This window comes from Streptomyces jumonjinensis (genome assembly GCF_009600885.1).
Taxonomy (GTDB): domain Bacteria; phylum Actinomycetota; class Actinomycetes; order Streptomycetales; family Streptomycetaceae; genus Streptomyces; species Streptomyces jumonjinensis.
In genome coordinates this window covers 1-55167 of record NZ_VCLA01000039.1, presented here as the reverse complement: position 1 = coordinate 55167, position 55167 = coordinate 1, and the positions used below count along the sequence as shown (strand labels likewise).

Below are 55167 nucleotides of genomic sequence, written 5' to 3'. Positions count from 1 at the left end.
CACCGAGAGACTGACGTCGCGGTGGACCCTGATCTCGGTGAGGGCGCTCTCGCGCAGTACGCGGTGGATGGTGCGCCCGTGCCCGTCGGCGACGAGGCCCAGCAGCTCCTCATGGCAGTACGCGAGATGGTTCGACTCGTCGTTGCAGATCATCCTGATGGCCTTGCCGAGTTCGGGATGGTCGCCGAAGTATTTGACCAGCATGTCCATCTGGTCGGCGGCCCGCTGTTCGGTGACCCTGCTGTGGGAGAGGTAGACGACGATGTCCTCCTCGGTGAGGGGCTCGTCGCGGCGGAGCTTCTCGTGGGCGAGACCGATGCCCCGGGCCTCCAGCAGCATGGTGTAGTCGGACTCGGGCGGTACGGGGACGGGTTCGAGACCGCGCTTTCTGAGCAGGGCGTTGAAGATCCTGCCGTGTTTGTCCTCGTCGGCGCCGTGCCGTGCGATCCTCGGCGCGAGCGCGCGCATGCTCTCGGGCACCAGCGCGGCGATCCGGCCGTTCTCCCAGCCGCCTTGGGCCTCGCCGCTGGCGGCTATGGAGCAGAAGAGCCGGAAAGCGTCGTCGTCGTCGATGATTTCCTGGAAAAGACCTCGGCCCGAGAGCATCACTGCCACCTCCTGAAGGCACCCCACAAAAGCGTCGGCTCGGCGGGGCGGCGCGGCAACAGCTGGGCCCCCGGGCTCCGCCATTCGGCGGATTCCGGGGGCCGGGGGGATTCCGGGGGCCGGGGGGATTCCGGGGGTGCCGGACTCCAGGGGGGTTACGCCAGTCCGGCGCGCTCCAGGGCCTCGGTGCCCGTCCGCAGGGCCGCGATCCGCTCGTCGAGGGTGAATCCGGCGGGGGCGAGGGTGAGGGTGGTGACACCGGCCTCGGCGTAGGCCCGCATCCCGTCCGCGATGCGCTCCACCGGGCCGAGGAGGGCGGTGGAGTCGATCAGCCGGTGCGGTACGGCCGCGGCGGCGCCGTCCTTGTCGCCGGAGAGGTACTTCTCCTGGATCTCGGCGGCTTCCTTCTCATAGCCCATGCGCTGGGCGAGCTGGTTGTAGAAGTTCTGCTTCCGGCTGCCCATGCCGCCGACGTAGAGGGCGGTGTACGGGCGGAACATATCGGCCAGGGCGGTGACGTCGTCGCCGACCGCCAGGGGCACGGTGGGACAGACGTCGAAGCCGTCCATGGTCTTTCCGGCCCGCTCCCGGCCCGCGCGCAGATGCCTGATCGCGGTCTCCTCCAGATGCTCGGCCGAGGGGAAGATCAGCAGCGCGCCGTCGGCGATCTCACCGGTCTGCTCCAGGTTCCGGGGGCCGATGGCGGCGATGTAGAGCGGGATGTGCTCGCGCTGGGGGTGGACGGTGAGCTTGATGGGCTTGCCCGGCCCCTCGGGGAGCGGAAGGGTCCAGTGCTCGCCCTCGTGGGTGAGACGCTCGCGGGTCATCGCCTTGCGGATGATCTCGACGTACTCCCGGGTGCGGGCGAGCGGCTTGTCGAACCGCACCCCGTACCAGCCTTCGGAGACCTGGGGCCCCGAGACGCCGAGGCCGAGCCGGAAGCGGCCGCCGGAGAGGGAGTCGAGGGTGGCGGCGGTCATCGCGGTCATGGCGGGCTGACGGGCCGGGATCTGCATGATCGCGGAGCCGACGTCGATCCGTTCGGTCTGGGCGGCGACCCAGGTGAGGACGGTGGGGGCGTCGGAGCCGTACGCCTCCGCCGCCCAGCAGACGTCATAGCCGAGCCGGTCGGCCTCCTGGGCGACCGCGAGATTGTCGCCGTCCATACCCGCGCCCCAGTAGCCGAGGTTGATGCCGAGCCGCATAACCGCTCCCTCTTACTGATCAGTAACGTCTGTGTTCCGGGGACTCTAGCGCGTGGTGCCGCGATCCGTCAGGGGTCCTGGCGGCAGCCGGGGTTGTCCACAGGCTCTCTTCGGCCGGGGCCTCGGCCAGTAATGTCAGGGCGCATGGAGCAGAGGCATCTCGGCCGCACCGGCCTGCGCGTGTCCCGTATCGGGCTCGGCACCCTGACCTGGGGCCGGGACACCGACGAGCATGACGCGGCGGATCAGCTCAAAGCGTTCTGGGAGGCGGGCGGGACCCTGGTCGACACCGCCGATGTGTACGGGGGCGGGGACGCGGAGTTTCTGCTCGGGCAGCTGGTGGAGCGGCTGGTGCCCCGGCGCGAGCTGGTCATAGCGACCAAGGCGGGCAGTGTGCCGGACCCGGACCGGCGGTTCGACGGCTCGCGCGGGCATCTGCTGGCGGCGCTGGACGACTCGCTGGCGCGGCTGGGGACGGACTATGTGGACCTGTGGCAGATCCATGCCTTCGACCCGCGCACCCCGCTGGACGAGACGCTCCAGGCGCTCGACATCGCGGTGAGCAGCGGCCGGGCGCGGTACGCGGGAGTGTCGAATTTCTGCGGCTGGCAGCTGGCCAAGGCGGCGACCTGGCAGCTGGCGGCGCCGGGGGCGCGCGCCCGGCTGGCGAGCACACAGATGGAGTACTCCCTGCTTCAGCGGGGTGTCGAGCGGGAGGTGCTGCCCGCGGCGCTGGATCTGGGCGTGGGGCTGCTGCCGTCGTCCCCGCTGGGGCGGGGGGTGCTGACGGGCAAGTACCGGCATGGCACCCCGTCCGATTCCCGGGGGGCCTCCGAGCTGCTCGGACCGTTTGTCGAGCCGTATCTCGACGAGACGGCGGACAGCGTGGTGGAAGCGGTGCTCACGGCGGCGGACGGGCTGGCGACGACCGCGCTCCAGGTGGCGCTGGCATGGGTGCGGGACCGGCCCGGAGTGGTCGCCCCGATCGTCGGCGCGCGCAACGCGCGGCAGCTGGCGGCGGCGCTGTCAGTGGAGGCGCTTACGCTTCCTGACGAGATCTGCCAGGCGTTGGACGATGTGTCGGCGCCCGTGCACCGCTATCCCGACCAGGACTGGAGCACGCTGTGACCGCGCCTTCCCGGGGGCCGAACCCCGAACCCCCGGCCACCGCCGACCGTGACCCCGAGGCCACCGAGGCCACCGGGGCTCCCGACGCGCCGCCGCCCCCTGACGGGGGCCCGGCGGCGGAGGCCGGGCCCGGGGAGGCCGAGGCGTCCCTGGGAGTCCAGGACCCCGCCGATGCGGAGGCGTCCGGCGGCACGGTCCCGGGTGTTCCGGGTGTTCCGGGTGTTCCGGGCGATGACGCCGTGCCCGTGGCCGCGTCGGAGTCGTCCGGTGGCGAGGGCTCGGGGGAGCCGAGCCCGGAGAGCAGCGGTGGAGCGGAGGCATCCGCCGTGGTGGACTCGGGCGCAGCGGACACCGACGCCGACCCCGACACGGAAACCGACGGCTCTGCGGACACCGACGCCGACCCCGACACGGAAACCGACGGCTCTGCGGACACCGACGCTGCCACGGACACGGACACGGACGCCGGTGGCGCCACCGACGCCGGGAATGACGCGAGCGGGCCGTCCGAGGCGGCGGCCGAGCTCGCCGCGCAGCGGGAGCTGCGGCAGCGGATCGAGCAGCGGAAGGCCGAGCGGGACGGACCCATCGCCAGCGGGGCCAAGCTGGACGGCCGGGCGGCCGATCTGCTCGCGGCGGTGCGGGCGGTGGAGAGCGGTGAGCGGCCGGGTACGGCCTTCTTCGACTCCCCCGCACCGGCCCAGCGGGCTTCCCGCCCGCGGCCGGAGCCCGCCCCGCACCCGGCCGTGCCCGCCGGGACGGCGCGGCCCGGGGAGACCGGGCCGCGGACGGCGCTGGAGCATCCCGCCGTCCCGGCCCCGGCGAGCGCTCCGGAGACCCTCGCGGCGGTGCGGGAGACGCTCGGCGCGGGGGGCGCTCCCGAGTCCCTCGCGCCACGGGTCGCCGAAGTGCTCGGGGAGGGGGCCGCCGGAATCCTGCGCGAGGACCCCTGGCAGCTGCTGTCCGTCCCCGGGGTCGGGCCGGAGCAGGCCGACGGATTCGCCCGTGCGCTGCTCGGCGGCGGGTGCGGGCCGGGCGACGAGCGGCGGACGGCGGCCCTGGTCGTCTGGGAGCTGGAGCGGGCGGCCTCGCGGGGCCATACCGCGCTGGCGGCCTCCGCCGTGCGGGAGGCGCTGGCCGGGCGGTCGGTTCCCGACCCCGATGACGCGCTCCAGCGGGCGATCGACGACGGAGTCGTCCTGGCGTTCGAGGACGGGGCCGGAGAGTCCCTGGAGCCCGCTCCAGAGGTCTCCGGGGAGACCGGACAGGCCGGGGCGACCGGGGAGGCCGAGGAGGAGCAGCCGCAGGCTCCGCTGCTGCTGGGGCTCGACCGGTACGCCCTCGCCGAGGAGAGCCTCGCGGACGGGCTGGCCCGGCTCGCGAGATCCGGGGCGGACGCCCGCTGGGAGGGGGCGGCCGGGCCGGCCGAGCTGGTGCGCGCGGTCGCGGAGAGCGCTCTGGCGACGCATACGGGCGGGGAGGCGGCGCGTGCCGAGCCGGTCGCCCTGGCCGGGGCGGCCGGGTCGCTCGGTCTGCGCGCGGTGGTCGCGGTCCACAGTGAGCGGGCCCGTGGGGCGCTCGGCCCGGCGGCGGTCACCGTGGCCGGGCTGCTGAGCGGCGGCCAGGGTCCCGGCCGGGACGCGGACGGCGCGCTGGCGCTGGATCTGCTGGTGGTGCTGGACGCCCAGCTGCTCGATGTGGAGAGTGCGACGGCGCTGGTGGAGTCGTTGCCGGACGGTGGCCGGCTGGTGCTGAGCGGTGATCCCGGGCAGCTGGGGCCCGCGGGCGCGGGCCGGGTGTTCGGGGATCTGCTGGCGGCGCGGGTCTGTCCGCAGATCGTCTCGCGCACACCGGACCCCGGTCCGATCGGGGAGCTGGTGTCGGGCGTCGGGGTCGGGGAGCTCGGCCGGGTGGCGGCCCCCGGCAAGGAGGTCGTGATCGTCCCTGTGCGGGACGCGGCCGAGGCCGTTCACCGTACGGTGCAGCTCGTCGCCGATTCGGTGCCCCGGGCGATCGGGGTGCCCACCGAGCAGACCCAGGTGATCACGGTGGGCCATGGCGGCGCGGCGGGCACCCGCGCGCTGAACGCGGCGCTGAAGCAGCGGCTGAACCCGGGCCCCGGCCGGTTCGGCGGCTTCGACCCGGGCGACCGGATCGCCTGTACGACGGCCCCCGGCCGTACGCTGCCGGGCACGGTGGTCTCGGCGGACGCCGAAGGGCTGCACCTCGACTGCGAGGGGACGCGGGTGACCGTGCCGAAGGAGCGGGTCGGCTCGGCGCTGCGGCACGGCTGGGCGCTGACGGCGCACCAGGCGTCGGGGATGCGCTGGCCCGCCGCGGTCGTGGTGCTGCCGGGGGATGCCGCGCCGGGGCTGAGCCGGCCCTGGGTGTACACCGCGTTCGGCCGGGGTGAGCGCCATCTGTCCGTGGTGCACGGAGTGGATCAGGCGCTGCCGCGGGCCGTGGCGGAGATCCCGGCGCAGGAGCGTACGACGCGGCTGCGGTCGCTTCTCGAAGGGCTGCTCGCCCCCGTGGGGTGACCGACCGCCCTGGGCTACCCGGCCCGGAGGGACAGAGCGAGGCCCTGTCCTCCGGGCCGGGTAGCCGGTCCGGGGGCAGGGCCTCGGTCATGGTGCGTACGGGCGGCGGGCCGTCGCCCGTCAGCGTTCCGTTTCATCGGGGTCGTCGGATTCGTCGGGTTCATCGTCCGATTCATCGTCGGGTTCGTCGAGCTCGTCGGGTTCCTCGTCCGGCTCATCGAGGTCGTCCGGCTCCCCGCCCGCTCCACCAGGGCCGTCCAGCTCCGCGTCCGTTTCGTCGAGCTCGTCCTCGTCCTCATCGAAGACGGAGCTCACATCGAAACGGATCACGATGTGCTCCGGGTCCGCCTGGTCGAAGGGCGCGTTGAGCCACTCGCCCGGTTCGGCCAGCTCGTCGAGGGCCGAGACCCAGAGCGTGGAGTCGCCCTCCTCCAAGCCGAATTCCTTGTGGCGTGAGGCGATCTCATCGGCTTCGTACTCGCCGAAGACCAGACCGAGCGCCGCGTGCACACTGGTGCCCGCGGCCCGGGACCGCTCCGGGTTCTCGTCGTCGGGGTCGAGGTCGGCGACGCGCCGCGCCTGCGCGAGCAGCCGTCCCGGCTCCACCACCGCGTAATCGCGGCGGATCAGCACGCTGAGGGCGCCCGGTTCCTCGGGGCCGTTGTACGGCGGAAGGGATTCGTCCGCGCCGGGGATCTCGAAGGGAGTGACCTCGTCGTAGCGGTCGTAGAGGCGTTCGTCGTACGCCTCCGCCGCGACGGCCAGGGCGTTGAACGCGTCGTAGACAGCCGGGTCGTCCTCTCCCGTGCGGTTCTCGACCGCCGCGAGGTGGCGGTCCAGTGCGGCTTTGACCGCCTCGGCGGCGGCACGTACCTCGACAGCGGTGGGCGGCGCAGCATCAGACATAGTGCAGACGCTATCCGTACCAGGCCGGTGCCCGCACAATAGATGCGATGCCGGAATACGAATTTGTCGATGTGTACGTACCGCGCGGGGTCTCCCGCAAGGACGCGACCCGCTTGCTGACCGACCACGCCGAGTACGGATACTGGGAGTTGGACCGACTGAGCCTGCACCGGGACGGCAGCCGAAGAGTGCGGCTGCGCCGGCGGATCATTCGCCAGGTGCGCGCCACCTGGTGACCAGGAGCGGGCCCCGTCGTAGGTCGTGTCGTCAAAGTCCCGTCCGTCTGCCGTGCCCTGGCACTGCACTCTCTCCCCCGTAGCCTTGCGGGCACGGGTGGGGGTCCCCCCGGGTGAAGCCCAGGGGGAGTGCCCCATGAGGCTCTGCGGGCGGACGACGCTGCTTTGACGACGCTCCCGAGCGAGACCCGCTCCGATGCGTGCCGGGGGTTCTCCCCGGTCAGGCGCGGACGCGAGCGCGGCGGTAGAGCACCGCTCCCGCCAGGACCATGCCGGCGCCCACCGGAATGATCAGGCCGAGTGACTCGGCGCCCGTCTGGGCGAGCTGCACCCCCGGCTTGGGCTGTTCGGCGGTGTGCGCCACGGGGGTGTTCGGCTTGGCCGGGGTGGTGGAGACCGGCGGCTTCGGCTTCTCGACGGGGGTACCGGGCCCGGGGTCGCCGGGCTTTCCGGGGGTGCTCGGCTCACCGGGGTTGCCGGGGTTGCTGGGCTCGACCGGGTTGCCGGGGTTGACCGGCTCGACCGGGTTGCCGGGGCCCGAGGCGTTGACGCAGTCGTTGCCGAACACCGGGTTGAGCAGTGCGACGACGTCGACGCTGTTGCCGCAGGCGTTGACGGGCACGTCGACGGGCACCTGGGCGTTGTTCCCGGACGCGACGCCGGGTGAGTTGCCGGCCGTACTGACCGCCTGGGCGCCGCCGCCGGTCTGCGCGACGCCGACCTGGTCGCCGCCGGAGGGTCCGCCCGGCTGGGAGCCGCCCGGATTCACCGGTGTGGCGCTGCCGGAGACGTTGGCGCAGTTGTTGCCGAACGCCGGGTTGAGCAGTCCGACGAGGTTGACGCTGTTGCCGCAGGCGTTGACGGGCACGCTGACGGGCACCTGGACGGAGTTGCCGGACGCGACGCCCGGCGAGTTCGAAGCGCCTCCGAGGGCCTCCGCGCCGGCGTGGGCGTAGCCGCCGCCGAGAGCGAGCGCTCCGCCCGCAGCCGCCATCGTGATCAGGCCCTTGCGAGTGACCTGTCGCATAGGTAACTTCCCTGCCTTCTTCAGGAATGCCTCCGGGCGTCGTGCCCGGGAGCGGAAAACCGGGCGGTCCCGGAGCGCGTGGCACGCACTCGCGGGACCGCCTGAGTTCAAATCCAAACCCCGATGGGTGGATTCACCACATCAAGAGTTGACGCAGGTGTTGCCGAAGGCGGGGTTCAGCAGCGCGATCACGTCGATGGTGTTGCCGCACACGTTGACCGGCACGTGGACGGGCACCTGGATGACGTTGCCGGAGAGCACACCGGGAGAGCCCACGGCGGCGCCCTGGGCGCCGGCGTCGGCCATGGCCACGCCCGCACCAGCGAGCACCAGACCACCGGTGGCAGCCGCGGCGGCGACGACCTTCTTGATCATTATTCCTCCTTGTTGGCAAAGCGGCCCCAGCCGCGGACCGCAACACCTGTAACGAGGAGGGAAGCGCGAGGGCTACGAGCCCGGTGTTCCTTTCACTCTTTTCAGTCAAGCACGTACATGCTGACGATTATTGGAGTGTCCTTTCGGAGGACGGCCGCCGGGCCTCACCCGATCCGGTTCAGCAGGCGTCGATGAACCGGTCAAGCACACGTGCCCCGAACTTCAGACCGTCCACCGGGACCCGCTCGTCCACCCCGTGGAACATGCCCGCGAAATCCAGCTCCGGCGGCAGCTTCAGCGGCGCGAAGCCGAAGCAGCGGATGCCGAGGTCGTCGAAGGACTTGGCGTCGGTGCCGCCGGAGAGCATGTACGGTACCGCCCGGGCGATGGGGTCCTCGGCCCGCAGGGCGGTCTGCATCGCGTCCACCAGATCGCCGTCGAAGCTGGTCTCCAGCGCCTTGTCGCCGTGCACGTCCTCGCGGCGGACCCGGGGGCCGAGCAGCCGGTCGAGATCGGCGAGGAACTCGTCCTCGTACCCCGGCAGAAAGCGCCCGTCGACATGGGCGGTGGCCTGGCCGGGGATGACATTGACCTTGTATCCCGCGCCGAGCATGGTGGGGGCGGCCGAATTGCGCAGGGTCGCGCCGATCATCTTGGCGATCCCGCCGAGCTTGGCGAGGGTCGCGTCCATGTCCTCGGGGTCGAGCGGGGTGCCGAGGGCGTCGGAGAGCTCGTCCAGGAAGGACCGTACGGTCTTGGTCACCCGCACCGGCCACTTATGCCGGCCGAGCCGGCCGACCGCCTCGCAGAGCTCGGTGATGGCGTTGTCGTCGTTGGTCATCGATCCGTGCCCGGCGGTGCCGTCCACGGTCAGCCGCATCCAGTGCATGCCCTTCTGCGCCGTCTCGACCAGATAGAGCCGCAGATTCTCGTTGACCGTGAAGGAGAAGCCGCCCACCTCGCCGATGGCCTCCGTGACCCCCTCGAAGAGGTCGGGGTGCTTGTCGACGAGATACCGGGCCCCATAGGCGCCGCCGGCCTCCTCGTCGGCGAGGAAGGCGAGCACGATGTCGCGCGGGGGCTTGCGGCCGGTGCGCAGCCTGTCCCGTACGACGGCGAGCGTCATCGCGTCCATGTCCTTCATGTCGACCGCGCCACGGCCCCAGACGCATCCGTCGGCGATCTCGCCGGAGAAGGGGTGGTGGGTCCAGTCGTGGGCGTTGGCCGGTACGACGTCGGTGTGGCCGTGGATGAGCAGCGCGGGCCTGCTGGGGTCCTCCCCCTCGATCCGGGCGACGGTGGAGGCGCGGCCCTTGTGGGACTCGAAGATCTTCGGTTCGAGTCCCACCTCCGCGAGCTTCTCCGCCACATACTCGGCGGCGGCGCGCTCCCCCGGGCCGGAGTGGTCCCCGTAGTTGCTGGTGTCGATCCGGATCAGCTCACGGCAGAGGTCGACGACCTCGTCCTCGCCCGAGACGGTACGGGCCGTATTCGACTCGCTCACGCTGATTCCTCCCACTGTCGCTGCTGGTGGTCCCGCCCCATCCTCCCGCGAGACCCCCCGGACCCCAAGGCCGACGACCCCGCGCCCCCCTTGGTCGGGCCCCGATCCCGCCGCCCGACCGGGGGGCGTGATCCGCACCCTCGAATGTTTGCTATTGTTTTCCACGTCGCAAGGGCCCAGGCCGAGCGGCAGACACCTTGTCCGGGTGGCGGAATGGCAGACGCGCTAGCTTGAGGTGCTAGTGCCCTTTATCGGGCGTGGGGGTTCAAGTCCCCCCTCGGACACCAGCTAAGACCCCAGTTGACCTGGGGTTTTCTGCTTTTCTGGGGTGCGGCGTGACCAGCCACGTGACCAACAGCCCAGAGAGTTTCCTGGTCGGACCAGGGACGACAGGCCGAGTCGGCCCGCGCCGGAGGCGGCCGGTCGGCGCGCTCCGTCCTTACGTGAGTGGCCGTACCGGGCCATGGTGTAGCCGGGTGAGTGGTGCCGGACGTCGGCGGAGACCTCCACGGGGTTCTCCCCGGCCTCCAGATCGTTCGTGGCCTTGCTGCGCCGCCAGTCGTGAATCCGGAGGTCGTCCGGCAGGTGCAGCCGGGTTCGGAGGGTGCGCCATCGGGCCGAGACTCTCTCCGGGTCCTGGGGTCCGCCCGCTTCGCCCCGGTGGAGCTTGAATCCGTCCCGCTCCGCAGTGACACTTCCGATCACGCACAGGCACCGGAACCCGTGCCGGTACCTGTTTACAGCTTCCGGACCATGACTGCGTACAACGGGGAGTCGTCAGAAGGCATCGCCTCACCCACCTTGGCATAATTCCAACGCTCATACATAGCCTGGACTCTAGGGCGTTCTGTTTCTACCGTGAGCGAAACCATGTCGGCCGTGACTTCTTTGAGCAGCGCGTCGTGAATTTTCTGTGCACGTTTAGTGCCGCGCCATTTTGAAACGACCATGAGTTCCGACAGCGCAAAGACGGAACCCCTAAGTTCCCGGGGGCGTGGGTGCCCCTTCCACCAGCCACCCGGCTTGAACATGGAGCCGTACGCACAGCCAACCGGGCCGCCCTGCTCCCAGCCTGAAATACATAGCCAGTCTTCTCGTGAAGACCAGCGGTCGACGAAGTAGGAGAAGCGCTCACGCGAGTGGAATTCGTCCGGGGTGTCGGCATATGCCTCGTCATGGATGTCCAGAAGGAGAGAGCGCACGTCCCGTGCGTCTGCGTGCGTGTAGCGCTTCAGATCCATTCGGCAGACTCCTCAATCCATTCGACAATTTCGGAACCGTTCGAACCTGAGGCTACGAGCACCTTGCGTGTGGCAGCCAAAGTGCGGATCGTGCGCCCTGACCCCGACGCCGAAGGGAGCGTCACATACGCCTGTCGGCCTGTCACGCCGGCTAGTTCCCAATCGCCTTGCCTGGCCTGAGCGAGAGGCAAATGTGCGCGGACTAGGCCCCGGGGTGCTGGACCCCGGCTTCTCCGGCGCGCGCCCTGAGCCGGCCGTGGGGCGGCCGGATGCGGCATAGGGTCGTGTCAGTGAGACGACGGCACAGGACACCCCCTTCCCCCCTCCCCCAGCGCGATGGCGTCGACCCCGTGCGGGTGCGGCTTCCCGAGGATCCGGAGGGGGTGTGGGCGACGGTGTACGACCATCTGGTCGCGCGGTACGGGGCGGCGATCGGGGCCGAGCGGGTCGGGGCGCTGTTCCGGGAGGGGCGGATCGTCTCGGTGCGGGGGGCGGTGGACGCCGGGGAGCCGTATGAGGCGGGGCGGTATCTCTGGTTCCACCGGGACTTCGCCGCCGAGGAGCCGGTTCCGTTCGGGATCGGGGTCGTGTACCGGGATGAGCGGCTGCTGGTCGTGGACAAGCCGCATTTCCTGGCCACCATGCCGCGCGGGCGGCATATCACCGAGACGGCGGCGGCCCGGCTCCGCCGTGAGCTGGGGATGCCGGGGCTCCAGCCCGCGCACCGGCTGGACCGGCTCACCGCGGGGCTGGTGCTGTTCGTGGTGCGGCCCGGGGACCGGGGGGCGTATCAGACCCTGTTCCGCGACCGGCTGGTGCGCAAGGAGTACGAGGCGGTCGCCCCGTACGACCCCGCGGTGGCGCTCCCCCGCACGGTGCGCAGCAGGATCGTCAAGGAGCGCGGGGTGCTCGCGGCCTATGAGGAGGCGGGCGAGCCGAACAGCGAGAGCCGGATCGAGCTGATCGAGCACCGGGGCGGGCTGGGCCGGTACCGGCTGCTGCCCGCCACCGGGCGTACGCATCAGCTGCGGGTCCATATGAACGGGCTCGGGCTGCCGATCCTGGACGATCCGCTGTATCCGGTCGTCCGGGAGGAGCAGCCCGATGACTACTCCCGTCCGTTGCAGCTGCTGGCGAAGGCGCTGGAGTTCACCGATCCGCTGACCGGCGAGCTGCGGCGCTTCGAGAGCGGGCTGCGGCTGGCTCAGTGGCCCCGCTGAATCCACTCCGCCAGCCGGGGGGCCTCCTCGCCGATCGTGGTCCCGTCGCCGTGTCCGGTGCGTACCACCGTCTCCGGCGGCAGGGACAGCAGCCGGTCGCGGATCGAGTCGATGATCGTGGGGAAGTGCGAGAAGGACCGGCCGGTGGCCCCGGGGCCGCCCTGGAAGAGGGTGTCCCCGGTGAAGACCGTGGCGAGCTCGGGGGCGTACAGACAGACCGCGCCCGGGGCGTGGCCCGGGGTGTGCAGCACGGTCAGTTCGACTCCGCCGACGGTGAGGGTCCGGCCGTCGGAGAGTTCGCCGTCCGGGGCCCGGTCGGGGTGGGTCTGCTTCCACAGCGGCAGATCGTCGGGGTGGAGCAGGATCGGCGCGCTGGTGGCGTCGGCGAGGGCCGGGGCCGCGTCGATGTGGTCGTTGTGGGCGTGGGTGCAGACGATCGCGCGGAGGGTTCGTCCGCCGAGCGCGGTCTCGATCGCGGAGGCGTCGTGCGCCGCGTCGATGACGATGGCCTCGGTGTCGTCGCCGACGATCCACACATTGTTCTCGACGTCCCAGCTGCCGCCGTCGAGGGAGAAGACTCCGGCCGTGACGAGCCGGTCGATACGGGCGGTCATCAGAGCTGCACCACCGAGCGGAGGACGTCGCCCTCGTGCATCCGGGCGAACGCCTTCTCGACGTCGCCGAGTCCGATGGTCTCGGTGACGAACGCGCCGAGGTCGATACGGCCCTGCTGGTGGAGGTCGATCAGCATGGGGAAGTCCCGGGACGGCAGGCAGTCGCCGTACCAGGAGGACTTCAGCGAGCCGCCGCGGCCGAACACGTCGAGCAGCGGGAGTTCCAGCTTCATCTCCGGCGTCGGTACGCCGACGAGCACGACGGTGCCCGCGAGGTCGCGGGCGTAGAACGCCTGCTGATAGGTCTCGGGGCGGCCGACCGCCTCGATGACGACGTCCGCGCCGAAGCCTCCGGTGAGTTCGCGGATCGCCTCGACGGGGTCGGTGGCGCGGGAGTTGACGGTGTGGGTCGCGCCCATCGTCTTCGCCGTCTGAAGCTTGCGGTCGTCGATGTCGACGGCGATGATCCGGGCCGCGCCCGCGAGCCTCGCGCCGACGATGGCGGCGTCGCCGACTCCGCCGCAGCCGATGACGGCGACGGTGTCGCCCCGGCCGACTTCGCCGGTGTTGATGGCGGCGCCGATGCCCGCCATGACCCCGCAGCCGAGGAGGCCCGCGACGGAGGGGGCGACCGCCGGGTCGACCTTGGTGCACTGACCGGCCGCGACCAGCGTCTTCTCGGCGAAGGCGCCGATGCCGAGGGCCGGGGAGAGCTCGGTGCCGTCGGTCAGGGTCATCTTCTGGCGCGCGTTGTGGGTGTCGAAGCAGTACCAGGGGCGGCCGCGCAGACAGGAGCGGCAGCGTCCGCAGACGGCACGCCAGTTGAGGATGACGAAGTCGCCGGGGGCCACATCGGTGACGTCGGGGCCGACCGACTCGACGACGCCCGCCGCCTCATGGCCGAGGAGGAAGGGGAAGTCGTCGTTGATCCCGCCCTGCTTGTAGTGCAGATCGGTATGGCAGACCCCGCAGGCCTGCACCTTCACCACGGCCTCTCCGGGGCCGGGGTCGGGGATGACGATCGTCTCCACCCGTACCGGCTCGTTCTTCCCCGGTGCGATCACGCCTTGCACCTGCTGCGACATATGTACCTTCCCTTCTTCGCGCGCCGAACTGACCGGTACGCACGTTACACACTGAGCCATACGGGGGTACTTCCGGCCAGTCTGACTGATACGAGCAACGCTTTCCCATCATGGATCGGTCTTAGCGGGTGCGAGACGGTAAAGGCGTGTTCAGGAGGTTCGCCACCATCTGGTCGGTGGAGCGCCTCCGAACACGGAACATCCAGCACGGACCACGGAACACGACGGAACACGGAAGTACGGGGGATCGTATGACCGAGATCATCGAGAATGCCGGGCTCATCGAGGACATCGCCGGGGAGCTCAGCGAAGTGGCGGCTGCGGGCGGCGGGGGCGAGCTGACCCCGTTCGCCGATCCGCTGCCGGTGCCCGAGGTGCTCAGGCCGGACGAGCCCGATGTCCGCAAGGAGATCGAGATCGCCCTGCGGCCCGCCTGGGTGCGGATGCACTCCCAGCTGCCGCCGACCCTGATGTGGGGCTACAACGGAACGGTCCCCGGGCCGACCATCGAGGTCCGGCGCGGGCAGCGCGTCCGGATCGCCTGGACCAACCGGATCCCCCGGGGCAGCGAGTACCCGGTGACCGCCGTGGAGGTGGGGCCCACCCCGCCCGGGCGGACGCTGCCGCACAACCGGCCGGGGCGTGAGGGGGTGAAGCCGAACAAGGATGTGGCGGCGCTGCCCGCCTGGTCGGTGACGCATCTGCACGGCGCGCAGACCGGCGGCGGCAACGACGGCTGGGCGGACAACGCGGTCGGCTTCGGCGACGCCCAGCTCGCCGAGTACCAGAACGACCATCAGGCCACCCAGTGGTGGTACCACGACCACGCCATGAACATCACCCGCTGGAATGTCTACGCGGGGCTGGTCGGCACCTATCTGATCAGGGACGACGAGGAGGACGCGCTCGGGCTGCCCAGCGGGGATCGGGAGCTGCCGCTGATTCTCGCCGACCGCAATCTGGACACCGACGACGACGGACGGCTCAACGGGCGGCTGCTGCACAAGACATCGGTGCTGGTGCCCAGCCACCCGGAGACCGGGAAATCGGTGACGCTGCCGTTCGTCGGCCCGTACTCCACGGTGAACGGCGTGATCTGGCCGTATCTGGACACCGATCCGGCGTGGTACCGCTTCCGGCTGGTGAACGCTTCCAACGCGCGGATCTACAACCTGGTGCTGGTCGACGAGGAGAACAACCCGGTCCCCGGGGCGATGCACCAGATCGGCAGCGATGGAGGGCTGCTGCCGCGCCCCGTGCCGGTGGACTTCCCGGGCGGCGTGCCGCTGATCGTCGCGCCCGCCGAGCGCTTCGATCTGCTGATCGACTTCCGCAGGCTGGCCGGGCGGAAGGTGCGGCTGGTCAACAAGGGCCGCAATCAGCGGGCGGGGGTGCCCGATCCCGCGGACAGCGTCCCCTGTCCGCAGGTGATGGAGTTCCGGGTGGGCCGGAACCGGGAGCCGGACGGCTTCACGCTGCCCGAGGTGCTCTCCGGCTCCTTCCGGCGCTTCGACCACGATCTCGTCCCCCACGGCCACCGGCTGATCGTGCTCACGCCTCCGGCGACGGTGGGCGGCGGCGGTCACCCCGAGATCTGGGAGATGGCCGAGCTGAAGGACGTCGAGGTCCAGGTTCCGGCGGAGGGGGTGATCCAGGTCCAGGGGCCGGACGGAAAGCTGCGCACCTACCGGCGGATCTCGCGCACCTTCAACGACGGGCTCGGCATCACCATCGGCGAGGGGTCCTACGAGCAGTGGTCCTTCCTCAATCTGGGCTTCCCGGTGCATCCGATGCATATCCATCTGGCCGACTTCCAGGTGCTGGCACGGGAGGCGTACACCGTCACGGGCTTCGATCCGGCGCTCGGCGGGACCCGCAGCCCGGTGGCCTTCGACCCGGACCGGAAGATTCCGGTGCCGCCGAACGAGCAGGGCTGGAAGGACGTGTTCCGGGTCACCGCGGCGGAGCTGGTGAAGGTGATGGGGCACTTCGACGGGGCGTACGGACGGTTCATGTACCACTGCCATCTGCTGGAGCACGAGGACATGGGGATGATGCGGCCGTTCGTGGTGATGCCCCCGGAGGCGTTGAAGTTCGACCACGGCGGCGGGCACGGCGGGCATGGCGGCGGGCATGGCGGCGGGCATGGCGGCGGCCATGGAGGACACGGCGGGCAGCCGAGCTGACAGCCCGGTGAGCCGGCCGGGTGCGCCGGCCGGACCCCGGGTGCGCGGACGGGCCCCGGGTACGCGGACGGGCCCCGGCGGATTCGCTCCGCCGGGGCCCGTCCGTACCGGATGCCATGGGGGCAGCGGGTCAGCCGTCCGCGCGCTCGGCGGCGATGGCGTTGACCCGGCCCCGTACGACGAACCAGCCGCCGACCAGGGCTGCGGCGATCAGCGGCAGGAACATCACCGTCGTACGCCCCACACCGCCGCCCGCCCACATCAGGCCGACCACGCTGACCAGGAAGACCAGGGTGACGATCTGGGTGTACGGAGCCCAGGGCAGCCGGTAGGACGGCCGGGTGAGCCGGCCCTCCTGGGAGCGGCGCCAGAACAGCAGCGAGCAGAGCATGATCATGCCCCAGGTGCCGAGGATTCCGATCGAGGCGAAGTTGAGCACGATCTCGAATGCCTGGCCGGGCATGACGTAGTTCAGCGCGACGCCCGCCACACCGAAGGCCGCGGTGAGCAGGACGCCGCCGTACGGCACCTGTCCCTTGTTCATCCGGCCGGTGAACTTGGGCGCGGAGCCCGCCAGCGCCATCGAGCGCAGGATGCGGGCGGTGGAGTAGAGACCGGCGTTGAGGCTGGAGAGCGCGGCGGTCAGCACGACCAGGTTCATCACACCGGCCGCCGCCGGGATGCCCAGCTTGTCCATGACGGTGACGAAGGGGCTCTCGTCCCCGGAGTACGCGGTGTACGGCAGGAGCAGCGCGAGCAGCACGACCGAGCCGACGTAGAAGATGCCGACCCGCCACATGATCGAGTTGATCGCCCCGGGCATGACCTTCGCGGGGTTCTCGGTCTCGCCCGCGGCGACGCCGCAGAGCTCGACGGAGGCGTAGGCGAAGACGACGCCCTGGATCACCAGCAGCATCGGCAGCATGCCCAGCGGGAAGATGCCGTCATTGGCGGAGATGGTGGCGAAGCCGGGGGTGTGCCCGCCGACCTCCTGCTGGGTGACCAGCAGGAAGATGCCGATGAGCATAAAGCTGACCAGCGCGGCGACCTTGATGATCGCGAACCAGAACTCCATCTCGCCGAAGTACTTCACCGAGATGAGGTTGGCCGTGAGCACGACGGCGAGGGCTATCAGCGCGAGGATCCACTGCGGGATGTCGCTGAACATCGACCAGAAGTGCGCGTAGGTCGCGGCGGCGGTGATGTCGGCGACACAGGTGGTGGACCAGTTCAGGAAGTAGAGCCAGCCGGCCGTGTACGCGCCCTTCTCGCCCATGAACTCACGGGCGTACGAGACGAACGCGCCGGAGGAGGGGCGGTAGAGGACCAGCTCGCCGAGGGCGCGGACGACGAAGAAGGCGAAGACGCCGCAGACGGCGTAGGCGATGGCCAGGGAGGGGCCCGCGTCCGCCAGCCGGCCGCCGGCGCCGAGGAAGAGCCCGGTGCCGATCGCCCCGCCGATCGCGATCATGTTGATATGGCGCGACTTGAGGTCTTTGCTGTACCCGGCGTCACCGGCGTCCACGTGGGGGGAGTTCGTCACCGCCGGCCCGGCGGTCGGCGCCTCGGGCGCGGTCGTGCGGTCACTCATGGAGGGTGTTCGCCTTCGTGAGGGGAGCGTGGAGGGGCTGTGCAACAGCACATCTTCAGACAAGCCCTGGGATTGTGGCAGTGGCCCACGTCACGAAGAAAGAGATCTGAGGTGCTTCTGAGGTTGCGAGCCGTTAAACCAATGCCGCAGTAAATCATGACGGACCGGGAATCTTTGCATTCGCGTCGGTGCGCAGGTCGGTGCGCAGGGGGCTCGCGAGGGCGGGGGTGCGGGCGCGCGAGGGCGCGGGCGGGGTGGGCCCGAGGCCCTGCGAGGGGCAGGAGGCTCCGCGGGGCGGGGCAGGGAGCGCTGGGCCCGGCTGGGGCAGAGGGGCCCAGCGAGCCGGGGCGGGCGCTCTCAGCGGGCCGGGTCCGGCGCGAGCACATCCAGTTCGGCGAGCGCGCCGACGGCGATCTCGCGCGTGACCTCCTCGGCCCTGACCGCATCACCCTCGCGCACCGCCTCGGCGACCTGGACGTGCAGCGTCACCGCCGCCGGGTCGGGGTCGTCGAACATCACCTGGTGGCGGGTGCGGCCGGTCAGGATCTCGGCGACCACATCGCCGAGCCGGGCGAACATCTCATTGCCCGACGCGTTGAGGATCACCCGGTGGAAGGCGATGTCGTGCTGGAGATACTCTCCCAGCCGCTGTCCGCGCGAGGTGGCGACCATCCCGAGGGCGCACTCGGTGAGCTCGGCGCACTGCTCCGGGGTGGCGTTACGGGCGGCCAGGCCCGCCGCGACCGGCTCGACCGCCGAGCGCAGCACGGTCAGCGAGCGCAGCTGGCGGGGGCGGTCGGAGCCGGCCAGCCGCCAGCGGATGACCCGCGGGTCGTAGACGTTCCACTCCTCGATGGCGCGGACGGTCACCCCGACCCGGCGGCGGGACTCGACCAGGTGCATCGACTCCAGGACGCGGACCACCTCGCGTACGACCGTGCGCGAGACGTCGAAGCGCTGGGCGATCTCGTCGGTGCGCAGCACGCTCCCCCGGGGGTAGTCCCCCGCGGTGATCGCGAGGCCGAGGGTGTCGAGCACCTGTGAGTGGAGGCCCTGCGAGGGGAGGCCCTGGCCCGCTGTCGTCATGGATCAAGGGTACGGGGCGGGGTTCCGCAATAAAAAGTATGACGTTTAGGTCTCAACCTCTTGAATAAGTCGTACCTAATAGGTTTCAGTATCGCGACGGACCGATGTCGACACCGTGGTCGGCACCGGTGTGACGGAAACAGCGAGGCATGTATGAGCACCCCTCACGTCGTTGTGGTGATGGGCGTGGCAGGGACCGGCAAGACCACGATCGGTCCCCTGCTCGCCGACGCCCTGGGCGTTCCCTACGCCGAGGGCGACGACTTCCATCCCCCGGCGAACATCGCCAAGATGTCGGCCGGCACCCCGCTGGACGACGGCGACCGGTGGCCCTGGCTCGACGAGATCGGCCGGTGGGCGCATGGCCGGGCGGGCCTCGGCGGCGTGGTGTCCAGCTCCGCGCTCAAGCGGTCCTACCGGGACCGGCTGCGAGCCGCCGCCCCGGACGCGGTCTTCCTCCATCTGACCGGCGCGCGTGAGCTGATCGAGCGGCGGATGTCCGAGCGCAAGGGCCACTTCATGCCCACCGCGCTGCTGGACTCCCAGTTCGCCGCGCTCCAGCCGCTTGAGCAGGACGAGGCGGGCGTCGCCGTCGATGTCTCGGGCGCTCCCGAGGACATCACCGCACGGGCCGCCGCCGCGCTGCGCGCGCTCGACGGCAGCGCCGGGGCCGTCCCCCGGAGCGACGGGTAGCACCGGAGCCCTCCCCCGTACCGCAAAATCCCCCCTTTCCCCCAGTTCACTCTGTTCACTAAGGAACCACCGTGACCAGTCTCAGCGTCGAGATGCTGGCAGCGGACGCCACAGCGCCGATCACCTCGGCCGGCAACGCCCAGCTCGGCATCGCCGTCCTCGCGGGCATCGCCGTCATCGTCCTGCTCATCACCAAGTTCAAGCTGCATGCCTTTCTGGCGCTGACCATCGGGTCGCTGGCCCTCGGCGCGTTCGCGGGAGCCCCGCTCGGCAAGGCCATCGAGTCGTTCTCCAAGGGCCTCGGCTCCACGGTCGCCGGCGTCGGCGTGCTGATCGCGCTGGGCGCGATCCTGGGCAAGCTGCTCGCCGACTCCGGCGGCGGCGACCAGATCGTGGACACGATCCTGGCCAAGGCGAACGGGCGCACCATGCCCTGGGCGATGGTGCTGATCGCCTCGGTGATCGGTCTGCCGCTGTTCTTCGAGGTCGGCATCGTGCTGCTGATCCCGGTGGTGCTGATGGTCGCCAAGCGCGGCAACTACTCCCTGATGCGGATCGGCATACCCGCGCTGGCCGGTCTCTCGGTGATGCACGGTCTGATCCCGCCGCACCCCGGCCCGCTGGTGGCGATCGACGCGCTGAACGCCAACCTCGGTGTGACGCTCGCGCTCGGTGTGCTGGTCTCCATCCCCACCGTGATCATCGCCGGTCCCATCTTCGCGAAGTACGCGGCCCGCTGGGTGGACATCCCGGCCCCGGAGAAGATGATCCCGGCACGCCCGTCCGAGGAGCTGGACCGCCGTCCCGGCTTCGGGGCCACCGTCTTCACGGTGATGCTGCCCGTCGTTCTGATGCTGTCGAACGCGCTGGTCGAGATCGTCGTCGACGACCCCGAGAACCCGGTGCAGAAGGTCACCGACGTCATCGGCTCCCCGCTGATCGCGCTGCTCGCGGCGGTGCTGGTGGGTCTGTTCACGCTGGGCCGCGCCGCTGGTTTCACCAAGGACCGGCTCTCGTCCACGGTGGAGAAGTCGCTCGCCCCGATCGCGGGCGTGCTGATGATCGTCGGCGCGGGCGGCGGCTTCAAGCAGACGCTGATCGACGTGGGCGTGGGCCAGATGATCCTGGACTTCTCCGAGAACTGGTCGATCCCGACGCTGCTGCTGGCCTGGCTGATCGCGGTGGCCATCCGGCTGGCGACCGGCTCGGCGACGGTGGCGACGATCTCCGCCGCCGGTCTGGTCGCGCCGCTGGCGACCGGTATGACCTCGACCGAGTCGGCGCTGCTGGTGCTGGCGATCGGCTGTGGCTCGCTCTTCTTCAGCCATGTCAACGACGCCGGTTTCTGGCTGGTGAAGGAGTACTTCGGGATGAGCGTCGGCCAGACGATCAAGACCTGGTCGGTGATGGAGACGATCATCTCGGTCGTCGGCATCGTCTTCGTGCTGCTGCTGTCGCTGGTGCTGTAGCCGGTGCTGTAGCCGGGGCTCAGCTCCGGCGGACAACGGCTCGGCACACGACGGCGCCGGACGGGCTCGGGGAGCCTGTCCGGCGCCGTCGTATCCCCGCTGGGCCGGGGGCGGGGGCTGGGCTGCTGAGTCGGACGGCGGGCACGCCGGGCCGGCTCAGCCGGACGGCCTCAGACGGCGCGGGCCGCCGCCCGTCCCGCCGCGCGCCCGGAGAAGACGCAGCCGCCGAGGAAGGTGCCCTCCAGGGAGCGGTAGCCGTGCATCCCGCCGCCCCCGAAGCCCGCCGCCTCCCCCGCCGCGTACAGGCCCGGAAGCGGGTCGCCGTCCAGGCCCAGCACCCGGGACGAGAGGTCCGTCTCCAGTCCGCCGAGCGATTTCCGGGTCAGGATGTTCAGCCGTACGGCGATCAGCGGGCCCGCGTCCGGGTCCAGGATCCGATGCGGACTCGCGGTGCGGATGAGCCGGTCGCCGAGATAGTTGCGGGCCCCCCGGATGGCGGTGACCTGGAGATCCTTGGTGAAGGGGTTTCTGATCTCACGGTCCCTCGCGACGATCTCGCGCCGCAGCTCGTCCTCGTCGATCAGCGGCTGCCCGGTCAGTTCGTTCATCCCGCGCACCAGCGAGGCGAGGTCGTGCTCCACCACGAAGTCCGCCCCGTGGTCCATGAACGCCCGCACCGGGCCCGGCACATCCGCCCGTGCCCGCCCCAGCACCGCGCGGACCGACTTCCCGGTGAGATCCGGGTTCTGCTCGGAGCCCGAGAGGGCGAACTCCTTGCCGATGATCCGCTGGTCGAGGACGAACCAGGTGTGGTCATGGCCCGAGCGCATGATGTGTTCGAGGGTGCCGAGGGTGTCGAAGCCGGGGAAGAGCGGCACGGGCAGCCTTCTGCCGCGCGCGTCGAGCCAGAGCGAGGAGGGGCCGGGCAGGATACGGATGCCGTGCCGGGCCCAGACCGGGTTCCAGTTCTCGATGCCCTCGGTGTAGTGCCACATCCGGTCGCTGTTGACATGGCTCGCGCCCGCGCGCTCCGCGATGCCGAGCATCAGCCCGTCCACATGGGCGGGCACCCCGCTGAGCAGCTTCTCCGGCGGTGTGCCCAGGCGCTCGGGCCACTGGGCGCGGACGAGATCGTGGTTGCCGCCGATGCCTCCGGACGTGATGATCACGGCTTGGGCGCGCAGTTCGAAGGCCCCGGCGACCTCCCGGCCGCTGGCGGCGCCGCGCGGGGCGGCGGACGGTTCGAGCACCTCGCCGCTGACGGTGTCGACCGTTCCCCCGCTGCCGCCCAGCGCGGTGACCCGGTGCCGGAACATCAGCCGGACCAGCCCGCGCGCGGCGCCCTCCTCGACCCTGCGGACGAAGGGCTCGACGACGCCGGGGCCGGTGCCCCAGGTGATGTGGAAGCGGGGTACGGAGTTGCCATGGCCGCGCGCGTCGTAGCCGCCGCGCTCGGCCCAGCCGACGACCGGGAAGAACCGGATGCCCCGCGCACGGAGCCAGGACCGCTTCTCACCGGCCGCGAAGTCGACGTACGCCTCCGCCCAGGCGCGCGGCCAGCGGTCCTCCGGGCGGTCGAAGCCGGCCGTGCCCAGCCAGTCCTGGAGGGCCAGCTCCCGGCTGTCCTTGATCCGCATCCGGCGCTGTTCCGGCGAGTCGACCAGAAAGAGCCCGCCGAAGGACCAGTGGGCCTGGCCGCCGATGGACCGGCGCGGCTCCTGGTCGAGCAGGATCACGGTCCGCCCGGCGTCGATGAGCTCCGCCGTGGCCACCAGCCCGGCGAGCCCCGCCCCGATCACGATCACGTCAGCGTCGTACGCCATGGCATCCGTCCTGTCGGCGGGAGAGACGTTCCGATCTTCCGTAGGGCCCGGTAACCCGTCAACGGTTTCGACGGACGCGGTGCTGATTCAATGACCCCATGAGCGCCTCCCCCGCTGACGAGATCCTGGATGTGGTCGACGAGCGCGACCAGGTCGTCGGCCAGGCCCGCCGGGGCGAGGTCTATGCCGGGGGATTGCGTCACCGCTGTGTGTTCGTCCTGGTCAGGAATGCGGTGGACGAGATCTTCGTGCACCGCAGAACAGCGTCGAAGCTGGTCTTTCCCTCGTTGTACGACATGTTCGTGGGCGGGGTGGTCGGCGCGGGCGAGAGCTATGACGACGCGGCCCTGCGGGAGGCGGAGGAGGAGCTCGGCGTCTCGGGGCTGCCCCGGCCCGTACCGCTGTTCCGTTTTCTGTACGAGGACGGGGAGCGCGGCTGGTGGTCGGCGGTCTACGAGGTCCGCTGCGAGCTACCGGTGAACCCGCAGGCCGAGGAGGTCGCCTGGCACGGCTTTCTGCCGGAGGCGGAGCTCGCCGGGCGGCTCGGGAGCTGGGAGTGGACGCCGGACGGCCTCGCCGCCTATGAGCGGCTGCGGGCCGGCCGTATCTGATCATCCGATCATTCCGCGGGTAGGGTGCGGACGGTGAGCGACTTCGTACGCGGTCTGCGGCTGTGGTTCGCACCCCAACGGGTGCGCGAGGAGGGTGACACACCCGACTACCGGTTCTCGCTCGCCAATGAGCGGACCTTTCTGGCCTGGCTCCGTACCGCGCTCGCGCTGATCGGCGGCGGATTCGCGGTGGACCAGTTCCTGCCCGGTCTGCGCTGGGGGGTACGGGCCGGGATGGCTCTGGGGCTGCTGGGCGCGGGGGTGCTCTGCGCGCTCCGCGCGGTCGATCACTGGGTGCGGTGCGAGCGGGCGATGCGGCGCGGTGAGGATCTGCCGGTGTCGCGTTTTCCGGCGCTGCTGAGTCTGGTGATCGCCGCGGTGGCCGTGGTGATGGTGGTCGTGGTGCTCTTCGGCTGGGAGGGCGGACGGTGAGACCGCCGGGCGGTACAGGCGGTACGGGGCCGGCCTCGGGACCGGTCGGCGGTACGGGGCCGGTTCCGGTGCGCGATCCGGGGCTTCAGCCGGAACGGACCCGGCTGGCATGGCGCAGGACCACCCTGGCCTTCACGGTGGCGGCCGTGCTCGCGGGCCGTCAGGCGATGGGCGACGGGGCGGGCGCCGCGGGACTCGTCGCGGCGGCGCTGACCGCGCTGGTGTGGCTGGGGTTTCTGCTGGTGGCTCATCACCGGATACGCGCTCTGGGTGCCGGGCCGCGGCCCGGGGTGCTCTCCGAGCGGGGCGCGCTGGCGGCCGTGGTGTGCACGGCGGCGCTGGCGGCCTTCGCGGTGGCGATGGTCCTTTAGCCTCGCGCACCGGGGCCCGTACGCCCGACCCGGCCCGACCCGGCCCGAGGCGGCTCCGGCGGCTCCGGGGAATAGCCTGGAAGAGGGGCGCAAGGTCACCGATCCCGCGAAGGGCGATCGTCATGACGGCTCTCCACCACGAGCACTCCCCGCACCACCACACCCACGGCCCGTCCTGCGGACACACCGGCGTCCCGCACGGCGACCACATCGACTACGCGCACCACGGCCATCTCCACCGCGAGCACTCGGGCCACTGGGACGAGTGCGAACCGGGCGAGCACACCGCGCACAGCGGTCACGCCCATGAGCACGGACCCGGCTGCGGCCATCCGGCGGTGGAGCACGGCGACCATCTCGACTACGCCCACGACGGGCACCGCCACGCCGCGCACAACGGCCACTGGGACGACCACTAGTTCCAGCCCGCGTCGTCAAAGCCCGAAGACACTCCCTGGCACCCCACCGGCCGCATCCGTACCAACGCGACCTGCACACTGGACTACATACCGACCAGTCGGTCATCATGGGCGAGCCCGCTCGTACCCGTCCGGAGGTGCCCATGAGCCCCGTCCCCCCGCCAGGTATCGACCCCGAACGGCTCCGCGGCCATCTCGACCGTGAGCGCCCGGGTCTGGTGAGCGGACCGCTCAGCGCCCGGCTGATCCAGGGCGGGCGCTCCAATCTGACCTACCGCGTCACCGACGGCGCCGCCCGCTGGGTCGTACGCCGCCCTCCGCTGGGTCATGTGCTGGCGACCGCCCACGACATGAAGCGCGAGCACCGGGTGATCAGCGCCCTGCATCCGACGGCGGTCCCGGTGCCCGAGCCGGTGCTGCTGTGCGAGGACGAGTCGGTGCTCGGAGCCCCGTTCTATGTCATGGAGTATGTGGAGGGCACCCCCTACCGCTCGGCGGACGAGCTCATCCCGCTCGGGCCCGAGCGCACCCGCCGGGCGGTTCTCGCCCTGGTGGACACGCTGGTCGAACTCCACCGGGTGGAGCCGCAGCAGGTGGGACTCGGCGACTTCGGCCGCCCCGAGGGGTTCCTCGACCGGCAGCTGCGTCGCTGGGGCAAGCAGCTGGCCGCCTCCCTCAGCCGGGAGCTCCCCGGGATCGACGAACTGCACGCCTCGCTCGGCCGCTCGCTCCCCCGCTCCGCCGCGCCCGCCGTCGTACACGGCGACTACCGGCTCGACAATGTGCTGACCGGCGCCGACGACACGATCACGGCGGTGCTGGACTGGGAGATGTCCACCCTCGGCGACCCGCTGACCGATCTGGGGCTGCTGACGATGTACGGCACCCCGCTGGAACTGCCCGACTCCCCCGTCAGCACCACGGCCACCGCCCCCGGCCACCCCTCGACGGCCGAACTGATCGAGCGCTATGCGCTGGGGTCCGGCCGGGACGTCTCCGCCGTCTCCTGGTACACGGCCTTCGCCTGGTTCAAGCTCGCCGTGATCCTGGAGGGCATCCACTACCGCTACACCCTCGGCCAGACGGTCGGCGACGGCTTCGACCGGATCGGCGACGCCGTCCCCCTCTTCATCGAGCACGGCCTCACCACACTTCAGGAAGGCTGACGACCCATGGATTTCGCATTCGACGCGCGCACCGAGGAGCTGCGGGCCCGGCTGCTCGCCTTCATGGACGAGCGGATCCACCCGGCCGAGGCGGTCGCTCAGGAGCAGCGGGCCGAGCTGGCGTCCCCCTGGGAGACCCCGGCGGTCGTGGCGGGGCTCCAGGCCGAGGCACGCCGGCGGGGTCTGTGGAATCTCTTCCTTCCGGACGGGGAGTACGGGGCGGGGCTGACCAATCTCCAGTACGCGCCGCTCGCGGAGATCACCGGCCGTAGCCCGCAGCTGGCTCCCGTAGCGCTGAACTGCGCCGCGCCCGACACCGGGAACATGGAGGTGCTGGCGCAGTTCGGCGACGAGCGGCAGCGGAAGCAGTGGCTGGAGCCGCTGCTGGCGGGCGAGATCCGCTCGGCGTTCGCGATGACGGAGCCGGAGGTGGCCTCGTCGGACGCGACGAACATCCGGACGCGGATCGACCGTGAGGGTGACGAGCTCATCGTCAACGGCCGCAAGTGGTACATCTCCGGCGCGATGAATCCCGACTGCCGGGTGTTCATCGTGATGGGCAAGACGGACCCCGACGGGGCGGACATCCGCCGTCAGCAGTCGATGGTGCTGGTGCCGCGCGATACGCCGGGGCTTGAGGTGCGCCGGGCGATGCAGGTGTACGGATACGAGGACCATGCCCACGGCGGTCATGCGGAGGTCGTCTTCGACGGGGTCCGGGTGCCGGCGGCGAATCTGATCGGCGAGGAGGGCGGCGGTTTCGCCATCGCTCAGGCCCGCCTCGGTCCGGGCCGTATCCACCACTGCATGCGGCTGATCGGGATGGCCGAGCGGGCGATAGAGCTGATGTGCCGGCGTGCGGTGGACCGTACGGCCTTCGGGAAGCCGATCGCCGAGCAGGGGGTGGTGCGGAACTGGATCGCGGACGCCCGGGTGACGGTGGAGCAACTGCGGCTGCTGGTGCTGAAGACGGCGTGGCTGATGGACACCGTGGGCAACCGGGGCGCGCATACGGAGATCCAGGCGATCAAGATCGCGACCCCGAGGGCGGTGGTGGAGATCCTCGACCGGGCGGTGCAGGTGCACGGCGCGGGCGGGGTGAGCCAGGACTTCGAGCTGGCGGAGCTGTGGGCGGCGGCGCGGACGCTGCGGCTGGCGGACGGCCCGGACGAGGTGCACCAGCGCTCGCTGGCCCGCCGTGAGCTGAGCCGCTACCGATGAGCCTGCGGGCCCGGTGAGCCGCTGCCGGTGAGCCGCCGGGCCCGGTCATCGGTCATCGGTCATCGCGACCGGGACCGGGACCGGTACCGGGACCGGGACCGGCAGCCGCTACGGCCGCAGCGCCCTCATCAGCAGATCCGCCAGCTGGTCGGCCACCTGCCGCTTGCTCAGGGAGCCCTCCGGGCGGTACCAGGTCGACAGATGGTGGACCGATCCGAAGTGGTAGTCGACCACCAGATCGGCGGGGGTCGCCGAGGAGAAGACCCCGGTGCGCTGCCCCTCCTCCACCAGGGCCCGGAACCGCTCGTGGTAGCGCCGGCGCTCCGCCCGTACCTCCTTGTGCTTCTCCGGGCTGAGATGGTGCATCGACCGGAAGAAGATCGCCGCGTCGTCGAGATTGTCGATCGTCGTCACGACCACATCGGCCGCGGCGTCCCGCAGCCGCTTCTCCACCGGCTCGTCGGCGTCGGCGAACGCGTCGAGCCGCTCCTGCTGGACCCGGAGCACCCGGGCGTAGACCTCCTGGAGGAGGTCCTCCTTGGAGCCGAAGTAGTGGTAGAGCGCTCCCTTGGTGACGCCTGCCGCCTCCACGATCTCCTGGACGGAGGTGCGGTCGTAGCCCCGTTCGGCGAAGAGCCTGGTGGCGGCGGCCAGCAGCCTCTGCGGTACGGGGGTCTCCTCCCCGTCCGTCGTCCTGGCCATCGTCCGCCACCAACCTCTCACTCGACTGCGCTCTGTGCACGGGGGTGTTCCACCGGGGTGTTCACCGGGCTGCTCGCCGAGGTCTCACCGACGTTCGCGCAGCTCCCGTCTGAGGATCTTCCCACTCGCCGTCTTGGGCAGCTCGGGCAGGATCTCGACCTGCCGGGGGTACTTGTAGGCGGCGAGCCGCTCGGCGCAGTACCGCGAGAGCTCCGCGGGCTCGGCTGCGGCCCCGGGACGCAGGCTGATGTACGCCTTCACCGTCTCTCCCCGATAGGCGTCGGGCACCCCGACGACGGCCGCCTCCCGCACGGCGGGGTGGGTGTGGAGGACGTCTTCGACCTCGCGCGGCCAGACCTTGAAACCGGACGCGTTGATCATGTCCTTCTTGCGGTCGACCACATAGAGCCAGCCGTCCGGGTCCATGAAGCCGATGTCCCCGGAGCGCAGTTCCCCGCCGGGGAAGGTCTCCGCGGTCGCCTCGGGCATCCCCCAGTAGCCGCTGACCACCTGGGGCCCGCTGATCATGATCTCGCCGTGCGCGCCGAAGGGCACCTCCTCGCCCTTCTCGTCGACGATGCGCACCATCGTGTCCGGGCCGGGGACCCCGACCGAGAGGGTGCCGGAGGCGGGGTCGACCGGGGCTTCGAGACCGGGCGGCACGGAGGCGCAGGGCGCGGTGGACTCGGTGAGGCCGTAGCCGTTGGTGAGATAGGGGCCGAAGTCCGTGCGGATGCGGTCGATCAGCGCGGGCGGCACGGGCGCGCCGCCCGAGGCGAGCACCTGGAAGGAGGCGAAGTGCTCGCGGGTGGCGCCGGGGTGGGCGGTCAGGGCCATGAAGGCGGTGGAGGGGCCCACGGTGAACGCGGGCCGGTGCTCGGCGAAGGCGTCGAGGACGACGCCCGCCTCGAAGCGGTAGGCGAGGGCGAGGGTGCCCGCGTTGGCGATGGAGGCGGCGAGTTCGCAGACCACTCCGGTGATGTGGAACAGCGGGGCGAGTGCGAAGTAGCAGGCGCCCTCGGCCACCGGGAGCGCGGTGCGCTGGCGTTCGGCGATATAGGCGATGGCGCCGTGGTGGTTCATCGCGCCCTTGGGGGTTCCGCTGGTGCCGGAGGTGTAGCTGATCAGGGCGGTGTCGGCGGCGGAGAGTTCGCGTCCGGCGGGCGCGGGCAGCCGCCGTCTGGCCGCGGTGACCAGATCGTCGGTGTCGTACGGGCGCGGCAGCCGTGCCGCGCCGAGTACGCGGGGGTCGTCGCGGGTCTGGAGGTCGCGCTCGCAGACGGTGAGCACCGTGTGGACGGACGATTCGGCGACGACGGCGCGCAGATAGCTCTCCCAGGCGTGGTCCGCGCAGACGAGGACGGTGGCCCCGGAGTCATCGAGGGCCTTCGCGACCTCGGCGGACCGGTACATGGGGTTGAGCGGTACGACGATGGCTCCGGCCTTCCACGCGCCGAGCAGCGCGAGGACGAACTGCGGGCAGTTCTGGAGGATGACGGCGACCCGGTCGCCGCGCTCGACGCCCTTGGCGGCGAGATGACCGGCGAGGGAGTCGGAGAACGCGTCGGTCTCGCGGTAGCTGAGCCGTCCGTCGAAGTAGGCGAGGGCGGTGCGGTCGGGGGCGCGGCGGACGGCGGCCCGTAAGGAGTGCACCACGGTCTCCGGCGGGGATATCCGGGCGAGCTGGGCTTTGGAGAGCCGGGCGAGCCAGGGTTTGGCGGCGTAGATCGAGGCGGTCATCGTTCCGCTCCTTCCCATGTCCGTTGAATGCGGTTCATTCCGTCGAGCCAGCGGTCGGGTTCGCTGGCGCGGGCCTGGTAGAAACCGGCGACCTCGGGGTGCGGCAGGATCAGGAACCGGTCGTCCGCGATGCCCGCGAAGAGCGCGTCGGCCACGTCCTCGGGCTCGATGGCGGTGGGGCTCAGCACCAGGTCGCCCGCGGATCCGGCCTCGGTCAGCATGTTCGTACGCACCCCCTGCGGGCAGATGGCGTGCACCTTCAGTCCGCGGTGGCGGTAGGTGAGGGAGAGCCATTCGGCGAACGCGTACGCGCCGTGCTTGGAGACGCTGTAGGGGGCGGCCCCGATCATGGTGAGCAGTCCGGCGGCGGAGACGGTGGAGACGAAGCGGCCGGCGCCGCGCTCCAGCCAGCCGGGGAGGAGGTCGCGTGCCGCGCGGACATGGGCCATGACGTTGACGTCCCAGGCGGCGGCCCAGATCTGCTCGTCGGCGAAGGGGCCGCCGGGCGAGGCGAGACCGGCGTTGGCGCAGTACACGTCCACGGCGCCGCCGAGGGCGTCCCGGGCCTCGGGGACGATTCCGGAGGCGTCCCCGGCGACGGCGATGCCGCCGATCTCGTCGGCGACCGCCGCCGCCCGCACCGGGTCGATGTCGTTGACCACGACCCGCGCGCCCTCCGCTCTGAACCGGCGGGCGAGGGCGGCGCCGATACCGCCGCCCGCGCCGGTGACCACCACTGCCGCGCCGTCCATGGAATGCATCGGTCTCCGCCTCTCGGTAACTCCGGACCCGGGTCTGCGTTCCGGGGCAGACTAACCAGTCGGTATGTAGTAAGGAAGGGGGCGGGCCCGGGCGTTCCACGGGTGTGCGGCCATCGGCCGCGCCGCCGTGGAGCCGCGCCGCCGTGGAGCCGTGGAGCCGTGTACGGCGCGGCCGGCCGGGATACGGGTCGGTCCGGCGGGCCTCCCGCGGGCGGCGATGACATCCTCGGACCCGGCGGCGGCCGAAGCGCCCACCGGAAGCGGGCCCGGCGGCGGAATGAGCCGGGCGGCTTCGCGCGCGGCCGGGGAGGAACGGGGCCGGCGGCCCCGGCGCCGTCCGCGCCGTCCACGTCGTCCGCGCCGTCCACGTCGTCCACGTCGGACGGGTGCGGCGAGGTCGTTCCCCCTCGTCACCTGGCGCGCTAGCGTGCGTGGTCATGACAGACAGCCTGTACGGAGGGAGTCCGATGAGCCTGTCCAGACGGGGCCTGCTGGCCGCCACGGGCGCGGTGGGCGCACTGGCGGCGGCCGGTCCGGCGAACGCCTCGCCCCATGGGTCGCCCGAGCCGCCCGAGGCGCACGCCCCCGGCCCGGCTGACCCGGCTTCCAGCAGCGCCGCCGGGCGGACCGGCCGCCGCCGGGTCCGCACCGGATTCGACCGCCTGGCCGCCGCCGGTTACGCCCCGCTGGCCGGCCAGCGCGTCGGCGTGGTCACCAACCCCAGCGGCATCACCTCCGACGTACGCCACATCGTGGATGTGATGCACGCCGACGAACGGGTCGATCTGGTCGCGGTCTTCGGCCCGGAGCACGGCTTCCGCGGCACCGCCCAGGCCGGGGGCTCCGAAGGCCGCTACGACGACCCGGCGACCGGGCTGCCCGTCTACGACACCTACCGGCTGAGCGGGCAGAAGCTCGCCGACGTCTTCACCGCCGCGGGCGTGGACACGATCGTCTTCGACATCCAGGACGTCGGCGCGCGTTTCTACACGTATATCTGGACGCTGTACGACTGCATGCGGTCGGCGGTGCTCGCGGGGAAGCGGATCGTCGTGCTCGACCGGCCCAATCCGGTCACCGGGCGGTGGGCCTCCGGGCCGGTGCTCGACCGTGCCTTCGCCTCGTTCGTGGGCCTCGAACCGATCCCCCAGACACACGGGTTGACGGTGGCCGAACTGGCGCTGCTCTTCAACGGCGAGTTTCTGCGGGAGCGGCCCGTGGAGCTGGAGACGGTGTGGATGTCGGGGTGGCGGCGCTCGGACTTCTTCGACGGGACGGGTCTGCCCTGGGTGCCGCCGAGCCCCAATATGCCCACCCCCGACACCGCGCTGGTGTACCCGGGGACCTGTCTCTTCGAAGCCACCAATCTGTCGGAGGGGCGGGGGACCACCCGTCCCTTCGAGCTGCTGGGCGCGAAGGGCCTGGACGGCCGCTGGGCCGGGGCGGCGAACGCCCTGGAGCTCCCGGGGGTGCGGTTCCGTGAGGCGTACTTCACCCCGACGTTCTCCAAGTTCCGGGGAGAGACCGTCGGCGGGGTGCAGCTGCATGTGCACGACCGGGAGGAATTCGACCCGGTGCGCACCGGGATCGGGCTGCTGGTGACGGCGAAGCGGACCTGGTCCGGCTTCGCCTGGTGGCCCGACACCGGGTGGATCGACAAGCTCACCGGCTCGACCAGGGTCCGCACGATGATCGACGCGGGGGCGGGGCCGGACGAGATCACGGCGGTGTGGCGGGCGGAGCTGGCCGAGTTCAGATCGGTACGGAGGAGATATCTGCACTACCGCTAGGGAGTCTCCGCACCGTCCCCAGCAGTCCCCGCGCGCGGCCGGCGGCCCCGCCGGGCGCGTGCGCCGGGTGATTCTGACCGGATGTGAGCCCGCGCGGCCGTATTGAACCCGCGATGTCCTGGGTATGGCCGTCCCTCGCACGGCACAGGATCCTGGGGGGAAAGAAGCGGATGTTTCGGGGGAGGGGCAGTCATGCCGGAAATGAGTGTGAGTCCTTATCAGGACATCGTCTTCGGCGAGGACGGCGACATCGATCCGGCCGGGCGGGAGCGGCTGCTGCGGCTGCTCCGGCTGGACATCACCGATCTGGTGATATTCGCACATGGCTGGAACAGATCGCCCTGGGATGCGCGGGCGCCGCACTCGGCGTTCTTCGCCCCCTTCCCCGGGCTGCTGTCGCCCCAGGCGCGCGTGGGGTACGCGGGGCTGATATGGCCGTCGATGAGATTCGGCGACGAGCCGATGCCCGGCGCCGGGCCGGTGCCGGACGGCCCCGAACCGCTGACGGAGCTGGACGCGGCGACCCGGGACTCGCTCAACGGGCTCTTCCCCGGGCATCGGGCCACGGTGGCACGCCTCGCCCGGCTGCTGGAGCTCCGGCCCGGGTCGGCGGACGCCTTCGCCGAGTTCGGCAGGCTCGCCCGGCGGCTCACCCGGGCCCCGGCGGGCGGTCTGGAGAACTGCTTCACCGCCGATCTCCCGCAGGACGAGCAGGGGCCGCCCGCCCTGCTCCACGAGGACGCGCTCACGTTCTGCCGCACCCTCGGCCTGGCGCTGGAGGACAGCGAGCCGGCTGCCCCGGCCGGCCTCCGCGCCGACCCGGCGGACGGCGCGCTGAGCCGCAGCTGGAAGGGGGCGAAGGAGCTGCTGCGGCAGATGACCTATTACGCGATGAAGCGCCGCGCGGGAGCCGTCGGCGAGCTGGGGCTCGGCCCGCTGCTGGGCCAGCTCGCGCGGGTACGCCCCGGGACGCGGATCCATCTGGTGGGCCACAGCCAGAGCGCGCGGCTGGTCTCCTTCGCGCTGCGGGGGCTGCCCGACGGCGTGCACACGGTGAAGTCGGTGACCCTGCTCCAGGGGGCCTTCTCGCATTACGCGTTCGCGCCGAGCCTGCCGCACGCGGCCCAGCACGCGGGGGCGCTGACGGCCATGGAGGACCGGGTCGACGGCCCGGTGGTGGCCGGTTACTCCCGGCACGACACCGCGCTCGGGGTGCTGTACCCGCTGGCCTCCCGGCTGGCCGGGGACGACCGGAGCCCCGGGCGGCCGGACCGGCGCTGGCGGGCGCTGGGACACGACGGCTTCCAGGCCGTACGTCCGGCCTCGGCCCGGCTGACCCTGGACGAGGCACTGACCCGGGGATTGCCCCGCTCGGGGTGCGTCAGCGTGGACACCGCATCGGTGGTGCGGCGCGGAAGGCCGCCGATGGGCGCGCACAACGACATCTGCCATCCGGAGCTGGCGAGGCTGGTGGTCTCGGCGGGCCGGGTCGGGCGCTGAGCGGGCGTGGCCGCAGGGGCTGATGGTGCGATGGGCAGCGATGGCGGCAGCGGTGCCTCCGGCACCCCGGCGGGAGCGCCGGAGACCAGCCGGGCCGCGTCCGTATCACCCGCTGACCACTTCCCCGTCCCGGAGCGCGGTGTACGCCGCCCACGCGTGGAGCAGCGGCGGGGTCACCGAGGGGCGGCGGGCCGGGGTATGGGTCAGCGCGTACCGGACGGCGGCGGGTGAGGCGCCCGGGAACAGCGAACAGAGCAGCGCCGCCGCGCCCGTGACGAAGGGCGCGGCGGCGCTCGTGCCGCTCACGGTCCGCGGGGCCCCGTCGAGGCCCAGGCCGGTGATCCGGTCGCCGGGGGCGCCCACTCCGTTCCGTCCGATGGAACGCCCCAGGTTGGACTGGGGCATGGGCCGCCCGGCGCGGTCGTAGGCGATCACCGGGATGACCCAGGGGTGGCCGGTGAGCACGGAGGAGCCCATCCGGCCCTGGTTGCCGGCCGCGACCACCGTGATCACGCCCCGGTCCGCGGCATGGTCGAGGGCCGCCTCCAGCGCGTGGTCCCGGACGCCGGAGGGCGCGGGCTGCGCCATGCTGAGGTTCAGGATGTGCGCGCCCGCGTCGACGGTCTCGGTGATCGCCTCGGCGAGTTCGCCGGTGCGTACACCGGTCAGACAGGTCGCGGGGCCGCCGTCCGCCGGGCGGTCCGTGAAGAGGGGCCGGGTCAGCAGGGTGCAGCCCGGACAGATGCCGGTGGCCGCGGCGAGGATCCCCGCGACGAAGGTGCCGTGCGCACAGCAGACATCGCCCCGGCGGCAGCCCCTCGTCCCGGCGGGGCGCAGCTCCCGGACCGGACGGCCCGTGAGAGCCGGGTGGTCCAGGGCGACCCGGCCGTCGATCAGCCCCACGACGACGGAGGACCGGCCGGCCGTGCGTGTCCTGAGCGGGGTGAGGCGTACCAGATCCAGGGGGTCCAAGGGGGCCGAGGGATGCAAGGTGTGCAAGGGGTGCATGGCCGGTCGCCTGCTAGCCGATCAGATACATGGGCGGCTCACAGTCGTTCAGGCACTGGTCCTGGCAGACGTTGAGGCAGTCGCCCGCTTCCCAGGGCGGCCGGTCCTCGCACACATTCGCGCACTCGTTGAGGCACAAGGTGTCGCAGTGGGTGTCGATCTGCGGGAACAGCCGGTCACCGGGGCACGGGGGCCGGGCGGGGGTGAATCCGGGGAGCGTCATCCCGAACCTCCCCACAAGTCCCAGTACCGGCATCTGTCCTCCAGGCAGCCCGCGTAGCAGTCGTCGAAGTTGTCGAGGCCCTCGCAGCCGGCGTGGCAGATCGGGCCTTCGACGCTCTCGCAGAAGATCTCCTGGGGGACGAGCCCGTCGGATCCGGCCCCGGCCGTGCGCGGCGGACCGGCGGGCGCTGTTCCCCGCCCGCCGGCGGCTGCCGTGGCGACGGCGAATCCAGGAATACGCATTCCTCCTCACCTCATCTCTCGGTCGCCGGTGGCCGCCCTCCCGCTATCGGCAGGTGTCCATGCACGAGCGGTAGCAGTCGGGATGACACAGCGACGGGTCGTGGTAGTGCTCGCACTCGAAGTCGCAGATGGCGCCGCACTCCATCTCGCAGAACGACGTCAGCTGGGGGAACAGCCGGTCGCCGGGCGAGTCGTGCGGTGGCCGCGTACGGGCGAATCCGGGGAGACCCATCCAGGGTCACCACTTGTTGGCGCAGAGCCTGTGCAGGCACTTCCGCACACAGGTGCTGAAGTTGTAGGAGCCTCTGCACTGGTTGCGGCAGACCGGGCCCAGTTCCTCCTCGCAAGTGAACTGCTGGGGAAGGACCATGTCACCCGCCTTCACCCCAGGGGCCGCCGTGTCGACGGCGAATCCAGGAATACGCATGTCCGTTCGCCTCTTTCATCGATTACCGGTTGTAGTACGTCTGCAACGGGGTCACGGGGTAGGGGAAGAGTCCGTCGACGCCGACGCGGACGGACCATTTCTCCGTGACATTGGTCTGGCGGTGGGTGTAGGAGAAGATCGCCGTGATGACGGTCTGCGCCCCGCTGAGCCGGGACGGCACTGCCTCCACCGCGGACAGGGCATAGCCCTCGCCGTACTCCTCGTTGGTCTTCTGGTAGATCTCCTGGTTCCGTACGGTGAGGTAGTTGAGGGCCCGGTCGGCGGGGCCGGTGCCCGCGTTGTCGCTGAGCTGGAGCATCCGGTCGAGCAGGGCTCCGGCGGCCTTCTCGAAGTCCTTGCGCGAGGCGCCGGCGGGCCGTTCGATCGCCTGGATCAGCTCCTTGCTGTCGAAGGCCCAGATCTTCTCCACGCGCACCACGGGGACGGAGAGTCCCTGGCACGCGCCCGGGGGTGCGACCGGGCCGAGGTAGCCGACGATCACGGCGAGGTCGCGCTGATCGGCGATCGGCCGCAGCGCCTCCAGCAGCTCGGGGAGTTCCATGGGGTCGGCGGGCTCCAGCAGATAGGTGTCGACGCCCTGGACGGAGAGGACGTAACACATCTGCCGGGCGATATAGCGGTTCTCCGGGTCGGTCAGGACCCGGTAGAGGGCGTCGGCGTCGGTGGCGTCCGCCTGTTTCGCCTCGCCCGCGACCTGGCCGAATTCCCGCTGTACGGAGATGTCGGGGAACACGGCGCGGACCCGTCCCAGGACATAGACATAGCCGGGTCCGGCGCTCTCCGCCGCTGCTCCGTCGTGGCCGCCCGCGGAGGCCGCGCCGCCGGTGGCGCCGCAGCCGCAGCCGCAGCACGCCTGGGTGACGGAGGGCGTCTCGGGGGATGCGCCGGGCCCGTCCGGGGCGGCTTCCGGGGGTGGCGGGCGTACCTCGTCGTCCGCCGGGAGGTCTATCGGGGGGTCCATCGGTTCGGACTGCATCGGTCACTCCTCGCACACGCGCTCGCGCCGGAACGGTGCATGCCCCGGCCGTTCCCGGTTCGTGTCGCGATCGTGCTTCCCGTGCCGGAGTGCGCTCTCTCCGTGCACCCGGGCGTGCGATCCATCCGTACACCCGGGCGCACCGTGTCGGTGTACCCGGATGCACCGTGTCCGTACGCCCGAGTACGGTGACGGAGGCTCAGCGGGGGGCCCGACGGCCGCCGACCACCAGCCAGCGGTTCAGGGCCTCGGCCCTGCGGCCACAGCCGCCACAGGGGCGGATGCCCACCGCCGTGGTCACCCGGGCGACGGCGTCGCCCAGTCCCACCTCGGCGCCTTCCCGGGCGAACCCGGGAATCCTCACCCGGTGCCGGGGGCCGTCAGTTCGCTTGCCCCGCTTGCTCGTTGCGCCCTCAACCATCCTTCTCACATCCGGTGCCCCCACCTCTTCTCATCCTCCCCCGGTCCGGTCCCCACCGCATTCCCGGAGACCGGACCGGACCGGGGGACAGCGGGAACGACCCCCGGCTAGGGGGCCGCGCGGTGCGAGGGGAATTCGACGACCTGCTGATACGTCGGCCGGTTCTGCCAGTGGACCGCCGGGTGGGTGATCCCGCCCAGCGCGCGGTGGATGATCGCGTCGGCGCACCACTGCTGTCCCGCGGCGCACTCCGCGTCACCGGGGTAGACCTGGCCCGGGGTCCTGGCCGCCGCCTGCTTCAACGTGGCGAGCAGGGCGTCCCGGCAGGCGGTCAGCGCGCCGTCGCCGCAGTACGTCCTGGCCAGCGGGCCCTGTACCTCCCGTCCGAGCACCTGACGCAGATCCTTGTCGACAAAGCCCCACCAGCCGAACTGGAAGGCGGAACCCCCATGGGCCCCGGTCGGGCCGTGCGCGGCGGAGGGCGACTCGTCGACGGCGAGGTTGGCGGCGAAAGCCGCGTACAGCTCGTCGCCGAGGCCCGGCTTGAACTCGGCCGCCACCAGCAGCGGCCACCAGGCGTCCATCAGCCGTACCGCGTCGGGATGGGTGTAGCGGCGGGAGCCGGGCGAGGTCTCCTTGCGCTGCGATCCCGCCGCCCGCCACTCCTCCAGCCGCTGGACCGCCGTGCTCAGCTGGGGGTCGGTGAGGGGCTGGGAGCGCAGTACGGCGAGGAGTTCGGGCAGCAGCTGCTCGCCTCTGAGGTCGGTGACGGCCGCCTCGGCCATCGCCCGGGTGAGCGAGGCGCGGGTGACCCCGCCGGCGGCGACGAGTGCGGCCACCCGGTCGTCCAGGAGATCGCCCCGGTGCACGGCCCCGAATCCGAAGCCGGCCGCCGCGTACCCCTCGGCCTGCCGGTTGTTCCAGGAGATGTAGTAGTCCTGGCCGATGGAGTTCGGGTGTTCGGCGAAGGGGGTGTACGCGGCGGTGTTGGCGGCCGGGTCGAAGTCCTGCCACTCGTACTGCTGCTCGGCTCTGACCGGCAGCGCCGGGTCCACGTTCGCCGCCCGTACCGGATTGTCGCCGCTGTTGAAGTAGGCGGCGGTGCGGGAGTCGGCGTAGAACCAGTTGAAGGCGTAGCCGATCTTGTGGGCGGCCTGCTGGAAGGAGCGGGCGTCGGTGACGTACGAGGGGTCGTTCAGCATCTGGAAGCCGATGATCGAGTCGGCTTCGTGCCGGTAGGTGGTGCGGAGGGAGGTGTAGGCGACGGGCTTGCCGCCGACCGTGGCGCGATGGGTGACCATGCCGTAACGGGTGCGCCAGACCTGCATCCGGTAGGAGCCGGCGGCCGTGGAGTCGGCGACCGAGGGCCGCCAGGCGTTGCGGCGCTCCATCTTCTCCATGGGGACGCACTCGCCCCGGTAGCGGTAGTGGACGGCGTCCTTGGCCGGGTCGGAGCCGTCGGGGGCGCAGAGTTCGACGGCGTATGTGTCGGTCATGTCCTGGAGGGCGGAGGTGGCGGACCAGGCGTAGTCCTTGCCCCGGCCCATCTGGACGTACATGCCGACCCCGGCGAAGGAGACGCCACGGGCGGAGATGCCGGGTCCCTGGAGCTCCTGGAGCATCATCAGCTGCGGTGCGAAATAGCCGGTCTGGGGGCCGAAGACGGCGATCGGACTGCCGCCGGCGGTGTGCTGCCCGGAGACGAGCAGGGCGTTGGACATGCCCCGCCGGGGGTTGAGCGCCGCGGGGTCGAGCACGCCGTCGTCGTACATGCCCTGGGCGGGCGCGAGGCGGGCGGGGGCGCGTACGGGGTCCTTGGCCGCGGCCCGGGGGCCCTTGGTGACGGCGGAGCCGGTACGGTCGTGGACGAGCTGTTCGGGGGTCACCGATCCGGCGTCGGGGAGTGCGGCGCCGCGCGGGTCGCCGGGCTTTCCCGCGTACGGGAAGGCGGTGCCGTCATGGACGGTGAGCACGGTCTCGGGGTCCTCGCGCTGCCGGAAGGACTCCCAGACCCTGGTGCCCTCGGCGACTCCGTACTTCCGCTGGGCGGCGAGGAGGGAGAGCGCCGACTGCACCTCGCCGCCTCCGCCGCCGCCGAACTGGCCGCCGACGACGGAGGCGATGGCGATCAGATCGGAGAGGGTGAAGGGTTTGATCTCACCGGCGTTGGTAATGGAGTCGATATGGCCGGTGAGAACGTACTCGCCGGGGAAGTACCGTCCGTTCTTGGACTGTACGCGGTAGGCGTTGATGCCGTCGATATACGCCTGGGCGTCCTCCATGGCCTGCCGGCCGCGCTCGCCCTCGGTGGTGCGGATGTGCTCGATCTGCGCCTGGTAGTCGGCTTCGGTGTACGGGGCCTGGGGCCAGAACTGCTGTTCAAGGCCCTGGTTGGCGAGTGCGCCGCCCGCGAAGGGGGTGAGGTCGCCGCGGCCTATGTGCCGGAAGAGGTCCATCATCCACAGCCGGTCCTGGCCCGCGGCGTAGCCCGCGCCGAACTCGGTGCCGTAGCGGGTGGCGCCCTTGATGTGCGGGACGCCGGTCTTCTTGTCACGGGTGATGGTGACGTCGGGGCGGGGGCTGATCACGGACTCGATCTGGTTCTCGGGGACGCCGAAGGAGGCGTCGTTGAAGAACTCCGACATCCTGGCGTCGGTGAGGCCGCTGTAGCCGCCGACGAGGGAGTCATAGCGGCTGAGCTGGTCGGAGCTGTGCCCGGGGCGGGTGCCGAGGAGCTGGTGGGCGAGGATCTCGGCGAGGGTGGCGTTGCCGTTCTGGCCGGGCGGGAGGATGTCGGAGCACTGGCCGCGGCAGAGATCGCCGTCGACGGCCTGTGCGGTGGGGGGTGCGGCCGGGCCGGCCGCCGTGGCCTGCGGCAGGGGGGCCAGCAGTCCGGCGGCGAGCGCGAACGCCGCGGCGGCGGTGACGAGTCGGGGTCTTCCGGTGCGTCGTCGCATGCATGCTCCTCGGGGAGGCCGATGCGCCGGAGGTTACCGAGGGTAAGGCGCAAGGGTAAGTGAACATGCGTCACCTTTTCCGAATCGCCACAGGGGCTCTCACCACAGGGCCGCCCGTCAGCCGGAGGCAGCGCCCATCAGCCGGAGACGGCGTCCGTCAGCCGGAGGCAGCGCCCATCAGCTGGAGACGGCGTCCGTCGCCCGTTCACCGCCGCGGTTCCGGGAGCGCGTGGCGACGACATCGGGACCCCTCTGGGCGAGCAGGGCCTGAATCCGGCCAACCGTCGGATCGGCCCGCTGGGCGGGGATCGCGGAGGCATCCGCGTCCCCGGCGGCGATGAGGAGATCGGCCGGCGGACCGGGCAGCGCGAGGCCGGCGGCGAGTCCGTGCAGGGCGTGGTCGTTCGGAGGGGGTCCTTCAGGCACGGTCCGGCGTACCGCGAATACCGGCTGACCATCGCGCGCGGGGGTTTCGCCGCCCCCGGATCGTAGGCGACTTTTCCTTGACGGCCGCCATCGGTTTTTTTCGATGGAGCCGGATGGGGCAGTCGTACGTCCAAACGTCAACGCCCGTATACCCACGACGGAGGTGGCAGTGCGATGGCCGGTTTCCGGAGTCTCGCGAGACAGGTGCGCGACGCACGGTGTGACCTGGCGCTACGGCGCTACTCACTGCGCAAGTGCCTTGAGCGATTCGCCCCTTATGGGCATCGGGCGACCTGGGATCACCTCTGCGCCCAGCACTGTATCGAGCCCGAGGACCGGGCGCCCGATCCAGCGCGGCTGGTGGCCGCGCTCGAAGAACTGGAAGAGGCGCGGGCCGTATGGCTCGCCTACGAGGAGAGCTTCGCGGACCGGCGCAAGCGCGAGAAGCACCATGGACTGCGGCGGCCCGCGTCCATGGACGACTGGCACCGGCGGACGTGGGGCGGAAACGGCGTGGCGCGTTGCGACAGCCCGTACTCCCATCCGTCGGCGCCGCTGGGCGAGGTGCTGCGCCGACTGATCACCGCGCTGGAGAACAAGCCCGGCGCGTCCTGTCCGGTGTGCGGGGAGACCGGCATCGTCTGGCGGCAGGATCTGGCGAACGAGCCGTGGACCGGGCCGGTGTGCACGGGCTGCGGCATCGTGGTGCCGCGGCCCGTGCTGACGTCCGAGGCGGTGGCGGCGGCCAAGGAGGCGGGGCGCGGAGAACTGGCGTCCGTGGCCTGAGCGGCGCGGGGGCGGGCCGTGGAGAGCGGTGTGCCCCCGCCTTGTCGGGGCCGGTACGCGATACGCACCGGGGCCGGCGCTCCGGTCGGGCCGTGGGGGCGGGCCCCGGGCGGGCCGGGCGGTCGGGACGGGCCCGTCACGGGGGTACGGACCCGTCCGGCGGTCACGGGGGTACGGACCTCATACGGGGGACGCGGCCGTCCACCCGGCGGTGGTGTCCGGCGTCGGCGTCCCGGCGGCGGGCCGTCGCTCAGTCGTCGTCCTGATAGCGGACCGGCATCAGCCGGGACCCCGCCATCCGGCTGCCGAAGTCGTCCTCGGGGTTGGAGAGCACACAGGTGTCCAGCGAGAGACAGCCGCAGCCGATGCAGTCGGTGAGATGGTCGCGCAGCCGTCCCAGCTGGTTGATCCGCGTGTCCAGTTCACCGCGCCAGGCGAGCGAGAGCCGCGCCCAGTCCTCACGGTCGGGCGTGCGCGCCTCGGGCAGCTGGGCGAGCGCCTCCCCGATGGTGGCGAGCGGAATGCCCACCCGCTGGGCGGCACGCACAAAGGCCACCCTGCGCAGGGTGTCCCTGGTGTAGCGGCGCTGGTTGCCGCTGGTCCTGCGGCTGGAGATGAGCCCCTTGGACTCGTAGAAGTGCAGGGCCGACACGGCCGCGCCGCTCCGTGCGGCCAGCTGACCGACCGTGAGCTCATGGGACTTCTCGGAAGACTGGGACATCCCGCAGACCCTACTGCGTCTCCGTTGACAGAACAGTGCCGCCCGACCATGCTGAGCAAGCGCTTAGGCATACGGGACGTTCGTTCGTGGCGGCATCGAGAGACAGGGACCGGGAAGATGGCCGAGCCGAAGATCTTCACCTCCGCCGAGGAGCTGCGCGCCGGGATCGGCGAGCGACTGGGCCCCAGCGACTGGCTGGAGATCGACCAGAAGAGGATCGATCTCTTCGCCGAGGCGACCGGCGATCACCAGTGGATCCATGTCGACCCGGAGCGCGCGGCGGACGGCCCCTTCGGGACCACGATCGCGCACGGCTATCTCACCCTCTCCCTGCTGCCCGCGCTGGTCCCGCAGGTGATGCGGGTCGAGGGCATGAAGATGGGGCTCAACTACGGGACCGACAAGGTCCGGTTCCCCGCGCCCGTCCCGGTGGGGTCGCGGCTGCGGGCGGCGGTGGAGCTGGTGAGCGTGGCGGAAGCGGGCGGCGGCGTGCAGGTGACGGCGCGGGTCACGGTCGAGCGCGAGGGCGGCGAGAAGCCGGTGTGCGTGGCGGATTCGGTGTCCCGCTACTTCTTCTGAGGACGTTCCCCCGAGGGTCTTCCCCTGAGGACGCTCCCCTTGAGGACCTTTCCCCGAGGACCGGAGCGCCGCCCGCCCCCGGCCGCCGACCCATGGCCGGCGGACGGCGGGCGCGACTACTTCCGGGCGGAGACCATGCGCAGTACGAGATCCGCGTAGAGCGCGCCGACCTCTTCGGGCGTCCGGCTCCCCCGGACGTTGAACCACCGCGCCACATCGATGCAGAGCGAGAGCACGGCGAGGGTGGTCCCCGGCACATCGGGGACGTCGAACTCCCCGGCCGCCACCCCGTCGCGCAGAATCCCGCGCACCACGGCGTCGCTGCGGCGGCGCAGCCCCACGATCTCGGTGCGGTGCTCTGCGGAGGGCGCGTCGAGTTCGTACTGCACCACGCGCGCGGTGTCGTGCCGTCCGGCGTGCCAGCGGACGAAGGAGCTCACGGCGTCGGCGAGCCGCTCGGTGGGGGTGCCGTCGCGCTCGGAGGCGGCCGAGAGCACTTCCAGCGCCCGGTCGTGCCCGATCCGGCTGATCCGGTGGAGCAGCTCTTCCTTGGTCTTGTAGTGGATGTAGAGCGCGGCGGGGCTCATTCCGGCGCGGCCGGCGATGTCCCGTGTCGTGGTCGCGTGGTACCCGCGCTCGGCGAACGCCTCCACGGCGGCGACGAGCAGTTTCCTCGCCGCCTCGGGCGTGACCTCGGCCCATGGCGCCTCTTCGCAGGTCGCCTCATGGACGCCGGTCGTCTCCTCGGCGCCGGTCGTCTCCTCGGCCGCGGCCATGGTTCGCCTCTTTTCCCCTCAAACAAGAGGACCACCATACCCCGAAGGTGAGCAAGCGCTTAGCGCGGCCGCGGGGGCCCGAGCCGCCGTACGGCCGACCGCTCTTCGCTCAGCCGCAGTTCCATGGGGCCCACACCCCCATTTAACTATCGCTGCTAGTTTTCTGCCGTCGTGCCTACTATGTGCCGCATGGCCCGACCGCGCAAGCCCCTCCTCAGCAGAGAACGCATCGTCGCGGCGGCGGGCGCGCTCGTGGACTCGGAGGGGCTGGACGCGGTCTCCACCCGGCGGCTCGCGGCCGAGCTCGGGGTCAGCGGCCCCTCGCTCTACAACCATTTCCGCACCAAGGACGAGATCCTCGAAGCGGTCGCGGACGCGGTCAGCGCACAGGTCGATCTGTCGATGTTCGCGGAGCACGACTCCCGCGACTGGGCCACCGCCCTCCATGACTGGGCCCTGTCCTACCGCGCCGCGCTCAGGGCACATCCGCAGATCGTCCCGGTGCTGGCCCGGGGTCCCGGCCGCCGCCCCGCCGGCCTGCGGGTGGCGGACGCGGTCTTCGGGGCGATGGTCCGCGCGGGCTGGCCGCCCGCCCAGGCCACCCATATCGGCGCGCTGATGCGGTACTTCATCACCGGTTCGGCGCTGGGCTCCTTCGCGCGCGGCTTCGTGGACGACGAGACGGCGTACGACCCGGCCGACTATCCCCACCTCGGCCGGGCGCATCTCCTCGCCGGGCGCCAGAAGGCGGTGGACGAAGGGGCCTTCGAGACGGGCCTGCGGGCGATCATCGAGGGGCTGGGCGTCCAGTACGCGGCACTGGACCGGAGCTGACCGGCCCCCCGGCGGGACGGGCCCGCGCGGCATGAGGAGGATCCATCGCGGACCGACCCAGCGCACGGAGAGCCGCCGCGGACCCGCCCGGCGCGGGCGGGTCCGCCCCGGGCGCGCGGCGGCGCCGCTCAGAACTGGAGCGACTTGGTCTGGAGATACTCCGCCAGCCCGTGCGGCCCGAGCTCGCGCCCGACGCCCGACTGCTTGTAGCCGCCGAAGGGCGCGAGCGGATTGAACCGCCCACCGTTGATATGGACCTGACCGGTGTCCATCCGGCGGGCGAAGGCGACCGCCTCCGCGTCGTCGGCGGCCCACACCGCGCCGCCCAGCCCGTACACCGTGCCGTTGGCGATCCGCAGAGCGTCCTCCGTGTCCTCGTACGGCAGCAGCGCCACCACCGGGCCGAAGATCTCCTCCTGCGCGATCGTCATCTCCGGCGTCACATCGGCGAAGACGGTGGGGCTGACGTAGTAGCCCCTGTCCCGGGGGGCCTCGGGGCCTCCCGCGACCAGCCGCGCGCCCTCGGCCACGCCCTTGTCGATATAGCCGCGCACCCGCTCCCACTGCCTCGCGCTGACGACCGGTCCGATCCGCTCCCCCGGCGGATAGGCGGCGACCGCCTCCTTCGCGAGCTCCACCGCCTCCTCGTACCGGTCGCGGTGGACCAGCATCCGGGTCCAGGCGCTACAGGTCTGGCCGGAGTTGGACATCACATTGGCGACCCCCTCGCGGACCGCCCGGGCGAGGTCGGCCCCGGGAAGGATGACGTTCGCGGATTTGCCGCCGAGTTCCAGCGCGACCCGTTTGACGGCTCCGCCCGCGATCGCGCCGATCCGCCGGCCGACCGCCGTGGAGCCGGTGAAGGAGACCAGGTCGACGTCCTGGTGGGCGGCGAGGGCCGCGCCCGCCACCGGGCCGAGCCCGGTCACCAGATTGAAGACCCCGGCGGGGACGCCCGCCTCGTCGACCGCCTCCGCGAAGAGCTGAGCGGTCAGCGGGGTGTTCTCGGCGGGCTTCAGCACCACGGTGCAGCCCGCCGCCAGCGCGGGGGCCGCCTTGGCGACGACCTGGTGCAGCGGATAGTTCCAGGGCGTGATCGCGCCGACCACGCCGACCGGCTCCAGCAGCACCGTGGAGTTCCCGATCCGCTCCTCGAAGGAGTAGCCCGCGGCCAGCTCGGCGTACGAGCCCGCGACCGCGACCGGCAGCGCGGCGTGGACGGCGCGGGCGAAGCCGGGCGGCGCGCCGAGTTCGGCGGTGACGGTCTCGGCGATCTCGTCCTGCCGGGCCGCGAGCGCGTCGCGCACCGCCCCGAGCAGGGCCGCCCGCCGGGCCTGCGGGGTCGCGGCCCAGGCGGGGAACGCCTCGCGTGCCGCGCGTACGGCGGCATCGACGTCCTCGGCGTTTCCGGCGGGCACCTCGGCGATGATCCGCTCGTCCGCCGGGTTCACCACCGCGATGCTCTCCGTCGAGACGGACGACCGCCACCGCCCGCCCGTGTACATCGCGTCATGAGCCTTCATCGCGCTCCTCGGGGGTTGCCATGAATGGTTCGGCCCAAGGTAACGACGCCGGTCCACGGGGGCCAGGGCACCGCCCGACCCCGGTCTCACCCGGGCCGGCCGCCGCCCTGATCGCCCACACCGGCGGGGGCGCTGTCGGGGTCGTACCGGGCGTACGGGTCATAGCGCACCGGCTCCGGCCCGTCGAGCCCGAGCACCGCGCCCGGCGGCTGTGCGACAAACCCCCCTCGGGGATCGAGGGGGGTTCGAGGGGGGCGAGCGGGTGATGCACCGGGGGCAGCCCGCCGGCTGCCCCCGGGGTTCTCAGATGATGCCGAAGACGACTCCGGCCGCGAGCACGACCAGGGAGGTGAGCGCCGCCCACTTCACGGTGAACCTGGTGTGGTCGCCGAACTCGACCTTGGCCATGCCGACGAGCACATAGACGGCGGGCACCAGCGGGCTGGACATGTGCAGGGCCTGGCCGACGAGCGAGGCGCGGGCGATCTCCAGCGGGGAGACTCCGTGGGCGGCCCCGGCCTCGGCGAGGACGGGCAGCACGCCGAAGTAGAAGCCGTCGTTCGACATGAAGTAGGTGAGCGGCAGGCTCAGCAGGCCGGTGACGATGGCCATGTGGGGGCCCATGCCCTGCGGGATGGCGTCGACGAGCCAGTCCGCCATGCTCTTGACCATGCCGGTGCCGGTGAGGACTCCGGTGAAGACGGCGGCGGCGAAGACCATTCCGGCGACGTTGAGAACGTTCTCGGCGTGGGCGCCGATCCGGGCCTTCTGGTCGGCCATGTCGGGGTAGTTCACGGTGAGGGCGAGGGCCGCGCCGAGCAGGAAGAGCACGGGGATGGGGAGCAGCTCCATGATCATCGCGGTGAGGAGGGCGATGGTCAGTCCGGCGTTGAACCAGTAGAGCTTCGGGCGCAGGGTCTCGCGGTTGGGGTCGAGGCCCTGGAAGTCGTCGTCGTCCTCGCCGTCCGCGACGGCGACCGAACCGGTGGAACCAGCGGAACCGGTGGAACCAGAAGAAGCAGCGGAACCGGAGCCCGCGCCGCCGCCGGTCTTCGCCTTGCCGCCCGACTTCGCCTTACCGCCGGTCTTGGCCTTGCCGCCGCCGGTCTTCACCAGCACCCCGCCGGACGCGGGCTCCAGGGCCTCGTCCAGGGAGATGTAGCCGAGGCGCTTGCGCTCCCTCATGCCCAGCACATACGCGAGGATGAAGACGAAGAGCAGTCCGACGGCGAGCGCCGGAATCATCGGAACGAAGATGTCGGCCGCGTCCAGCTTCAGCGCGGTGGCCGCACGGGCGGTGGGGCCGCCCCAGGGCAGGGTGTTCATCACACCGTTCGCGGTGGCGGCGATGCCCGTCATCACGACCAGGCTCATCTTCAGGCGCTTGTAGAGCGGATACATCGCCGAGACGGTGATCATGAAGGTGGTGGATCCGTCTCCGTCCAGCGAGACGATCGCGGCGAGCACCGCCGTACCGACCACGATCCGCATCGGGTCCGCTTTGCAGAACCGCAGAATGCCGCGGACGATCGGATCGAAGAGACCCACGTCGATCATCACACCGAAGTAGACGATCGCGAACATCAGCATCGCCGCGGTGGGGGCGAGGTTGCCGACGCCCTCGATGACGTAGTCCCCCAGCTGCGCGCCCTTGCCGACGAGCACGCAGAACAGTGCGGGTATGAGGACCAGCGCCGCGATGGGCGACATCTTCTTCATCATGATCAAGACCAGGAAGGTCGCGATCATGGCGAAGCCGAGGATTGTCAGCATGGGGGCTACCTAACGTTCATCCTTGAACTCCCACCGGAGCGGCGGTCCGGATGACGTTAGGTCGCGTTAAAAGCTGTTAACAAGATGTTGACGCGTGAGCAATACGAGCAAAACCCCAGGTCAACAGAGATGTGCTGACTCGGAGGGGCAAGCGTGGCGCTCCCGGCGACCCTGGCGGCCACCCCCGGCCACCCTCCGGGGCGCTCGCACCCGGCCCGGCGGGACCCCTCAGTCCAGCACCTTCGCCAGATAGGCCCGCAGCAGTACGCGCGTCTCCGCGACGATCTCCGCGTCGCCCGACTCGCCGACGCGGAAGGCCAGTTGCAGCAGCGCGTCCGCCGCCTCGACCGCGATCAGCACCGCCCGGCGCAGCTCCCCGTCCGCCCGGTCGCGGCCCACCCGGTCCGCGACCAGGGCGATGACCAGATCGGCCACCTGGTGGTTCGCCCCGCTGGCGGGCGCGGCCAGCGGGATCCGGTAGCCGAAGTCCACCAGCGAGAACCCGGCCACCGTCCGCTTCATCGCCACGTACTCGTCCAGCACCACATCGAGCAGCGCCCGCCAGTCCCCCTCGGGCGCCGCCCCGATCCGTTCCCCCACCCGCTCGGCGTACTGATCCAGATTGCGGGCCGCCAGCGCCGCCGCCAGGGCGCGCTTGTCGCCGAAGAAGCGGTAGACGGAGCCGATCGGCACCCCCGCCCGCGCGGCCACCGCACGGGTCGACAGCTTCTCGTACCCCACCTCGTCCAGCAGGCAGGCGCAGGCGTCGAGGATCTTGGCGAGCCGCTCCGCGCTGCGCTGCTGCACGGGCTCACGGCGAAGACGGGGCTGGGACACGCGCCCATCATGCCGGTCCGCCGCCGTTGACGGGACCGCTCCACAATCCTACGGTTGTCCATAGGATTCCTTTGGGCTTTCAGTACCGGGAGCGGCGATGAGCGGCATCGAGCAGACCATGGAGCGGGCGAGGAAGACCGCCGGGGCGCTGGGGTACTCCCCCGGCTTCGGCAATGAGCACAGCTCGGAGGCGGCGCCCGGGGCGCTGCCGGTCGGCCGGAACTCGCCGCAGCGCGCACCGCTCGGGCTGTACGCGGAGCAGCTGAGCGGCTCCGCGTTCACCGAGCCGCGCGCCGTCAACCGCCGTTCCTGGCTCTACCGGATCCGGCCGTCGGCCGCGCATCCGCCGCTCCGCCGGATCGACAACGGCGCGCTGCGCGGCACGCCGTTCACCGAGACCGTCCCGGACCCCAACCGGCTGCGCTGGAATCCGCTGCCGGAGCCGCCGCCCGGCACGGACTGGCTGGCCGGTCTCTGGACGCTGGGCGGGAACGGCGACGCGGCCCAGCGCACGGGGATGGCGGTGCACCTCTACCACGCCAACGCGCCCATGACGGACCGGGTGTTCGGGGACGCGGACGGGGAGCTCTTGATCGTTCCGGAGCTCGGCGGGCTGCTGCTGATCACGGAGCTGGGGATGCTCGCCGCCCGCCCCGGCGAGGTGGCGCTGATCCCGCGCGGGGTGCGGTTCCGGGTGGAGCTGCTGGACGAGCGGGCCCGCGGCTATGTCTGCGAGAACTACGGGCAGCCCTTCCAGCTCCCCGATCTGGGTCCGATCGGGGCCAATGGCCTCGCCCACGCCCGGGACTTCCTCGCGCCGACGGCGGCGTACGAGGATGTGGAGCGGCCGGTGGAGGTCGTCACCAGGTTCTGCGGCAATCTCTGGGCGGCGGTCTACGACCACTCCCCGCTCGATGTGGTCGCCTGGCACGGCAACCATCTCCCGTATGTATACGATCTGCGCCGGTTCAATGTCATGGGGAGCATCTCCTACGACCACCCGGACCCGTCGATCTTCACGGTGCTGACCTCGCCCTCCGACACCCCGGGGCTCGCGGGCGTCGACTTCGTGGTCTTCGCGCCGCGCTGGCTGGTCGGCGAGGACACCTTCCGGCCGCCGTACTTCCACCGCAATGTGATGAGCGAGTACATGGGCCTGATCGAGGGCGCGTACGACGCGAAGGCCGAGGGCTTCCTCCCCGGCGGCGGCTCGCTGCACAACATGATGTCGGCGCACGGCCCGGACCGTGAGACCTTCGACCGGGCGAGCGCGGCGGAGCTGAAGCCGCAGAAGATCGATGACGGTCTCGCCTTCATGTTCGAGACCCGCTGGCCGGTGACGGCCACCGAGCAGGCGGCCCGCGCGCACCATCTGCAACAGGGGTACGACGGCGTATGGCAGGGTCTTGAGCGTCATTTCCCGTCCTGATTCGATCTGATCCGGAGATACGGAGCCCCCGTGACCTCCTCCTTCGCCCCCGATTCACTGGTGCTGAACCGCAAGCTGCCGCTGTGGTACCAGGTCTCGCAGTCGCTGCGCGCCTCGATACTCGGCCGCGCCCCCGAGGCGTCGCTGCGGCTGCCCACCGAGGAGCAGCTCGCCGCGCACTACGGGGTGAGCGTGCTGACCATGCGCCAGGCCCTCAAGGAGCTGGAGGAGGAGGGCCTGATCAGCCGGCACCGGCGGCGGGGGACATTCATCGAGCCGGGGGCCCGCAGGGGCGCGCCGAGGCGGCTGCTGGGTTCGATCGACGCGATCGTGGCGCAGCAGTCGGGCGAGCGGACGACGATTCTGGGCCATGGGCCGGGGCCGGTGCCCGGGGAGATCGCCGAGTACTTCCCGGGGCTGGCCGAAGTCGTCACGTACCGCAGACTGCGCTGTGACGGGGAGAGCGGCGAGCCGGTCAACTGGGCGGAGAACGCGGTCCGCCCGGATGTCGCGACGCGGCTGGATCTCGTGGATCTGGAGCGCTGGCCGATGACGAAGGTGCTGCGGGACGCGGTGGGCGTACGGATCAGCAGGATCACGGACACGGTGGAGGCGCGGCTCGCCGATCCGCTGACGGCGGAGCTGCTGGAGGTGCCGCTGCTGAGCCCGATCCTGCACTACACGGGCGTCACCTACGACACGGACGGCCGGGTGGTGGACGTGGCCCGGATTCGTTACCGGGGAGACCGGTTCTCGTTCTCGGTGACGGTCGCGGCGGAGTGAGGGCGGTGGGCGGGTGACAGACGCCCACCGCACAGGGTAGGCACACCCTCATGGGTACTCAGCCGCTGCCGCTCGACGGAATCACCGTCGTCGCCGTCGAACAGGCCGTCTCCGCTCCCTTCGCCACCCGTCAGCTCGCCGATCTCGGCGCTCGGGTCATCAAGGTCGAACGGCCGGACGGCGGTGATTTCGCCCGGGGGTACGACACCGCCGCCCACGGGCTCGCCTCGCACTTCGTCTGGTGCAACCGGGGCAAGGAATCCATCGCCGTCGATCTCAAGGACCCGCGCGGAGTGCGGATCGTGCGCGATCTGATCGCCGGGGCCGATGTGTTCGTCCAGAACCTGGCCCAGGGCGCGGCGGCCCGGCTCGGTCTGGACGCGGCGGCCCTGTGCGCCGGGGATCCCCGGCTGATCGCCGTGGACGTGTCCGGATACGGCCCCGGGGGGCCGTACGCCCACAAGCGCGCGTACGACATGCTCGTCCAGTGCGAGGCGGGGCTGGTGTCGGTCACCGGCACCGATGAGCGGCCGGTGAAGGCCGGGGTGCCGGCCGCCGACATCGCCGCCGCGATGTACGCCTTCTCCGGGGTGCTCGCGGCACTGCTGCGGCGCGGGACCACCGGGGTCGGCGGACCGGTGGAGATCTCCATGCTCGATTCACTCGCCGAGTGGATGGGACACCCGCTGCACCACGGTATGCACGGCGGTGAGCCCCCGGCGCGCACCGGTGTCGCGCACGCCGTGATCGCCCCCTATGACGCCTATGGCACCGCGGACGGGGCCCAGGTGCTGCTGTCGGTGCAGAACGACCGGGAGTGGCGGCGGCTGGCCGAACGGATTCTGAAACGGCCGGAACTCGCCGACGACCCCCGCTTCGCCACCAATACCGCGCGGACGGCCCACCGGGAGCTGACGGACGCGGAGGTGGCCGGCGCGAGAGGCGGGCTCGGCGCCGAGGAGGCGATCGGGGAGCTGGAGGCCGCCGGCATCGCCTGCGCACGGCTGAACACCGTACGGGAGGTGGCCGGGCATCCCCAGCTGGCGGCCCGGGACCGGTGGCGGGACGTGGACTCGCCCGCCGGGCCGCTGAGGGCGCTGCTGCCTCCGATCACCCTGCCGGGCGGACCGGAGGCCCGCATGGGCGCGGTGCCCGCGCTGGGCGAGCACACCGACGCGCTGCTGAGCTCCCTGGGAATGACGGACGAGGAGTCAGCGGCGCTGCGCCGGGCCGGTGTGGTCGCCTGAGCGCGGGGCCGTGCGGACGGAGGCGCCGGATACGGAGACGCCGGATGAAGGACGCGGGCCCGGGAGCCGTGCGACGGCCGGATGGAGACCGGCGGTCAGCGGCGGCTGCCGAAGAGCGTGCGGCGCAGCCTGCGCAGGGGCGCGAAGAGCGAGACGCCGCCCCTGCCCCGGTCGCGGTCGTGCGTCACATCGCGCGCGGTCAGCTCACGCATCAGCGAGGTCGCCTCAAGCGTCTCGCGCTGGGGCACGGCGGGACCGCCGAGCACCGCGAGATGTCGGTCGAGACGCGAGCTGGTCGCGCTGCTCCCGCAGGTGATCGCGGGCACCCGCGCCCTGCTGCGCACTGTTATCTGTTCCATGTCACTCCCCACCCGTACGACGCACCCGGCCCGGGCAGGTTAACCCTATCGCCCCACCAAGACACCCATGTATCCCACCCGTGGGATTCACCGCACCGGTACGCGAGTTGACCGTCATGCTCCGAATACGGACTTTTCCAGGGCGAGTTGGACAGATCCGAGTCTTCACCCGGGGATTCTTCCCACGAGCACACGGGGTCACGCGCACCGCACCCGTCGCATCGTGCTCCGCACTCGCCCGGCCGCCGTCTCCGCACCCCGGCGGCGCGGCGCGGATGTGATCCAGGCCACCGGGATCGTCCGCGGCGGGCGATGCCGTCGAAGGAGGCGGCAGCGGCCCGGAACTGAGCTAGCTTGGAGGGGTTCCGCCGTGATTCCACCGAGATGCCGTGCTGTTACCGATGGGGGCTCGCATGCCCGAGAATCAGCTGATCGCGGGGCGTTACCGGCTGCTGAGCCCGCTGGGCGAAGGCGGTATGGGGGTGGTGTGGCACGCCCGTGACGAGGTGCTGGCCCGTGATGTCGCCGTCAAGGAGGTACGGGCCCCGGCGGGGCTCGCCCCCGCCGATGAACGCCGGCTGTACCGGCGGCTGGAGCGGGAGGCATGGGCCGCGGGCCGGATCTCGCACCGCAATGTGGCGGCCGTCCACGATGTCGCCACCGAGGACGCGCGCCCCTGGATCGTGATGGAGCTGATCCGCGGGCTCACGCTGTCGGAAGTGCTGGAGGCCGAGGGCCCGCTGCCGCCGCAGCGCGCGGCGGTGATCGGGTCGGAGGTCCTCGCCGCGCTGAGCGCCGCGCACGACGCGGGGGTGCTGCACCGCGATGTGAAGCCCGAGAATGTGCTCATCGCCGCCGACGGCCGGGTGGTGCTCTCGGACTTCGGGCTCGCGACAGTGGCGGGGGCCGCGCCGCTGACCCTGACCGGTGAGCTGGTCGGCTCGCCGGAGTTCCTCGCTCCGGAGCGGGCGCTGGGGCATCCGCCTGGGCCCGCCGCGGATCTGTGGTCGCTGGGGGCACTGCTGTTCACGGCGGTGGAGGGGGTCACCCCGTTCGCCCGGAGCACCCCACTGGCCACCCTGCGGGCGGCGGTGGAGCAGGAGTTGCCGCCGTCGCGGCTCTCGGGCGAGCTGGCCCCGGTGATCACCGGGCTGCTGCGCAAGGAGCCCGGGGAGCGGCTCTCCGCCCGGGAGGCGAGCCGGCTGCTGCGGCTGGCGGGGGCGGGCGGCGGGGCGCGGACCGGGGCGCCGCCGACCCCGGAGCCGTACACCCGGGAGCCGGGCCCGGAGCCGCACATCCCGTCCGCCCGTCCGCACGGCGGGCCGCCCCCGGAGCCCGGGGCCGCTGAGGCGTCCGGGGCGTCCCAGGGGGCGGCGGTGGTGCTGGCCGTGGGGGTCGCCCTGCTGCTGCTCGCGGTCTGCGCACTGGTCTGGGCCCTGATCGACGGGGCGTGAGGGCACGGCGGACGGGGGTTTCGACGGCACGGGAGCCGGGGCGGGAGCCGGGGCGGGAGCACAGCGCGACCGGATCCCGGACGGGAGCCGGAATCCGGTCGCGGCGCGCTCTCCCTGAGGGAGGACGGCTCAGACGTGTGAGCTGAAGACGGGCAGATAGCCGCTGGACTGCCCGGCGGCGGTGGGGTGGTACGACTCGCCGATGTTGAGCCAGTTCACGCTGTGCAGCCATGCGGAGCCGGAGCAGATCTCATGGCCGGTGAAGGCGGGCACGACATCCGCGAAGGTGAAGCCGTGGTCGGCCGCGCGCTTGGCGACGGCGTCGTTGAGGTAGTCGGCCGCCGAGTTGATGGCGGCCCGCTCGCCTTCGCTCAGCCCGGTGACACAGCTGCCGTTGAGCTTGTAGAAGCGGGGGTAGCCGAGGACGACGACCTCGGCGGACGGGGACCTGGCGGTGATGGCCGAGTACACGCTGTCGAGCCGGCCCGGCAGGGTGGAGTCGACGTATCCACGAGCCTGGTTCACCCGGTTGATACAGCTGGATTCGGACTGGAGGACACACGTGGTCATGACATCGGAGAAGCCCGCGTCATTGCCTCCCACAGAGATGGACACGAGATCGGTCGAGGCGTTGAGCGGGCCGAGCTGGCCCGCCGTCACATCACTCGTACGAGCGCCGGAGCAGGCGGTGAACGCGAACGACGAGGGTGAGTTGGCCGCCGCCCAGAGCTTGGGGAAGGCCCGGCTGCTGCGCTTGCAGTCGCCGCTGGCGCTGTCGTAGCTGCCGGCGCCCACCCCCGATGAGTAGGAGTCGCCCAAGGCGACGTAGTCGATGGCGAGAGCGCGGTCGTCCGCCTGCGCCGGACCGGCTCCGATGAGAGCGAGCCCGGCGCCGAGCAGAAGTGCGGAGAAGGACGCCGCGAGTCGGGACAGTTTCATGGACCCTCCCAATAGCAGGATTTCTGCCACGACTTTCTTACCAGTCAGTAGAGTTAACCGGAAGTGTCCATGTCAACATCATCGCCCGCCTGCCCGTCCGAACCACTGCGGACCGAGCGGCGAAGGGCGGCCGAGAGCGGGAGCTAGGGTCACATTTCGGCCATACGGACCCTTGGCGACAGACCGTCAGCGATCGGAGCGGGTCCTCGGCCGGCTCACCCGGGCACGGCCTTCGCGGTCTCCGCCGCCGACGCGGCTCCGACGCGGCTCCGGCATCGCTCCGGCATCGCTCCGGCATCGCTCGGGCATCGCTCCGGCGCTCGTCATCGCGGACGCCCCGCCGCGCGCGCCGCCCGAGCCGGGGCGGCGGCTGTCGCGCGCCCGGGCCGTCAAAACTCCGTGCGCCGGGAGGTTCCGTGCCGGATCATGGGGCGCATGTCAGCCGCACAGCCCCAGATGGAGCGTATGCCTGCCGCATCCGTACCTCCCGAGAACACCATGCCGATCCGGATGAACGTCGATGACAACGACTCACCGTGCGATGTCATCGACTCCCTGTTCCTCGGCCGCTTCGCGACCGGCGAACAGCCCTATGCGTACGCCCACAACATCGAACGGGTGAAGCCCGGCTTCGAGTTGCTGCCGCCGGGGGCGACCGTGCTGCGCTCCGCCCGCGACGACGACCGCAGCGCCCTGCTCGCCGAGGGCGAGGGCTACACCATGCTGATCTCGCACTGGAACCGTGGCGCGGACGGCGCGGCCACGGCGGTCAGCGGCGAACTGGCCGAGCGGATCGTCAAGGAGTGCACCCGGGACGCGGCCGACGAGCCGGAGCCCCAGCCGGAGGACGTGACGATGGGGTTCTGGTACGTCTCGCCGCGCCGCGGCCCGCACCGCACCACACGTCAGATCTCGGCCGGGACCTGGGACGAGGTCCGCCCGAACTACACCGCCCCGGTGGCCGGCGCCATGGACCGGCTGATGAAGGTGACCCCCGACGACATCTCGGGCCGGCTGCTGCTGCTGCACGGACCGCCGGGCACGGGCAAGACATCGGCGCTGCGCACCCTCGCCCGCTCCTGGCGCGACTGGTGCCAGGTGGACTGTGTGCTCGACCCGGAGCGGCTCTTCTCGGACGTCGGCTATCTGATGGACATCGCGATCGGCGAGGACGAGGG

54 protein-coding genes and 1 tRNA gene (1 of these 55 only partly in view) are annotated in these 55167 nt (G+C 71.5%); 24 read left to right on the top strand and 31 right to left on the bottom strand.

Annotated elements, in window-relative coordinates:
- Both FF041_RS05290 and FF041_RS05285 read right to left on the bottom strand, forming a co-directional pair.
- On the bottom strand, positions 1-606 hold the 5' portion of the coding sequence (locus tag FF041_RS05290; protein WP_153521238.1) for a ferritin-like domain-containing protein. Its footprint begins 180 nt before the window's first position; 606 of the gene's 786 nt are visible here — the first part of the coding sequence; it begins with the start codon at positions 604-606; its stop codon lies beyond the left edge, outside the window.
- Between the two features lie 155 nt (positions 607-761).
- Positions 762-1811, bottom strand: a complete 1050-nt coding sequence (locus tag FF041_RS05285; RefSeq protein ID WP_153521237.1) for an LLM class F420-dependent oxidoreductase — start codon at positions 1809-1811, stop codon at positions 762-764.
- 144 nt (positions 1812-1955) lie between these two features.
- Here FF041_RS05285 and FF041_RS05280 point away from each other — a divergent pair, with 144 nt between their 5' ends.
- Both FF041_RS05280 and FF041_RS05275 read left to right on the top strand, forming a co-directional pair.
- Complete coding sequence (locus FF041_RS05280) at positions 1956-2939, top strand: aldo/keto reductase (protein WP_153483722.1); 984 nt, start codon at positions 1956-1958, stop codon at positions 2937-2939.
- The gene (locus FF041_RS05275; RefSeq protein WP_323391267.1) at positions 2936-5479 is read left to right on the top strand and encodes an ATP-dependent RecD-like DNA helicase; all 2544 of its coding nucleotides are present in this window, start codon (positions 2936-2938) and stop codon (positions 5477-5479) included. Before FF041_RS05280 ends, FF041_RS05275 begins: the two co-directional genes overlap by 4 nt.
- 120 nt (positions 5480-5599) lie before the next feature.
- Here the strand turns inward: FF041_RS05275 and FF041_RS05270 are convergent, their stop codons facing one another.
- Positions 5600-6385 carry a hypothetical protein gene (locus FF041_RS05270; protein ID WP_153521235.1) on the bottom strand — a complete coding sequence of 262 codons (786 nt, stop codon included), beginning with the start codon at positions 6383-6385 and terminating at the stop codon, positions 5600-5602.
- A gap of 47 nt (positions 6386-6432) precedes the next feature.
- Here FF041_RS05270 and FF041_RS05265 point away from each other — a divergent pair, with 47 nt between their 5' ends.
- Positions 6433-6621, top strand: coding sequence for a DUF5703 family protein (locus FF041_RS05265; RefSeq protein WP_153483725.1), 189 nt, complete (start codon positions 6433-6435; stop codon positions 6619-6621).
- 220 nt (positions 6622-6841) lie between these two features.
- Here the strand turns inward: FF041_RS05265 and FF041_RS40270 are convergent, their stop codons facing one another.
- The 3 genes from FF041_RS40270 to FF041_RS05250 all read right to left on the bottom strand — a co-directional run bounded on the left by FF041_RS40270 (position 6842) and on the right by FF041_RS05250 (position 9527).
- Positions 6842-7648 (bottom strand): chaplin, encoded by an 807-nt coding sequence (locus FF041_RS40270; protein ID WP_153521234.1) that lies wholly within the window; start codon positions 7646-7648, stop codon positions 6842-6844.
- A 141-nt stretch (positions 7649-7789) separates the two neighbouring features.
- On the bottom strand, positions 7790-8023 hold the full coding sequence (gene chpH / locus FF041_RS05255) for a chaplin ChpH (RefSeq protein ID WP_153483727.1): 234 nt from the start codon (positions 8021-8023) through the stop codon (positions 7790-7792).
- A gap of 178 nt (positions 8024-8201) precedes the next feature.
- Positions 8202-9527: a M20/M25/M40 family metallo-hydrolase gene (locus FF041_RS05250; RefSeq protein ID WP_323391265.1), complete on the bottom strand. Its 1326-nt coding sequence runs from the start codon at positions 9525-9527 to the stop codon at positions 8202-8204.
- A gap of 199 nt (positions 9528-9726) precedes the next feature.
- On the opposite strand from FF041_RS05250, the gene FF041_RS05245 reads away from it, so the two are divergent.
- Positions 9727-9814 (top strand) — tRNA-Leu (locus tag FF041_RS05245).
- A gap of 450 nt (positions 9815-10264) precedes the next feature.
- On the opposite strand, the gene FF041_RS05240 is transcribed toward FF041_RS05245, so the two are convergent.
- On the bottom strand, positions 10265-10768 hold the full coding sequence (locus tag FF041_RS05240; protein ID WP_153521233.1) for a GNAT family N-acetyltransferase: 504 nt from the start codon (positions 10766-10768) through the stop codon (positions 10265-10267).
- Positions 10769-11058: 290 nt separating this feature from the next.
- On the opposite strand from FF041_RS05240, the gene FF041_RS05235 reads away from it, so the two are divergent.
- A complete protein-coding gene (locus tag FF041_RS05235; RefSeq protein WP_323391263.1) occupies positions 11059-11988 on the top strand; it encodes a pseudouridine synthase in 930 nt (309 codons plus the stop codon).
- Here FF041_RS05235 and FF041_RS05230 read toward each other — a convergent pair.
- Both FF041_RS05230 and FF041_RS05225 read right to left on the bottom strand, forming a co-directional pair.
- A complete protein-coding gene (locus tag FF041_RS05230; protein ID WP_153521231.1) occupies positions 11973-12602 on the bottom strand; it encodes an MBL fold metallo-hydrolase in 630 nt (209 codons plus the stop codon). The two genes, FF041_RS05235 and FF041_RS05230, sit on opposite strands and share 16 nt — an antisense overlap.
- Positions 12602-13687 (bottom strand): S-(hydroxymethyl)mycothiol dehydrogenase, encoded by a 1086-nt coding sequence (locus FF041_RS05225; protein WP_153521230.1) that lies wholly within the window; start codon positions 13685-13687, stop codon positions 12602-12604. Before FF041_RS05225 ends, FF041_RS05230 begins: the two co-directional genes overlap by 1 nt.
- Positions 13688-13938: 251 nt before the next feature.
- On the opposite strand from FF041_RS05225, the gene phsA reads away from it, so the two are divergent.
- A complete protein-coding gene (gene phsA, locus FF041_RS05220) occupies positions 13939-15873 on the top strand; it encodes an O-aminophenol oxidase PhsA (protein WP_153521229.1) in 1935 nt (644 codons plus the stop codon).
- Positions 15874-16003: 130 nt separating this feature from the next.
- On the opposite strand, the gene FF041_RS05215 is transcribed toward phsA, so the two are convergent.
- Together FF041_RS05215 and FF041_RS05210 are read right to left on the bottom strand one after the other, a co-directional pair.
- Entirely contained in the window at positions 16004-17464 is a 1461-nt protein-coding gene (locus FF041_RS05215) for an amino acid permease (RefSeq protein WP_153521228.1), read from the bottom strand.
- A gap of 357 nt (positions 17465-17821) precedes the next feature.
- Positions 17822-18550 (bottom strand): FadR/GntR family transcriptional regulator, encoded by a 729-nt coding sequence (locus tag FF041_RS05210; RefSeq protein WP_153521227.1) that lies wholly within the window; start codon positions 18548-18550, stop codon positions 17822-17824.
- A 153-nt stretch (positions 18551-18703) separates the two neighbouring features.
- Here FF041_RS05210 and FF041_RS05205 point away from each other — a divergent pair, with 153 nt between their 5' ends.
- Positions 18704-19243, top strand: coding sequence for a gluconokinase (locus tag FF041_RS05205; protein WP_153521226.1), 540 nt, complete (start codon positions 18704-18706; stop codon positions 19241-19243).
- 71 nt (positions 19244-19314) lie between these two features.
- Complete coding sequence (locus tag FF041_RS05200) at positions 19315-20712, top strand: GntT/GntP/DsdX family permease (RefSeq protein ID WP_323391261.1); 1398 nt, start codon at positions 19315-19317, stop codon at positions 20710-20712.
- Between the two features lie 170 nt (positions 20713-20882).
- Here FF041_RS05200 and FF041_RS05195 read toward each other — a convergent pair whose 3' ends face one another.
- Entirely contained in the window at positions 20883-22535 is a 1653-nt protein-coding gene (locus tag FF041_RS05195; RefSeq protein ID WP_153521225.1) for an FAD-binding dehydrogenase, read from the bottom strand.
- A gap of 98 nt (positions 22536-22633) precedes the next feature.
- Between FF041_RS05195 and FF041_RS05190 the strand changes: the two genes are divergently transcribed.
- The 6 genes from FF041_RS05190 to FF041_RS05165 all read left to right on the top strand — a co-directional run bounded on the left by FF041_RS05190 (position 22634) and on the right by FF041_RS05165 (position 26755).
- Entirely contained in the window at positions 22634-23146 is a 513-nt protein-coding gene (locus tag FF041_RS05190; protein ID WP_153521224.1) for an NUDIX hydrolase, read from the top strand.
- 33 nt (positions 23147-23179) lie between these two features.
- A complete protein-coding gene (locus FF041_RS05185) occupies positions 23180-23578 on the top strand; it encodes a YidH family protein (protein ID WP_323371050.1) in 399 nt (132 codons plus the stop codon).
- A gap of 68 nt (positions 23579-23646) precedes the next feature.
- A complete protein-coding gene (locus FF041_RS05180) occupies positions 23647-23949 on the top strand; it encodes a DUF202 domain-containing protein (protein ID WP_323391259.1) in 303 nt (100 codons plus the stop codon).
- A 122-nt stretch (positions 23950-24071) separates the two neighbouring features.
- Positions 24072-24368 (top strand): hypothetical protein, encoded by a 297-nt coding sequence (locus FF041_RS05175; RefSeq protein WP_153521222.1) that lies wholly within the window; start codon positions 24072-24074, stop codon positions 24366-24368.
- A 143-nt stretch (positions 24369-24511) separates the two neighbouring features.
- Positions 24512-25534 carry a phosphotransferase family protein gene (locus tag FF041_RS05170; RefSeq protein WP_153521221.1) on the top strand — a complete coding sequence of 341 codons (1023 nt, stop codon included), beginning with the start codon at positions 24512-24514 and terminating at the stop codon, positions 25532-25534.
- 6 nt (positions 25535-25540) lie between these two features.
- Positions 25541-26755, top strand: coding sequence for an acyl-CoA dehydrogenase family protein (locus FF041_RS05165; protein ID WP_153521220.1), 1215 nt, complete (start codon positions 25541-25543; stop codon positions 26753-26755).
- 108 nt (positions 26756-26863) lie between these two features.
- On the opposite strand, the gene FF041_RS05160 is transcribed toward FF041_RS05165, so the two are convergent.
- The 3 genes from FF041_RS05160 to FF041_RS05150 all read right to left on the bottom strand — a co-directional run bounded on the left by FF041_RS05160 (position 26864) and on the right by FF041_RS05150 (position 29949).
- Positions 26864-27457, bottom strand: a complete 594-nt coding sequence (locus FF041_RS05160; protein ID WP_153480576.1) for a TetR/AcrR family transcriptional regulator — start codon at positions 27455-27457, stop codon at positions 26864-26866.
- A gap of 84 nt (positions 27458-27541) precedes the next feature.
- Entirely contained in the window at positions 27542-29197 is a 1656-nt protein-coding gene (locus tag FF041_RS05155; RefSeq protein WP_153521219.1) for a class I adenylate-forming enzyme family protein, read from the bottom strand.
- Positions 29194-29949, bottom strand: a complete 756-nt coding sequence (locus FF041_RS05150; RefSeq protein ID WP_194291938.1) for an SDR family oxidoreductase — start codon at positions 29947-29949, stop codon at positions 29194-29196. Before FF041_RS05150 ends, FF041_RS05155 begins: the two co-directional genes overlap by 4 nt.
- Before the next feature lie 476 nt (positions 29950-30425).
- On the opposite strand from FF041_RS05150, the gene FF041_RS05145 reads away from it, so the two are divergent.
- Together FF041_RS05145 and FF041_RS05140 are read left to right on the top strand one after the other, a co-directional pair.
- Positions 30426-31748: an exo-beta-N-acetylmuramidase NamZ family protein gene (locus tag FF041_RS05145; protein ID WP_153521217.1), complete on the top strand. Its 1323-nt coding sequence runs from the start codon at positions 30426-30428 to the stop codon at positions 31746-31748.
- A 192-nt stretch (positions 31749-31940) separates the two neighbouring features.
- The gene (locus FF041_RS05140) at positions 31941-33248 is read left to right on the top strand and encodes a serine-threonine protein kinase (RefSeq protein WP_407698111.1); all 1308 of its coding nucleotides are present in this window, start codon (positions 31941-31943) and stop codon (positions 33246-33248) included.
- A 105-nt stretch (positions 33249-33353) separates the two neighbouring features.
- Here FF041_RS05140 and FF041_RS05135 read toward each other — a convergent pair whose 3' ends face one another.
- The 9 genes from FF041_RS05135 to FF041_RS05095 form a co-directional block, all read right to left on the bottom strand.
- The gene (locus FF041_RS05135; protein ID WP_228388032.1) at positions 33354-34247 is read right to left on the bottom strand and encodes a S8 family serine peptidase; all 894 of its coding nucleotides are present in this window, start codon (positions 34245-34247) and stop codon (positions 33354-33356) included.
- A 22-nt stretch (positions 34248-34269) separates the two neighbouring features.
- Positions 34270-34479 (bottom strand): hypothetical protein, encoded by a 210-nt coding sequence (locus FF041_RS05130; RefSeq protein WP_153480583.1) that lies wholly within the window; start codon positions 34477-34479, stop codon positions 34270-34272.
- Entirely contained in the window at positions 34476-34721 is a 246-nt protein-coding gene (locus FF041_RS05125; RefSeq protein WP_153521214.1) for a hypothetical protein, read from the bottom strand. Before FF041_RS05125 ends, FF041_RS05130 begins: the two co-directional genes overlap by 4 nt.
- A gap of 43 nt (positions 34722-34764) precedes the next feature.
- A complete protein-coding gene (locus FF041_RS05120; RefSeq protein ID WP_153521213.1) occupies positions 34765-34953 on the bottom strand; it encodes a hypothetical protein in 189 nt (62 codons plus the stop codon).
- 6 nt (positions 34954-34959) lie between these two features.
- Positions 34960-35148, bottom strand: a complete 189-nt coding sequence (locus FF041_RS05115) for a hypothetical protein (protein WP_153521212.1) — start codon at positions 35146-35148, stop codon at positions 34960-34962.
- Positions 35149-35170: 22 nt separating this feature from the next.
- Positions 35171-36145, bottom strand: coding sequence for a cyanobactin maturation protease PatG family protein (locus FF041_RS05110; RefSeq protein ID WP_228386184.1), 975 nt, complete (start codon positions 36143-36145; stop codon positions 35171-35173).
- Positions 36146-36344: 199 nt separating this feature from the next.
- On the bottom strand, positions 36345-36566 hold the full coding sequence (locus FF041_RS05105) for a hypothetical protein (RefSeq protein ID WP_153480586.1): 222 nt from the start codon (positions 36564-36566) through the stop codon (positions 36345-36347).
- Between the two features lie 107 nt (positions 36567-36673).
- Positions 36674-39523: a penicillin acylase family protein gene (locus FF041_RS05100; RefSeq protein ID WP_153521211.1), complete on the bottom strand. Its 2850-nt coding sequence runs from the start codon at positions 39521-39523 to the stop codon at positions 36674-36676.
- Between the two features lie 177 nt (positions 39524-39700).
- A complete protein-coding gene (locus FF041_RS05095; RefSeq protein ID WP_153521210.1) occupies positions 39701-39949 on the bottom strand; it encodes a hypothetical protein in 249 nt (82 codons plus the stop codon).
- Positions 39950-40123: 174 nt separating this feature from the next.
- Here FF041_RS05095 and FF041_RS05090 point away from each other — a divergent pair, with 174 nt between their 5' ends.
- Positions 40124-40735 carry a hypothetical protein gene (locus FF041_RS05090; protein ID WP_153521209.1) on the top strand — a complete coding sequence of 204 codons (612 nt, stop codon included), beginning with the start codon at positions 40124-40126 and terminating at the stop codon, positions 40733-40735.
- Positions 40736-40985: 250 nt separating this feature from the next.
- Here FF041_RS05090 and soxR read toward each other — a convergent pair whose 3' ends face one another.
- A complete protein-coding gene (gene soxR / locus FF041_RS05085; RefSeq protein ID WP_153521208.1) occupies positions 40986-41456 on the bottom strand; it encodes a redox-sensitive transcriptional activator SoxR in 471 nt (156 codons plus the stop codon).
- A 117-nt stretch (positions 41457-41573) separates the two neighbouring features.
- Between soxR and FF041_RS05080 the strand changes: the two genes are divergently transcribed.
- Positions 41574-42035 carry a MaoC family dehydratase gene (locus tag FF041_RS05080; RefSeq protein ID WP_153480593.1) on the top strand — a complete coding sequence of 154 codons (462 nt, stop codon included), beginning with the start codon at positions 41574-41576 and terminating at the stop codon, positions 42033-42035.
- 116 nt (positions 42036-42151) lie between these two features.
- On the opposite strand, the gene FF041_RS05075 is transcribed toward FF041_RS05080, so the two are convergent.
- Positions 42152-42811, bottom strand: a complete 660-nt coding sequence (locus FF041_RS05075; protein WP_153521207.1) for a TetR/AcrR family transcriptional regulator — start codon at positions 42809-42811, stop codon at positions 42152-42154.
- A 189-nt stretch (positions 42812-43000) separates the two neighbouring features.
- Here FF041_RS05075 and FF041_RS05070 point away from each other — a divergent pair, with 189 nt between their 5' ends.
- Complete coding sequence (locus FF041_RS05070; protein ID WP_153521206.1) at positions 43001-43645, top strand: TetR/AcrR family transcriptional regulator; 645 nt, start codon at positions 43001-43003, stop codon at positions 43643-43645.
- A gap of 128 nt (positions 43646-43773) precedes the next feature.
- Here FF041_RS05070 and FF041_RS05065 read toward each other — a convergent pair whose 3' ends face one another.
- From FF041_RS05065 to FF041_RS05055, 3 genes are all read right to left on the bottom strand, one after another.
- Positions 43774-45168 (bottom strand): aldehyde dehydrogenase family protein, encoded by a 1395-nt coding sequence (locus FF041_RS05065; RefSeq protein ID WP_153521205.1) that lies wholly within the window; start codon positions 45166-45168, stop codon positions 43774-43776.
- Between the two features lie 303 nt (positions 45169-45471).
- A complete protein-coding gene (locus FF041_RS05060; RefSeq protein ID WP_153521204.1) occupies positions 45472-46941 on the bottom strand; it encodes a CitMHS family transporter in 1470 nt (489 codons plus the stop codon).
- A gap of 228 nt (positions 46942-47169) precedes the next feature.
- Positions 47170-47778: a TetR/AcrR family transcriptional regulator gene (locus FF041_RS05055; RefSeq protein ID WP_323391254.1), complete on the bottom strand. Its 609-nt coding sequence runs from the start codon at positions 47776-47778 to the stop codon at positions 47170-47172.
- A 97-nt stretch (positions 47779-47875) separates the two neighbouring features.
- Here FF041_RS05055 and hmgA point away from each other — a divergent pair, with 97 nt between their 5' ends.
- Genes hmgA through FF041_RS05040 form a run of 3 tightly spaced genes read left to right on the top strand, consistent with a single transcriptional unit; the run spans position 47876 to position 51237 of the window.
- The gene (gene hmgA / locus FF041_RS05050; RefSeq protein ID WP_153521203.1) at positions 47876-49207 is read left to right on the top strand and encodes a homogentisate 1,2-dioxygenase; all 1332 of its coding nucleotides are present in this window, start codon (positions 47876-47878) and stop codon (positions 49205-49207) included.
- Between the two features lie 30 nt (positions 49208-49237).
- A complete protein-coding gene (locus FF041_RS05045) occupies positions 49238-49990 on the top strand; it encodes a GntR family transcriptional regulator (RefSeq protein ID WP_323391252.1) in 753 nt (250 codons plus the stop codon).
- 50 nt (positions 49991-50040) lie between these two features.
- A complete protein-coding gene (locus FF041_RS05040; protein WP_153521201.1) occupies positions 50041-51237 on the top strand; it encodes a CaiB/BaiF CoA transferase family protein in 1197 nt (398 codons plus the stop codon).
- Positions 51238-51332: 95 nt separating this feature from the next.
- Here the strand turns inward: FF041_RS05040 and FF041_RS05035 are convergent, their stop codons facing one another.
- On the bottom strand, positions 51333-51596 hold the full coding sequence (locus FF041_RS05035; RefSeq protein ID WP_153480603.1) for a hypothetical protein: 264 nt from the start codon (positions 51594-51596) through the stop codon (positions 51333-51335).
- Positions 51597-52009: 413 nt separating this feature from the next.
- Between FF041_RS05035 and FF041_RS05030 the strand changes: the two genes are divergently transcribed.
- Entirely contained in the window at positions 52010-53050 is a 1041-nt protein-coding gene (locus tag FF041_RS05030) for a serine/threonine-protein kinase (protein WP_153521200.1), read from the top strand.
- Between the two features lie 129 nt (positions 53051-53179).
- On the opposite strand, the gene FF041_RS05025 is transcribed toward FF041_RS05030, so the two are convergent.
- A complete protein-coding gene (locus FF041_RS05025; RefSeq protein ID WP_153521199.1) occupies positions 53180-53989 on the bottom strand; it encodes an SGNH/GDSL hydrolase family protein in 810 nt (269 codons plus the stop codon).
- 456 nt (positions 53990-54445) lie between these two features.
- Here FF041_RS05025 and FF041_RS05020 point away from each other — a divergent pair.
- On the top strand, positions 54446-55167 hold a 722-nt coding region (locus tag FF041_RS05020), incomplete at its 3' end, for a DUF5925 domain-containing protein (protein WP_407698112.1).

Excerpts from the sequence above, each read along its gene's own strand:
- FF041_RS05265 (WP_153483725.1), top strand. The coding sequence starts at position 6,433 with ATGCCGGAATACGAATTTGTCGATGTGTACGTACCGCGCGGGGTCTCC.
- FF041_RS05155 (WP_153521219.1), bottom strand. The coding sequence starts at position 29,197 with ATGACCGCCTCGATCTACGCCGCCAAACCCTGGCTCGCCCGGCTCTCC.
- soxR (WP_153521208.1), bottom strand. The coding sequence starts at position 41,456 with ATGTCCCAGTCTTCCGAGAAGTCCCATGAGCTCACGGTCGGTCAGCTG.
- FF041_RS05115 (WP_153521212.1), bottom strand. The coding sequence starts at position 35,148 with ATGCGTATTCCTGGATTCGCCGTCGACACGGCGGCCCCTGGGGTGAAG.
- FF041_RS05070 (WP_153521206.1), top strand. The coding sequence starts at position 43,001 with ATGGCCCGACCGCGCAAGCCCCTCCTCAGCAGAGAACGCATCGTCGCG.
- FF041_RS05080 (WP_153480593.1), top strand. The coding sequence starts at position 41,574 with ATGGCCGAGCCGAAGATCTTCACCTCCGCCGAGGAGCTGCGCGCCGGG.
- FF041_RS05145 (WP_153521217.1), top strand. The coding sequence starts at position 30,426 with ATGAGCCTGTCCAGACGGGGCCTGCTGGCCGCCACGGGCGCGGTGGGC.
- FF041_RS05195 (WP_153521225.1), bottom strand. The coding sequence starts at position 22,535 with ATGGCGTACGACGCTGACGTGATCGTGATCGGGGCGGGGCTCGCCGGG.
- FF041_RS05075 (WP_153521207.1), bottom strand. The coding sequence starts at position 42,811 with ATGGCCGCGGCCGAGGAGACGACCGGCGCCGAGGAGACGACCGGCGTC.
- FF041_RS05130 (WP_153480583.1), bottom strand. The coding sequence starts at position 34,479 with ATGACGCTCCCCGGATTCACCCCCGCCCGGCCCCCGTGCCCCGGTGAC.
- FF041_RS05040 (WP_153521201.1), top strand. The coding sequence starts at position 50,041 with ATGGGTACTCAGCCGCTGCCGCTCGACGGAATCACCGTCGTCGCCGTC.
- FF041_RS05090 (WP_153521209.1), top strand. The coding sequence starts at position 40,124 with ATGGCCGGTTTCCGGAGTCTCGCGAGACAGGTGCGCGACGCACGGTGT.
- FF041_RS05105 (WP_153480586.1), bottom strand. The coding sequence starts at position 36,566 with ATGGTTGAGGGCGCAACGAGCAAGCGGGGCAAGCGAACTGACGGCCCC.
- chpH (WP_153483727.1), bottom strand. The coding sequence starts at position 8,023 with ATGATCAAGAAGGTCGTCGCCGCCGCGGCTGCCACCGGTGGTCTGGTG.
- FF041_RS05170 (WP_153521221.1), top strand. The coding sequence starts at position 24,512 with ATGAGCCCCGTCCCCCCGCCAGGTATCGACCCCGAACGGCTCCGCGGC.
- hmgA (WP_153521203.1), top strand. The coding sequence starts at position 47,876 with ATGAGCGGCATCGAGCAGACCATGGAGCGGGCGAGGAAGACCGCCGGG.
- FF041_RS05035 (WP_153480603.1), bottom strand. The coding sequence starts at position 51,596 with ATGGAACAGATAACAGTGCGCAGCAGGGCGCGGGTGCCCGCGATCACC.
- FF041_RS05065 (WP_153521205.1), bottom strand. The coding sequence starts at position 45,168 with ATGAAGGCTCATGACGCGATGTACACGGGCGGGCGGTGGCGGTCGTCC.
- FF041_RS05190 (WP_153521224.1), top strand. The coding sequence starts at position 22,634 with ATGAGCGCCTCCCCCGCTGACGAGATCCTGGATGTGGTCGACGAGCGC.
- phsA (WP_153521229.1), top strand. The coding sequence starts at position 13,939 with ATGACCGAGATCATCGAGAATGCCGGGCTCATCGAGGACATCGCCGGG.
- FF041_RS05230 (WP_153521231.1), bottom strand. The coding sequence starts at position 12,602 with ATGACCGCCCGTATCGACCGGCTCGTCACGGCCGGAGTCTTCTCCCTC.
- FF041_RS05025 (WP_153521199.1), bottom strand. The coding sequence starts at position 53,989 with ATGAAACTGTCCCGACTCGCGGCGTCCTTCTCCGCACTTCTGCTCGGC.
- FF041_RS05240 (WP_153521233.1), bottom strand. The coding sequence starts at position 10,768 with ATGGATCTGAAGCGCTACACGCACGCAGACGCACGGGACGTGCGCTCT.
- FF041_RS05175 (WP_153521222.1), top strand. The coding sequence starts at position 24,072 with ATGACGGCTCTCCACCACGAGCACTCCCCGCACCACCACACCCACGGC.
- FF041_RS05160 (WP_153480576.1), bottom strand. The coding sequence starts at position 27,457 with ATGGCCAGGACGACGGACGGGGAGGAGACCCCCGTACCGCAGAGGCTG.
- FF041_RS05225 (WP_153521230.1), bottom strand. The coding sequence starts at position 13,687 with ATGTCGCAGCAGGTGCAAGGCGTGATCGCACCGGGGAAGAACGAGCCG.
- FF041_RS05060 (WP_153521204.1), bottom strand. The coding sequence starts at position 46,941 with ATGCTGACAATCCTCGGCTTCGCCATGATCGCGACCTTCCTGGTCTTG.
- FF041_RS05140 (WP_407698111.1), top strand. The coding sequence starts at position 31,941 with ATGCCGGAAATGAGTGTGAGTCCTTATCAGGACATCGTCTTCGGCGAG.
- FF041_RS05270 (WP_153521235.1), bottom strand. The coding sequence starts at position 6,385 with ATGTCTGATGCTGCGCCGCCCACCGCTGTCGAGGTACGTGCCGCCGCC.
- FF041_RS05110 (WP_228386184.1), bottom strand. The coding sequence starts at position 36,145 with ATGCAGTCCGAACCGATGGACCCCCCGATAGACCTCCCGGCGGACGAC.
- FF041_RS05165 (WP_153521220.1), top strand. The coding sequence starts at position 25,541 with ATGGATTTCGCATTCGACGCGCGCACCGAGGAGCTGCGGGCCCGGCTG.
- FF041_RS05120 (WP_153521213.1), bottom strand. The coding sequence starts at position 34,953 with ATGGGTCTCCCCGGATTCGCCCGTACGCGGCCACCGCACGACTCGCCC.
- FF041_RS05030 (WP_153521200.1), top strand. The coding sequence starts at position 52,010 with ATGCCCGAGAATCAGCTGATCGCGGGGCGTTACCGGCTGCTGAGCCCG.
- FF041_RS05100 (WP_153521211.1), bottom strand. The coding sequence starts at position 39,523 with ATGCGACGACGCACCGGAAGACCCCGACTCGTCACCGCCGCCGCGGCG.
- FF041_RS05215 (WP_153521228.1), bottom strand. The coding sequence starts at position 17,464 with ATGAGTGACCGCACGACCGCGCCCGAGGCGCCGACCGCCGGGCCGGCG.
- FF041_RS05285 (WP_153521237.1), bottom strand. The coding sequence starts at position 1,811 with ATGCGGCTCGGCATCAACCTCGGCTACTGGGGCGCGGGTATGGACGGC.
- FF041_RS05280 (WP_153483722.1), top strand. The coding sequence starts at position 1,956 with ATGGAGCAGAGGCATCTCGGCCGCACCGGCCTGCGCGTGTCCCGTATC.
- FF041_RS40270 (WP_153521234.1), bottom strand. The coding sequence starts at position 7,648 with ATGCGACAGGTCACTCGCAAGGGCCTGATCACGATGGCGGCTGCGGGC.
- FF041_RS05210 (WP_153521227.1), bottom strand. The coding sequence starts at position 18,550 with ATGACGACAGCGGGCCAGGGCCTCCCCTCGCAGGGCCTCCACTCACAG.
- FF041_RS05125 (WP_153521214.1), bottom strand. The coding sequence starts at position 34,721 with ATGCGTATTCCTGGATTCGCCGTCGCCACGGCAGCCGCCGGCGGGCGG.
- FF041_RS05205 (WP_153521226.1), top strand. The coding sequence starts at position 18,704 with ATGAGCACCCCTCACGTCGTTGTGGTGATGGGCGTGGCAGGGACCGGC.
- FF041_RS05150 (WP_194291938.1), bottom strand. The coding sequence starts at position 29,949 with ATGGACGGCGCGGCAGTGGTGGTCACCGGCGCGGGCGGCGGTATCGGC.